The sequence below is a fragment of the Brenneria izbisi genome (assembly GCF_025840185.1).
Classification (GTDB): Bacteria; Pseudomonadota; Gammaproteobacteria; order Enterobacterales; family Enterobacteriaceae; genus Brenneria; species Brenneria izbisi.
In genome coordinates, this window is the sequence record NZ_JAMPJU010000002.1 from 230,686 (window position 1) to 288,356 (window position 57,671).

The following is a 57,671-nucleotide window of genomic DNA, read 5'->3' on the forward strand; positions in this document are numbered from 1 at the left end:
CAGATCACGATCGCGACAGGTCGCCGCCAGATGTTGCTCGCAGGCATCGATATTCTTTTGTCGGGTATGCGGATAGCTGGTGCCAAAGCTGATGATTAACAGTGCTTTTTTCATATTTTATCCTTGTTGCGCCTGCCAGCGGGACAGTCGATGCGTAAACGCCGCCAGGGAAACCACCTGCTCCCACTCGTCGTGCTCCGCCGATACCACCGGGCGACGCACCACAATGCAGGGAATATTCAGCGCCAGACAGGGCGCCACCTTTTGCTGATAGCCGCCCTCGGCGCCGGATTCCTTGGTGATCACCACATCAGGCCGGCAAAACTCATACAGCGCCTGATTGAAGGCGGCGCTGAATGGCCCACACTGGGCAATGATCTGCTCCACACCCAGCCCCAGCATTTCGCACTGCGCCAGCACCGCGGACGTGGGCAACACTCGCGCCAGCAAATGTTTACCCGGCAGTTTGCGTTGGTATTGCGCCAGATCTTTACTGCCGGTGGTGAGCAACACGCGGGGGCCTAGCCCCTCGGCTACCGCACAAGCGGCATCCAGATTCGATACTTTGTGCAACAACGGGTGTTCGATGGCGTCAATGTCGCTTGGCCGCTGATAGCGGGTAAGCGGTATATGCAGACCACGGCAAGCAGCAACCACATTACGGTGTAGTGTCTCAGCATACGGATGAGAAGCATCAATCACCCAACGCACTTGCCGGGTCGCCAGATAATTCGCCATTTCCCGCGCGTCCATCCGCCCCACCACCACTTCACCGGCGATCGCGCCAGCCAGTTGCCTGCCGGTTTCCGTCGCGACCGACAGCCGGTAACCTTCGCCTGCCGCCTCCAGCGCCTGACAAATCAGGCGGGCGTCGCTGGTGCCGCCAAAGACATGGATAGCCGGACGGTTCACAGTTCATAACCTCGCGGCGTGATCATCAAACCATTGCGGCAGTAGGTGGTTTTATTGCCCACAATCACCAGACTGGTCATATCCACCGGGGAGAAATCCATTTCGCCAAAGGTGGTGATCCACTTCTCTTCTTTCTTGCGGCCCGCCGCTTTCACCACGCCCACCGGCGTTGCCGGCGACGTCCAGGGTTTCATCAGTTCGAACGCGCGAGCCAGATGACCTTCCCGCCCCCGGCTGCGCGGATTATAAAAGCACGCCACGAAATCAGCCTGCGCCGCGGCAATGATACGCTTTTCGATCACCGGCCACGGCGTCAGCAAATCACTCAGGCTGATATGACAGAAATCATGCATCAGCGGCGCCCCCAGCAAAGACGCGGCGGCAATACTGGCGGTGATCCCCGCCACCAGCCGGACGTCCAGATCCCGCTGTTGCTGACCGACCAGTTCCAGCACCAGGCCGGCCATGCCATAAATACCGGCGTCGCCGCTACTGATCAGCGCCACCTTGCGGCCTGTCAGCGCCAGGTCGATGGCCGTCTGACAGCGTTCAATCTCTTTGCACATCCCGGTTTTGATCACCTGCTTATCACCGGTCAACGCTTTTACCAGATGGGTATAGGTTTTGTAGCCCACCACGATTTCCGCTTCACGAATGGCGTTAACCGCCTCCTGCGTCATCATGGCTTCACTGCCCGGCCCAATGCCGATCACGGTTAACATCAATATGAAACTCCCAGGGTAATGGTGACGCCCTGCCGACGCAGGGTATGACCAACCAGTCGGCCTTTACTCATCAGCCAGGCGACAGGTTGCGATACGCTGCCGATGCCGATGGTTTGGCGGACAAAGTCAGAAGAGGGGAAACGCGCTTCATGGCGGCGAAGCGCCTCGATGCCGAACAGTTCAAACGGTACGCGCCAGCGTTGCGCCAGCAGATGTAACGCGGGTTCGTCCTTCTTGAGTTCGACGCTGCCGATCGCACGCAACGCCAGCGGATCGAAGTGGTTGTCAGCCATTTGCTGCGACAACAGCGCGTCCAGCGTTGCCAATGACGTTCCGCGCCGACAGCCGAATCCGGCCACCACACGACGCGGCACCAACTGATATACCGGCAGCGACAATTCAGGCAAGTTGGCGCGCAGGCTGACGCAAACCAGTGCGTCCAGTGGCGGCAGGGCTTCCAGACTGGCAACCGGGATGAAGCCGCGCATATCGCAACGCTCGCGTTCGTGCTGTAGCGGCGCATCCCACCATAAGCCGACGCGTTGCTCGCTGACCAGCATCTGGTTGACGATTTTTACCGCCTGACGAAAATCCCGTATCCCGGCATCCAGTTGGGTCGCCAGCATATCCAGCGCCGCCATCTGGTTGACATCTGTGGCGGAGGTGATCACCGGGTCGGCGCCCAGCAATCCGGCCAGATGACACGTCAACGCGTTGGCGCCGCCAACATGCCCGGACAGCAGGCTGATGACGTGTTGGCCTCGTTCATCAATCACAACCACCGCCGGATCAGTGAGTTTGTCCTGCACTAATGGCGCGATGGTCCGCACCGTGATGCCCACCGCCCCAATCACCACCAGCGCGGCATACTGGTTAAACACCTGACGCAAGGTGTCGCCGAAACCGCCATTAAACGCGACAAATCCCGGTTGCAGCAGCTTTTCACTGGTGAAACAGGTCAGCGGCAACTGCGCGCGTAACTGTTGGGCCAGCCGAACGCCGCCGGGCGTCAGACAAAACACCGCTATCGATTCAGGCTTGGCGATATTCATGGCTAAATCCTGCGTCATACAGTCGGGAATAATGATATTCCTCGCCCAGAAAGGCGCCGACCAGAATCAGCGCCGTCTTGCGGATCGCCGCCGCGTTAACCTGTTCGGCAATGTTCGCCAGCGTCCCGCGTATCGTCCGGCTTTCCGGCCAGGTCGCTTTGTACACCACCGCAACCGGGGTCGATAGCGGATAGCCCCCCGCCGTCAGCCGCGCGACCACGCCGTGAATGTGCTGTACCGACAGGAAGATCGCCATGGAAGTCTGATGCGCGGCAAAGGCTTCCAGTTGTTCCCGCGGCGGCATCGGCGTGCGGCCTTCAATGCGGGTAATAATCAGACTCTGCGCCACTTCCGGGACGGTGTACTCCACCCCAAGCTGCGCCGCCGCGCCGAGAAACGCGCTGACACCCGGCACCGACACAAACCCGATCCCTTGTTCCGCCAACATTTCGCCCTGTTCGCGGATGGAGCCGTACAGCGAGAGATCGCCGGTTTGCAAGCGAACTACCAGTTTGTCGTCGCCGACGCCATTTACCATCAGCGCGATAATTTGCTCCAGCGTCAACCCGGCGCTGTCATGGCACGCCGCCCCCGGCGGGCAATAGTCGAGCAGTGCGGGATTGATCAGCGAACCGGCGTAAATCACTACATCCGCTTGTTGCAGCAGGCGATAGCCCTTCAGCGTAATCAGTTCGCTATCTCCCGGCCCCGCGCCGACAAACCAGACTTTTCGCGTATCAAAATCCTTGCGGGCCGTGCTCTCATGTCGTACTTCAAGCTGTTCGGACATGTTCTCCCTCCTTGCGACAAGAAATAAGATAGGTTGGATTACCGGGTTTAAAATAATGACCGCTGCCAAGCGGCGTCAGCGTGCAAGCCTGTAATTGGCTGCATTCCAGTGCGCTCACATTGCGTGACGGCAGGTGCGCCAGCGCCGTTTGCAGGTTGTCGAGCAGAATAAACGTCAACACCAGACGACCGCCGGGATGCAGATGCGCCAGCGACCAGTCGATCAGCGCGGTCAGTTGACCGCCGCTGCCGCCGATAAAAATAGCATCGGCGCATATGTCCAGCGGGAGCGGCGCGTCTGCGCCTATCATCTCCACGTTGCGGCACCCCAAGCGCTGGCAATTCCCGGCAATCAACGCCAACGCCGCCGGATTGCGTTCAATGGCGGTCACCTGTAATTGGGGAAAACGCAACGCGGCTTCCAGCGCCACGCTGCCCGTTCCGGCCCCGACATCAATCAGGCGCTGCGCGTCGGTCAGTTCCAGCCGCTCCAACGCCAGCAAGCGGATCGGTTCTTTGGTCATCGGCACTCGGCGACCACGTAAAAATTCGTCATCTCTCATTGAGGATCACCACCACATTCATGTCATAGCGCTGCGCCACGTCATCCGCGTGCAGGCGATGGATACGTTCATTCGGCGAAGAAAGGTTTTCGCCAATAATCAGTGTGCGGGTGAGTCGGCGTTGCAAAATGGCATCCGCAATCGCCCGTGGGCCGATTCGTTCGTCCGTCACCATCGCGACTTTGTCGTGTTGCAGAAGCCAGTCGAAATCCGGTTCGCGCCCATGGCTGCTGGTGAGATAGATATCGTTCATATCCAGCGCAACCCTAGCGCACAGATACTGGATGGCGCTGATGCCGGGAATAATCCGCAACGTCCCGGCGCCAAAATGGGATGCCAGCCGCTTGCCGATGCCATACAGCAGCGGATCGCCCGATGCCAGTACCACAATATTCCGTGGCTGCTGCCCGGCCAGCCAGAGCATCAACGCGGAAAGATCGGCGTCCAGTCGGCGAGTTTGCCCGCGGAAACCGGGAAACATCGCCAGATGACGCCCCCCGCCGACCAGAATATCCGCCGCGTCGATGTGGCGCCGCGCTTCCGGCGTAAGATGAGCGCACGCACCGGGGCCGATGCCGACGACCGTAATCATCGCAGCGCCGCCACAATGTCGGCGAGCGCCCGGTTCGTCCCCAGCACCTGATGATCGAACGAGAACAAGACGGTATCGATCGCGGGCGGTTCGCCGCAAAAACGCCACATTTCGTTTATCCGCTCACAAATCCGCTGGGCAATACGTTGATACACGCGCTGAAAACCGTGATCCGCAATCAACGTCATCGCCCCTTCGGTGGTGTCGCACTGATTGACCGCCAGCAGTAAATCCTGCGGCGCGCCAAGCAACGCCAGATGCGCAATCAGGGTTTCCATTCGACCATCCGCGATATGACTGTGGGTATGAAAGATCCCGGCGGCAACCTTGACCAGTTTGCCGGGATGCCCAATCACCACCACATGACGAAAGTTGAGCCGTACCGTCTCCTGCAACATGTAGCCGACAAAGTTGCTCATGGTTGCCACCCGTTGGCTATCCAGCCCCAGTTGTTCGCGCACAAAGCGCTCGCCGTGGTTGCCCGGCACCAGAATCACCTTGTCCAGTCCCGCTGCGCGCTTCATTTCCAGTTCCAGCGCCAGTGAGCGTTTCCAACTCTCTTCCGACATCGGCGTGACGATGCCGGTGGTGCCGAGAATGGAAATGCCGCCGACGATCCCCAATCGTCCGTTGTAGGTTTTTTCGGCCCGCGCCTCGCCTTCCGGGGCAAAAATCGTGATTTCCGCCCCACGCGTCGGGCCAATCACCTCACGCACCGCCGATTCAATGGTGTGCAGCGGGGTACGGTTGATCGCTGGACTGCCGACAGGCAAACCGATGCCGTTACGCGTGACCGTACCGATCCCCGCCCCGCCCGTAATGTGAATATCGGCGTGATCGCACAAGGCGACTCGCGCAAAAATCAGCATTCCGTGCGTGGCGTCCACATCGTCCCCGCCGTCCTTACGAATGGCCGCCGTCGCTTGCCGACCTTCAATCAGCGGTTGCTCCACATTGAGATACAGGGTTACGCCTGACGGAGTGACAATCGAAACCTGATCGATCACCTGCTGGCGCAGCGCCATCAACGCCGCCACTTTCGCCGCCGCTGTCGCACATGAACCGGTGGTGTAGCCTTTGCGATATTGTTTGCCGTGATGCCAGACGCTATCCATCTGTGTAGCCATACTCATTCTGTCTCTCCCATCCGATACAGAATGGCGTTCACAATGGCCGCGGCGACATTGCTGCCCCCCTTGCGGCCCGTCGCCGCAATACAGGGGATGGCGCTGTGGATCAGTGCGTCCTTTGATTCCGCCGCCCCGACAAAACCGACCGGCACGCCAATTACCGCCAGCGGCGTCGCCTGCTGTTCCAGTAAACGAAACAAAGCCGTCGGCGCATTGCCAAAGACAAACAGCTTGTCGCCCTGCTCTTGCAGCGCGATATCCACCGCGGCCATCGAACGCGTGATATTTTCCGCTTTTGCCCGCGCCACCACGCGCGGATCGCTGATAAAGCAGCGACACTCGCATCCCAGTTGCGCCAGCCGGGTTTTATTGATCCCGGACAGCGCCATCGTGGTATCGGTATAGAGAATGCAACCGGCGCGCAGCCCGGCGCTGATCCGCGTCAGCACGTCGGTTGAGAACCACAACAGATCCAGCCAATCGAAATCCGCCGTGGTATGGATAACCCGCTTGATGACCGCTTCCTGAGCCGGATCGACAAAACGATAGTCAGGGCGCTCGCGAGCGATAATCGCGCTGATCATCTCAAAACTTTGCTGCTCGATTTGTTGCGGTTGCTGGAGATAATTCATTGTTTTTCCTTGTTCTATACGGCGAGCAAAAGCCGGATCAGGGCGAACAGCAGCAACGCCAGCAGCGAGGCCGTCATCATCAGATGAATGCTGCGGGGAATGTCGCTCAATGCGATTTCCCGACGTTCGTCCCCGATCCACGGTTTCTCTACCCGCTCACCAAAATAGTAGTTCGGCCCGCCAAGCCGCACACCGAGCGCACCGGCTACCGTGGCTTCCGGCCAGCCACAGTTGGGGCTGGCATGCTGGTAACGATCACGCCAGCCAATACGCAGCGCCTGCCGGTAATCCTCTTTCAGCAACCAGGCGGCGGCGCTCAGCAACAGCCAGCTTAGTCGGGCAGGGATAAGATTGGCCGCATCGTCCATCCGGGCGGAGACATAGCCAATCGCCCGATATTGCGGGTTCTTGTAACCGACCATCGAATCCAGTGTGTTGACGGTTTTGTAAGCCATCGCCAGCGGCGCGCCGCCGATCAACAGGAAAAACAGCGGCGCAATCACGCCATCTACGCTGTTTTCCGCGACGGTTTCCACCACGGCGCGGGTAATCTGCGGTTTTTCAAGCTGCGCGGTGTCCCGCCCCACAATCCCCGCCAGTTGCCGGCGGCTCTCTTCCAGCGCCCCTTGTTGTAATGCCTGATGAACCATCATCGCGGCATCACTCAGACAACGGCCCGCCAGCAGGGTATAAATCATCCACACCTCCGCCAGCCAGCCCAGCCACGGATGAAGCATGTTCATCAGAGCAAGCAATCCCCAACTCAGCAGCCAGGTCACCCCGACCGCCGCCAGCCACAATACCGCTCCGCCCCGTCGCAGCGCGCGCTCGCCGTGACAAGCGGCGCGAATTCGGGTTTGCAGCCAGGTGATGAGTTTGCCTATCCAGCGCACCGGATGCGGCCAGTGCGCTGGATCGCCCAGCCAATAGTCAAGCAGGAAAGCGATAAACCAGGCCGACAGGATCATGCCGTTCCCCTTGCGTCGGCAAGTCTGGCGCTGGCGAACCAACGCTCAAGCAACCCCGTACGCTGGGCAAAATGGAGATGAAGGTAGCTGGCGCAGGTTTGCTCAAGCTGGTAACCCCCTTGCCAACGCTTGATGACAGTGCCGTCACGGGATTTGGCGCAGGCAAAACGGGGAGGCAGCGAAGTGGAGAAATCGGAATAATGAAACTCATGACCGCGCAGCACTTCGCCCCGCGCCGCCAGCAGCGTGTCGGTCAGCGCCTGCGCCTGACAGTAACCAAAGCGGGTCAGTCGTTTTCCCATCCGGCTTTCACCGGGCAGAATGCCGCTCATGCGGTGACGCTGGCCGTCCGTATCCGTCAGTCCGTCGCCCAGATACATCAGCCCGCCACATTCGGCATAGATTGGGACATTGCGCCGATGCGCATCCTGTAAAGCATCACGCATCGCGCTATTGGCGGCGAGCGGAGCGGCGTAAATTTCCGGGTAGCCGCCGCCGATATACACCATCTGACAGTTGGGAAGCTGGTGGTCATAAATCGGGCTAAAGCGGTGAATGCGCACGCCCGCCTGCTCCAGCAAATCGAGATTATCCTGATAATAGAAATTGAAAGCGTCGTCATCCGCCAGCGCCAACGTCAATCCTTCGGCCTGTTCGGGCGAGAGCAGTGTGGACGATGCGCCATCAGGCAAGCGGACGTCACGGCACAACGCCAGCAGACGATCCACATCGATGGTTTCTTCAATTTGCAGCGCCAGTTTGCGCCAGCGGCTATCATCACCGTGCGGCTGCTCCTGGGCGGGGATTAAACCAAGATGGCGGGAAGGCAGCGCGATATCCGCCATGACGGGCAAGCGCCCCAGCACCGGGATACCGCAATAGTGCTCAATGGCATGATGGAGCAGTTGGTAATGTTCCGCCGAATTCACCCGATTCACGATCACACCGACGATGTTCACGGCGGGATCAAACTGGCGAAACCCCATCACGGTAGCCGCCACGGAGGTGGATACCGCTTTGCCATCCACCAGCAACACTACCGGACAACCAAGCTGTTTGGCCATCGCCGCCGTACTGCAATCGTTCGGATTCGTGCCGTAGCCATCGTACAGCCCCATCACGCCTTCAATCACCGCGACATCGGCATGGCGCATCCGCTGGTTATACAGACCGTTAAGCGTCGCCGTGGGCAACATGAACGCATCCAGATTGCGCGACACGACGCCGCACACCGCGCTGTGCCAGCCGCTGTCCAGATAGTCGGGCCCCACTTTAAAGGGCTGTACGCTCAACCCGCGCCGCATCAACGCCCGCAATATCCCAAGCGTCACGGTGGTTTTGCCGCAACCGCTGCCAGTGCCGGCGATAACCAACGCGGTTTTATTTCGCCCCTGGTTCGCTGTCGCGTTTTTCTGTTGTTGTGCACTCGGCATAAAAAATCCCGACATCATCGGTCGGGACAGGTTATGTCACAAGGTGCGCAAAAGCGGCATTGCCGTTGCACGCATCGGATGACAACCCGCTTCCCACCGAAGGAGTTGAAACTGTCATTGTCAGGTCGGTCTTCTGGCTTAGCGTCATTCTTCCCCGCGCCTTCCCAATCGTAGCGATCAGTGGTTTTACGGGGTCGTCGGCATTACAGCAGCGGGGGCTGCGGGGGATTCTCACCCCCTTCCCTGTTATCATACAGTATGACAACATGCGGAATTGAGCATCGTTTTCGATGCTCGCATCTCTCCTGACAACACTATCTTGATTAATTCGCTATATGGTTTATCTCTTGGTTTAAAGCTCGCGTGGCATCGGCCCGGCGTTTGTTATAAGAAGTTAGCCATAAATCGTTAAAGCATAATTGTTAATCTGAATCATACTGAATTCTGGCATTGATCTTTTGATGTTATACATAAAATGAAGAGGAAAATCGCAATGCAAAATATACGTGGCTTTGCCGCCCTTGATTCAACAAGCCCGTTGGTTCCACACCAGTTTGTCCGCCGGGACCCACGGGAAAACGATGTGGTTATCGATATCCTCTATTGCGGCGTCTGCCATTCAGACATTCATATGGCGCGAAACGAGTGGAAGAACAGCGTGTATCCGATAGTGCCAGGACATGAAATTATCGGGAAAGTCGTCAGCGCTGGCAACGCGGTCAAGCGTTTTAAAGCGGGCGACTGGGTCGGCGTCGGCTGTATGGTGGATTCCTGTCAACATTGCGATGCTTGCGACGAAGGGCTGGAACAGTACTGTCAGGAAGGACTTACGCCTACCTACGGCGGTTTTGATCGTCATGATAGCCAGCCGACTTTCGGCGGCTACTCGGAGCGCATCGTGGTTTCCGAAAACTTTGTGCTTAGCGTGCCGGAAGCGCTGGACGTGAAAGCCGCCGCGCCGCTGCTGTGCGCCGGCATCACCACTTATTCGCCGCTGAAACACTGGAATGTCGGCCCCGGCGATAATGTCGCCATTGTCGGATTGGGTGGTCTGGGACACATGGGGTTGAAATTTGCCAAAGCGATGGGCGCGAATGTCACTCTGTTTACCCGCTCGCCAGGCAAAGAGCAGGAAGCCCGTCGATTGGGCGCTGAACGTGTGGTTATCTCTACCGATCAGGCGCAAATGGAGGCCGTCGTCAACCACTTTGACATTATTCTTGATACCGTTCCGATGCAACACGACCTTAATCCCTATCTGACTACCTTAAAACGCGATGGCACCCTGATCCTGGTGGGATTGATTGAACCGATCGAACCCACCGTGCATAGCGGTCCGCTGGTTATGGGCCGTAAATCCATCGCCGGTTCGCTGATTGGCGGTATCAAGGAAACCCAGGAAATGCTGGATTTCTGCGCCGAGCATGGCATTAGCTGTGATGTTGAGATGATTAACATGCAGGATATCAACACGGCCTATGAGCGTATGTTGAAAAGCGATGTACACTATCGGTTTGTGATCGATATGGCGTCATTAACCTCCAGCTTTACCGAGTAACAAAAGCCAGCGCCGCGGCGTTGATGGTTGTTTCTTCACGTATGATATGCTGACCCTATCGCAATCAGGGAAATAATCAAAACATCATGAGCGAACATGGCGGCAATGTGCTGGAAATGGCGCTGAAAATCGGGGTGAACGCCGCTGATATCATCGATTTCAGCGCCAACATTAATCCGCTGGGCATGCCGGCATCATTAAAAACGACGCTTATCAACCAACTCGAACGCGCCGAGCATTATCCTGATGTGGAGTACCGTGAACTTCATGCCGCCCTTGCTCAGGTTCATGATTGCTCACCTGACCATATCCTGGCCGGCAACGGGGCGACGGAACTGATCTATGCAGTGGTTCACACGCTGCAACCTCGCCGGGCGCTGCTGTTGACGCCGGGATTCGCGGAATATCGTCGGGCTTTACAGCGTATTGATTGCATCATTGATGATTATGTCATGTCGGCGGAGGACGGTTTCCAACCTGATACCCGACTGCTGGCCGTGCTGGATAAGGTTCACTACGATTGTCTGTTTATCGCCACCCCGAATAATCCCACCGGGCTGATGCCCGATAGCTCGCTGTTGCAGGACATTGTCGAGCGCTGTCATCAGTGTCATACCGCATTGATTGTTGATGAAGCCTTTATCGACTTCCTGCCCGACGCGCCGGGGTTAATCCCACAGATCACCGCCTTTCCCCATCTGTATATCCTGCGCTCTCTGACCAAGTTTTTCGCCATCCCCGGTCTGCGACTCGGTTATCTGGTCAGCGCCAATCGGCATGCCATCCAGACCATGAAACAATCAAGAGAACCCTGGACTATCAACGCGTTTGCTGCGCTGGCCGGGGAAATCATAACGAAGGATTCGGCGTATATCGCGGCGACCCGCCGCTGGCTGACGCAGGCTCAGCCGTGGCTTTATCGGGAACTGAGCGCCATGCCGGAACTGCAAGTATGGCAACCGTGCGCCAACTATATTTTCCTGCGTTGTCTGCGCCCGGAAATCCCGCTTCAACAGGCCTTGTTGCAACATCGCTTGTTGATCCGCGCCTGTGCCAACTATCCCGGTTTGTCAGCCGGTTATTACCGCGTTGCCGTCAAAAGCGCCGCAGATAACCAGCGGCTTATCAGTGCGCTACATCAGGTGTTTGGGCATGGCTGACGCATGTTGTCCCGCCTCCTGCGGCGAATTGATTCAGGGATGGATCCTCGGCGGTGAAAAACTGATTTCCTGCCCGGTGGATTGGTTCAGCTATGTCGCGGTTACAGACGGACGCCCGGGCGATATCGAGCGTCCGGGCATGCGGCGCATGTTGAATCGCGTCATCACCTATCTTGGCCTGCCTGTCGATATCGGGCGCGGCCTGCGTATTGAATTTGACTCCACCATTCCCGTCGCCAAAGGCATGGCCAGCAGCACGGCCGATATCGCCGCCACCGCACAAGCGACCGCACGTCATCTCGGCGTTACGCTGGATGAGAGCACGCTCGCTACGTTGTGTGTTCAACTGGAACCCACTGACAGCACGGTGTTTCGCCAGTTGACGCTGTTCGATCATCAAACTGCGGCGACGCAAATTACCTGCGGCTGGCAGCCCGCGTTGGATATTCTGTTACTGGAAAGCCCGCACACGCTGGCGACAGCGGATTACCATCGGCTTGATCGTCGCTCGTCGTTACTGGGCAATGCCGATGCATTGAACAAGGCCTGGCGTCTGTTCGGTTCAGCGATGGAGAAACAGGATCATGCGCGGCTCGGTGAAGCCTGTACGCTGAGCGCGATAGCCAGCCAACAAACGCTGACTAAACCCGCTTTCAGCGATTTAATGGCCGTGGTTGAGGACAGCGGGATCCATGGTTTGAACGTCGCACACAGCGGCAGCGTGGTGGGCTTGCTACTCGACAGGCATAAACACGATGTGGAAAAACTCATCTGGCGGCTGCAACAGCGTGACGTTCTCCGCCATTATCCCCATCACTATCTGCTGCCGCTGGTGGCTGGCGGCGTGCGATGATATTCGTCACCGCTGAGTTTGATGACAAATGTTCACATCACCGAATGATTCTCTACTATGCAAAGAACGGAGACGGTTTCGTGCGTGATAAATAGCAGCCTCTCTCTATGGCATTCGCGTCACGCACGACTCAGGGCGCTCGCCCGCCATTTTGCAACCGGTTGATATGAATGGTCAGAAACATGATCTCATCCGTAGTCAACTGATACTGATAATGTCTTTCAACATATTCATAAACTTTCATTGCACAAGAAAACGCTTGCGGCATAAGCGCCTTAATCCCCTGATAAATACTGTCATCACCGTGGCTAACCGTTGTCCGGTTCAGCAATCGCAGGGCGAAAAATTTGAGATGCGTAATCAACCGCTGGTAATTCAATGAATTTTCATCAATTTTGATGCGTAAATCATATTTCAGGATGGTCAGAATATCTTTAATGATGCTGGCGCTTTGCATCGTGCTCTGCATATCGCTGTGATTACTGGCATTGGCTAAATGCAACGCAATAAAACCTGCTTCATCTTCCGGCAAATCAATATCAAACCGGGCGCGAATGAATGACAGCGCCTCCAGCCCGACGATAAATTCGCGGTGGTAAAACTGTCGGATATCCCACAGCAAGGCATTTTTTATGGTCTGCCCTTTGTTATGGCGCTGAATGGCAAAATTGATGTGATCGCTTAACGCCAGAAACAGCGTGTCCTGCACGTCCAGCTTCAGTGTTTTTTGCGCCAGCGTAATAATCTGTTGCGTTACCGCAAGACAACCAGGCGGGATCTCAGCCAGCAATTGGGATAAAACTTCAGTCAGACCATCGGTTTTTTTGACAAACTGGCTTTCGATTCTCTCGGCATCAACCGCATCACCACTCTTTTTACCAAAGCCTACGCCTTTGCCGATCGCAACAATCTCCTTATTATCATCAACCAGCAAGACTGCGTTGTTGCTCAATATTTTTTCAATTTTCATCACAGTCAATCCCAGTCAGCGGCGTGGTGCAACCTATCGGGAAATGGGCGAAAAAAAACCTGACACCAACCATATCAACAATAACATGGTTGGTGTCAGGTTTCGCTCAGGTCGCCCTAATCACGTCCGACCGTGACGTTATATCCGCTATCTTAAAGCGACTCAAACGCCGCCGGAGCAATCTGTGATGGATATCACCGATAATCCACTGCCTGATGATAAAAGATACGCCGTTACCGACACTGAATAAATGTCTCTGCTTTCTCAGAGACAAAGGGGATGCGGAACCCGCATTCCCCTTTCAATGAGATCAATGATCCGTCACGCCGTACAACGAGGTGCGACGTTGCAGCATCTGCCCGCCATCACGCGTCAACGGCACCCAACCAACGGAACCGCGCTTCACGGTTGGTTCGGTAAACAGTAAGTCAAACGGCACCGAGATATAGAAGCCTTTGGTAAAGCTGCCCTCCCCGTATTCGCTTGAACTGACATCCGTTTTAGTCGCAAATGCACCGGCGATAATGCCGCTGTCAAAGCGGCGGGACAGATCAAGCGTAACCCCTTTATCCCCAGCCAGATAACGTCCGACGCTCACCTTCGCCAGCGCCCCTTCCACAAACGGCAACTCCCAGTATGCGGTCAGGTGGCCTGTCACGACATCGTAGTCAGTTGTTTTCATGATGTCGTTCCAGTCACGTTGTTTCACGTAATTGACATCCAATCCCAGCGCCCAGCTTTGACCAAACGGTCGATACAAGACTTCGGAACCGACACCGGCATACATCATTTCCAAATAACCGCCGTAGACCTGGGTGTACCAATCACGGGACGGGTTATCCATACGCGTTAGTTGCAGGTTGGTCAGCAGTAAATCAGAAGAAGTGACATATTCCCTGATCCAGGTTCTGACGCGCGGCAACGCGGCGCCGTCGGCAGGCGGCGTTTTATAATTGAACTTATCGTAATTATTGAACAGGTTCAGCGAGGCGGTTGCGCCAATTGACCAGTGATCCGTCAGACGATAATCCACATTCCCTTTCAAAGCCACCTGATACATATAGAAGGATTCAGAACCGCCAATAGATTGGGTCAACGCCGGATCCAATGAATAGGAGAAACGCTTCGGTTCAGTACGCAGTACCTGCTGACCTCGCGCCTCAGACAGCGGCTCCGCGCGATGCGTTTCCGGTTCAGGCTGGCCCAACGGCGTCGCTGATTGCTGCACCTGATGGAACGCTTTGGCATCCACCTGAGTGCTGGCTATCGGCAGGCGTTGGTTGCGCTGCACGATGTGGTATTCACTGACGCCTTCCGGCACATGGTTCGCCAGTACCGTGGCCGCACGCAGCGAGGCTTCGTCGTTATCGCGATATTTATCCTGCTGCGCCACTATCGTCACCTGACGCGGGTCGGCATAAATATCCGCTTCACGATACCCGGCCTTGTCATCCAGTTCTTTTGCCACCTGTTGCCAGTTGGTGCCTTTGCCATCACGCACCGGCGCATACACTGGCGGCGCATCGTCAACATGGGAAGGCTTCAGACTGTCAAAGTTGGTGCGCAGGGTAAAGCCCCACATCAGGGTATTACCACGTTGCCAGGAAAGGGTGGTGTCCAGCACATTGCCTACGCGATACACCATCCCCACATTAAGAGGGGAATCCTGAGTAATTTTCTCTCTACGACCACGATCGGCGGCTTCATTGCTGTAGTCGTTCGCATCATATTCCAATTTCAAACGCAGCGGATCCCACGGCGTTTGGTATTCGATCCCGGCGAACAACGCCGCCGGACCGTGGAAGAAGTTCTTCACTTCAAACTTACCGGTTCCCGTATTATCAGTACGAGTACAGAAGCCGTCAGACAGCGAACAAGCCGGGTTTCTGATATTGCCGCTTTCCGCCATATTTCCCCAGCCCATGCCGAGGGTAAAGTCAAACGGCCCCATGCGCTTGCTGGCCACCAGGTATTCACTGTCAAATAATCCTGTCCCGGCGATATCACGAAATCCGACCGACACATCGGGTAACCAGTAACTTTCCTGCCACAACCGGGCTTTGAGATCGAAGGCTTTGTCTTTATAGGTTTGATCACCACTGAAAGCGGGATCGTTGCTATAGAGACGAGTACGAATATCCGTGTAGCGCACCGTGGTTTCCAGCCAGTCGAACAACTGTAACGATACCGAATAACGGCGATATTCATCGTTATCACGGTAGCTCAGGCTGAACTCGCCGGTTTCCGCCATACGCGCTGTCGGCATTTGTAATAAACCGGTGCCGCCAAAATCGGACTGTGAGACGCCGGCGGGTTGATAACGGGTATTCAGGTTGGTTTCGCTGCTGTTTGGCGTATCAGCGGCCATCGCCTGCGCACTCAAAATGCTGCCGATTGCCAACGACAGACAGCCAAGTTTAAAATTTCTGTTTTTTGTCATCAGAATGGGATCCGGTTAGCAAGATAGTCAGCAAGCTGATCGTTCAGCGCGGCCATGTCACTGGGCAACGTTGACGGATCAAAACCAATAAACAGCGTTTCTCCCGCGGCAGGCTCAATATGTTTACGGTTCCAGAGCGCCAGCGGCACTTTCCGCCATGTACCGTTACCGCCTATCAGATAGCCAACGCTTTTATCCGCCCCCGCCAGCAGTCGTCTACCGGCGATATAACGCTCGATTGACCATCCAGACTGAAGCGCGACGTGTCCTGATGTTTCCAGTTCACCCACATCGGCTGAGGTATTCACTAACCCTATCAGCGAAATATTGGCGGTATGCTGGGGAACATACAGCGCATACTCCCCTACCAGCGGACGATTATTCTTCAGGTAAATCCGCACGAGATCAGGGTCGAGATCGGTGTGAATTCGACCAGCGACATTAATCGGCTCCAGCGTTTTACGCAGCAACCACGCCGATATCGCCAGATCGCCGTCACCAGAATTACGCCAACGCGTTTCCAGTTCCGCCAGTTTTGATCTTAATGCATCGCCCTGCTCATATATTTTTTGCGTAGTGGCGAAATCTGAAATCAATGCCGCTTGCCAGTTTGCATTTTGCGGAAAGACCACCTGCTCATAAAATTTTTCTAGACGCGTACCATCATCCAGCTTTACTACCGCAATAGTCTGCTGCGGATCCTTAACCGTTAACTGAGCGGCGGTCGCCGCCCCGGAAACCAGCAGCAACAAGGTAGCCATACGAGTGAGTGCCAACATGTAAGCCCCTTATTGTACGTATGGTTTTAATACGGTGAACTTCACCAGCGCCATATCCGGCCCCATATATTGATAGCTCTGCACCACCTGTCCATTAGACGGTTCAATCCAGTAGCTATTGGTATAGCTTGCGTTCAATGCCGGAACAGTAACCTGTTCATCAAAACGCACCAATTCACGTGATTTATCCAGAATCGTTAACGTTTCCTTACCACGGGAACGAAATATCGACGTTACCTCATAGCCGCCCCGGAACACCTGCGCCCATTCAAAACGACTTTGCCACGTCATCGGCGTGGTTGATTTCAGCAATCCCAATGCCAGTGGATCCCGGTCAAGATTATTGACATTCGTAATGTCTTCACCAAATCCCTGGGTTTTAACCAAACGACCATGCTGCGTCACGATCATATTTTTATCCGCAGCGATCCATTTCAGTTGTTCCTGCTCGGCGAACGCCAGAACCACAAACGCCTGCGGCGCATCGCCAACTTTCAGATAAGCGGAAGCATAAGGCGTATTTTCAACCTGTCTGGCGGTGACATAAGTATCATCCTGTCCCAGAAAGGCCAGCTTAGCGGTTCTGCTAAAGGCATCCATTTTTTGGGAACAACCGGTCAGGATAATTGAGGCGAGAGGTATGGCAATCAGCACATTCATTTTTGCCATGCGTTTTATTTTGGTCATTGAATGAAATTCCCGCTGAACAGCTTGACCCGGAAAAAGAAAGGCCACCGAAGTGGCCTTGTAATAGAAACAATATTAACCAGCAGTGCTGGTAGTCGTGCTTGTGCTTGTACCAGTGCTGCCATTGTCATCGTCATTGGCAACGGCAACAGCGACACCCGCAGCCACAGCCGCAGCGACACCCACAGTAATCAGACCAGTGGTGCCTGCCGCAGAACCTGCGCCAGCGGCGCCGGCAGCGCCAGCGGTGGTGGTAACTGTCGTGGAGGAACCAGCAGCGGTTTCACTGGAAACACCATCAACAGCAAACGCATTTGACGACATGGCTAATACCGCAGCCAGTGTAATTAACGTTTTCTTCATACGATTTCCTTTTTTGAACATGAAGTACTTCAGCAGGGTGGAGTATCGCCGATTCGACCATACCCCGTCCTTCATTTCGGTCAGACCAGGAACAGGAGAACATCTTTCTACCCTTAGCCGGACCGAGACTGGGGTCCACCCAGTCGTGCATGGCAGTAAAAACCACCTCAAACCAAGAACTGAGACATATGCCCCAGAACAATTTGCGCAACACCGTTAAAAATAGCAAGATTCTGACACAATAGACAATGAAGATATCAGTATAAAAAGAAGTTTACTTAATTATATTTACAAAAATGAGAGAAAAAAAACGATAAAAATCTGAGCGATAACAACATAAAGCGCATTCTCAGCAAAATACCAGATATTTCCTAATCTGATATTTCAGGCTATTAATAAATTTATCATTTATTTTATGCTTGCCAGATTAGCTATTTCCGTCGTCCTTTCCCGTGATTTTTCGCCCCTTCCGCCCTGTTCGAACCTGCGCAGGAACGAATGGGGCGGAAGCGGAGCGGTCTACCTTATTCCAACCACTCGGTGTGGAATACGCCTTCTTTATCAGTGCGTTTATAAGTGTGCGCGCCAAAGTAGTCACGCTGGGCCTGAATCAGGTTAGCGGGCAATACCGCAGAGCGGTAGCTATCATAATATGCAATGGCCGCGGAGAATGTCGGCGTCGGGATGCCTTGCTGAACCGCATAAGACACCACATCACGCAATGCCTGCTGATATTCATCAGCCACTTGCTTGAAGTAAGGCGCCAGCAGCAGATTGGCGATATCAGCCTTCTGCTCATACGCATCGGTAATCTTTTGCAGAAATTGGGCGCGAATGATGCAGCCAGCACGGAAAATGCTGGCAATCTCACCGTAGTTGAGGTCCCAGTTGTTCTCTTCAGATGCCGCTTTCAACTGCGAGAATCCCTGCGCATAAGAGACAATCTTACCCAGATACAACGCGCGACGCACTTTCTCAACGAACTCAGCTTGATCGCCGCTGAACGGCTGCGCGGTTGGGCCGGTCAGCACATTGGACGCCGCAACACGTTGATCTTTCAGGGAGGACAGATAGCGTGCAAAGACAGATTCAGTGATCAACGACAGCGGTTCACCCAAATCCAGAGAACTTTGGCTGGTCCACTTGCCCGTACCTTTATTTGCCGCTTCATCCAGGATCACGTCAACCAGATATTTTCCGTCTTCATCTTTTTTGGTGAAAATATCCGCGGTGATTTCAATCAAATAGCTGCTCAGTTCACCTTTATTCCATTCGGAGAAAGTCGCGGCCAGTTCGTCATTCCCCAGATTCAGCGCCTGCTTCAACAAGGCATAGGCTTCGGCAATTAGCTGCATATCGCCGTATTCAATGCCGTTATGAACCATTTTCACATAATGACCGGCACCATCCGCACCAATATAGGCGACACAGGCTTCGCCTTCGGCGCGAGCAGCGATTTTTTCCAGGATCGGCGCAACCAGTTCGTATGCTTCTTTCTGACCGCCAGGCATGATGGAAGGCCCCTTCAATGCGCCCTCCTCACCGCCGGAAACGCCAGTGCCGATAAAGTTAAAGCCTTCGGCGGACAATTCACGATTACGACGGATGGTATCTTTATAGAAGGTGTTGCCGCCATCGATAAGGATATCGCCCTTATCCAGATACGGTTTCAGAGATTCAATGGTTTTATCGGTCGCTTCTCCGGCTTTAACCATCAACAGAATGCGACGCGGTTTTTCCAGGGATTCAACGAACTCTTCAACGGTGTAACACGGCACCAGTTTTTTACCTGGATTTTCTGCAATCACTTCGTCAGTTTTATCTGAAGAGCGGTTAAAAACGGAAACGGTATAGCCACGGCTTTCGATGTTCAACGCCAGATTGCGCCCCATCACCGCCATACCCACAACGCCAATTTGCTGTTTGGACATTAAAGCAACTCCTGTCTGAAGGATAACCTGCCCGTGGCCGTTGCAAACACAATAAGTTGCAAACCCGCAGGCAATTAAAAACAGGCCCACATGGTAACTCAGCTTACGGCAGGTGAATAGTGATTGGTTTAATAGCCATAATTCGTGATGTCATCTCGCTTTATAGCCACTTTTCTTATCGGGACATTTGCCTTTATTGCGGCGTTCGATAATAAGCGGGAAGCGATGCATTATCCTTGCTACGGTTTTTTCCGTCACGCCAGCTAACAGACTCAAGGATACGTTATGCCTGCTCAGGCATAACGTAGACAGTAACTATCAACCCTGCTTTTTCAGCAGCGCCTTAATGCTTTCCCGGAATTCCGCCCCCAACTCAGGATTGCGCAATCCATAAGAAACAAAAGCCTGCGCATAACCCAACTTACGGCCACAGTTAAAGTTTTTACCCGCCATTTGCACGGCATCAACCTGCTGAGTTGAAATCAAATCAGCAATTACATCCGTAAGCTGGATGCGTCCCCAGGCGCCGGGAACCGCTTTAGCCAGCAGCGGCCAGGCATCCGCCGTCAACACATAGCGGCCAACTGCGGAAAGATCCGAACCGGTGGCCGAAGGCGCTTCAGGTTTTTCAATCATTGAGGTAATCGCAGACGCATCCCCAGCTTTGGTCAACCTGTCCGCAGTTTCTATCACCGAATATTCCGGCAAAACTTCATAAGGCCGGTGTTTAACCAGAACCTGGCTACGCCCGGTTTCTTCAAAACGGGAGATCAGCAACGCCAGATTCTCTTTCGACTGATCGGCAGTGTATTCATCCAGCACCACATCAGGCAGCACCACAACGAACGGCGAATCGCCGATAATAGGTCTGGCGCAAGATACCGCATGCCCTAATCCCAGCGTTTCTCCCTGACGGACGTTCATGATAGTCACACCTTTCGGACAGATGGACTGCACCTCGGCCAGCAACTGACGCTTGGCGCGCTCTTCCAACAGAGATTCAAGTTCAAAGGAAGTGTCGAAATGGTTTTCGATAGCATTTTTGGATGCATGCGTCACCAATACAATCTCGGTAATACCGGCGTTAACACACTCGTTGACGATTTTTTCAATCACCGGGCGATCGACTATCGGTAACATCTCTTTAGGAATCGCTTTGGTCACCGGTAACAAATTCATCCCTAAACCCGCGACAGGGATAACTGCTTTCAATGATGTCATGAATTGACTCTCTTTAATCTGATTGTTTCACCTGGCAGCGTAATCCCTCTACGCCACGCATGACTTTAAGATTACACCTAATCTGAGCCAAACAGATCTCCAGAATCGCCTTTTTCTAAGATATCAGTGATATTCCGGCATGATGCCGACAATAAAAATCAATCATTGGGTGTTCCATCAAACAGAGAAATCACTCCACTGACGGCGCAACAACAGAATGATGAGAATAATCAGTACCACAAAAAAGAGGCTAGCGAGCTTTTTATCGACATCGCCAATGATGTTTTCAATCACCTGACCGCCGAAATAGCCGGACATAACAAATATCAAAGCCCAAAGAACGACGCTAAGAAGATTGAGCGGCACAAAGCGTCTAAGGGAAAGTCGGGCTGCGCCGATCAACGTCGGGCCGATGAGACGAACGCCATACATAAAGCGCACGCCGATAACAAACGGCATCGGATGACGGGCAATCAAACGCTGAGCATAGGCGATGCGTTTTTGCTGGCCCTGTAAACGGAAGATAATCCGTTCGCCATAGCGACGTCCAGCGAAATACAGCACCTAATCGCCCAGTGAACAGCCAACCGCGACCACAGCAATCCCCCACGGCCAATGCAGCAGTCCGTTTTGCGCCGCCCTCCCATCAAGGTGATGGTTACAAAATAGCAGCCAGTAAGCGTATTGCGTGATGTAGTGGGACAGATTGATGCCTTATTTTTCTGTTAACGTAAGGGTGAGTAGAGGCTTGTTTGATTTTTTCCTGTCACATCAGACAATTCTTGTGCCATCAGATATACTGTTGCTCTTATAACACCGCGGTTGATTAGACATTTTATAGGTATGATGATGAAAGGGATCGTATTAGCGGGAGGAACAGGCACACGCCTGTACCCCATTACTCGCGGAATTTCCAAACAGTTACTGCCAATCTATGATAAACCGATGGTTTATTACCCTATTTCTGTATTAATGCTTGCTGGTATCCGCGAAATCTTAATCATCACCACGCCAGAAGACATGCCTTCCTTCCAGCGTTTACTGGGCGACGGTAGTCGTTTCGGCATTCAATTAAGCTACGCAATCCAGCCCAAGCCAGAGGGACTTGCTCAGGCATTTCTTATTGGCGAAGAGTTTATTGATGGCGATCGTTGTGTATTAGTTCTTGGTGACAACATCTATTTTGGACAAAGCTTCGGTAAAAAACTGGAAGCCGCGGTCGCTCAGAATAAAGGGGCTACTATCTTCGGTTATCAGGTCACTGATGCGAAACGATTCGGTGTCGTTGAATTTGATGAAAATTTTAAGGCGTTATCCATAGAAGAAAAACCGGAAAAACCAAAATCAAACTGGGCTGTAACCGGACTCTATTTCTATGATAAAAATGTGGTCGATATGGCACGTCAGGTAAAACCCTCTCACCGTGGTGAACTGGAAATTACTACCCTTAATCAAATGTATCTTGAACAAGGCTTACTAAACGTTGAGTTACTGGGGCGCGGATTTGCCTGGTTAGATACTGGTACTCATGACAGCCTGATTGAAGCATCCCAATTTATTCATACCATAGAGAAACGTCAGGGGCTGAAGGTTGCCTGCATTGAGGAAATCGCTTATCGCAAAGGTTGGGTTACCCGCGAACAGGTTGCTGAAGAAGCCAGATTGTTGGGTAAAACTCCTTACGGACAATATTTAATACGACTAATCGCAGAAAGTTAATATGCAAGTTATAGAAACTAAAATATATGGCGCCAAAATCATTGAGCCGAAAGTATTCGGTGATGCTCGAGGATTCTTCCTGGAAACATTCGAAAAAAGACGTTATCAGCAGATGCTGAATATCGATCTTGATTTTGTCCAGGACAATCATTCCCGTTCAAGTAAAGGCGTGTTGAGGGGATTGCATTTCCAGCGCACCAACCCACAAGGGAAATTGGTTCGAGTTGTGTGTGGCGAAGTTTTTGATGTCGCCGTTGATATCCGTCCTGAGTCACCAACTTACGGTAAATGGCACGGCGTTATTCTTTCAGAAGAAAACAAAACTCAGTTCTGGCTACCCCCAGGGCTTGCCCATGGCTTTGCTGTTTTATCTGATACTGCTGATTTTGAATATAAATGCACGGATTACTATAACCCACAGGATGAAGATTGCCTGCTGTGGAACGATCCGGAAATTGGTATTGAATGGCCGGAGTTCAACCCAATATTGTCTGAAAAGGATAAACAGGGAAAACTGTTCAGAGATTTAAGATAATGAAGATATTACTTACCGGTGCAAAAGGCCAACTAGGTCGCTGTTTTCAGGATCGCCTTCCACCAGAATGGGAAATCCAGGCAACGGATGCGGATGAGTTAGATATCACGGATATCGAACAAGTCAGACAAGCGGTAGAGCAATTCCAGCCGGATACTATTGTAAACGCGGCCGCATATACTGCTGTTGATAAAGCAGAATCAGAACCCTTGCTAGCAGAATTAATCAATGTCACCGGCCCGGCAAATTTAGCAACTGTTGCACACGAAAACAAAATACGTCTGGTACATGTTTCAACCGATTATGTTTTTGATGGCAAAGCTACACACCCGTACACCGAAAACAGTCCTACAAACCCATTAAGTGTATATGGCAGAACCAAGCTAGCCGGTGAGCAAGCGGTAATGAAAGCGGCATCGGATTCGATTATTGTTCGCACTGCATGGGTGTTTAGTGAGTATGGCAATAATTTCGTAAAAACGATGATCCGACTGGCGAAAGAGCGAGACAAACTTAGTATTGTCAGCGATCAACGTGGGTGTCCTAGCTACGCCGGTGATATTGCATTGGCTATTATTACACTATTACAACAGCAGGCCGAAAAAGGCATTTATCATTATTGTGGTGATGAAGAAGTAAGCTGGTATGAGTTTACTAAAGTAATTTTCAATATTGCCAAAAAGAAAGGCGTTATTAAATCTATACCAAGTCTAGCACCTATAACGACACAACAATACCCTACACCGGCTAACCGCCCCAGCTATTCAAGCCTGAATTGCTCAAAAATTAGAAAACTTAATATTGTTCTGTCTGATTGGGAAAACCGGCTTAAAGATATTATTACCGAGTAGACATTAGCCTGCTTTATTCAGAATAAATAAAGCAGGCTAATTTTATTAATCCGAACCAAAGAGATCTCGGGTATAAACCTTTTCACAAACATCAGATAATTCTTGCGACATTCGATTAGAAAGAATTACATCTGATAATTGCTTAAACTCAGCTAAACTCTGAATTACTCGAGAACGGAAAAAAGAATCTTCTTTCAATTCTGGTTCATAGACAACCACTTCAATTCCCTTTGCCTTTATACGTTTCATTACTCCTTGAATAGCTGAAGCACGGAAATTGTCTGAGTTAGACTTCATAACTAAACGATAAACACCAACAACTTTTGGATTACGACTAATGACTGAATCAGCAATAAAATCCTTACGTGTCCTATTCGCCTCAACAATTGCATTAATTAAATTATTAGGAACACGGGCATAATTGGCTAACAACTGTTTTGTATCTTTCGGCAGGCAATAGCCACCATAACCAAAAGATGGATTGTTATAGTGACTGCCAATACGCGGATCTAGGCCGACACCTTCAATGATCTGCTTAGTATCTAAGCCATTAGTTTGAGCGTAAGTATCCAATTCATTAAAATAAGCTACACGCATTGCCAGATAGGTATTGGAAAATAATTTTATGGCCTCAGCTTCTGTTGAGTCTGTAAACAATACTGGCACATTTTTCTTGATTGCACCTTGCAGTAATAAATTAGCAAATTTATTCGCCCGCTCAGAACGTTCTCCCACTACAATACGGGATGGATAAAGATTGTCATAAAGCGCTTTACCTTCTCGTAAAAACTCAGGAGAGAAAATAATATTTTCAGTATTAAATCTCTGACGTAATTTTTTTGTATACCCGACAGGAATCGTTGATTTTATTACTATTACAGTCTCAGAAGAGATTGATAGTACATCCTGAATCACAGATTCTACAGATTTTGTATTAAAATAATTCGTTGTAGCATCATAGTCAGTTGGGGTTGCAACAATAACAAACTCTGCATTTTTATATGCCAAAGTCTTATTCGTTGTTGCTTTAAAATCAAGTTTCTTATTCTTAATAAAATCGTCTATTTCATTATCATCAATCGGCGAAACACCTTTATTAAGCATCTCTACTTTTTTATCAACGATATCTAGCGCAATAACTTCATTATTCTGCGCTAACAACATAGCATTCGATAAACCGACGTATCCGGTACCTACAATCGCAATTTTCATTTTCAAATCACATTAATCCAACATGAAATAGTAAGTAAAAACCATAGCAGAAAATAATAGAAGATATTTCTAGCATAATACTATATTCTCAGAAGACGAGATTTAGGATTGATAAAAATCGCGATACCAATCGACAAATGCCTGAACACCTTCAACAACTTTCACCTGTGGACGATAATCTGTTACTGCAAACAATCCATTTGTATCAGCATAAGTCTGATATACATCTCCCGCCTGCATAGGCATAAAATTCTTTTTCGCTTCAATTCCAAGCGCATTTTCCAGTGCAGTGATAAAATCCGTTAGTTTTACTGGGCTTCCGTGTCCAATGTTGTACACATTATACGGTGCCGAACTAGTAGCTGGAGAACCCGTCTCAACTCTCCATGACGAGTTAGCCTGAGGCACAACATCAGCGACACGCACCACTCCCTCCACTATATCACTGATATAAGTAAAGTCGCGTCGCATGTCTCCATGATTGTAAATATCAATAGGCTTACCACTAAGGATATTTTTCGTAAATTTGAATAGAGCCATATCTGGACGCCCCCAAGGACCATACACAGTAAAGAAACGTAGGCCTGTTGTGGGTAAACCATACAAATGCGAATAGGCATGGGCCATAAGTTCATTAGATTTCTTGGTAGCAGCATACAACGACACTGGATGATCTACACTATCTTCGGTAGAGAATGGAGTCTTGTTGTTAAGCCCATATACTGAACTGGACGAAGCGTAGACAAGATGCTCTACCTTATGATGGCGACACCCTTCAAGTACATTCACATATCCCATAAGATTACTCTGGGCATAGGCCATCGGGTTCTCTAGCGAGTAACGAACTCCAGCCTGTGCTGCCAGATGGATTACTCGGTCAAAATTTTCAGAAGCAAACAACTCATTCATCGCAGATGTATCAGAAATGTCCAACTTCTTAAAATGGAAATTGCTCAGAGCAACCAGTTGAGCCAAACGCGCTTCTTTAAGCGATACGGTGTAATAGTCATTAAGGTTATCCACACCTACAACATCATGGCCACTTGAGCATAATGACTGGCAAACATAAAAACCGATAAAACCGGCCGCACCGGTAACAAGATATTTCATTAGATAGCTCTCATACTTAATATTAGACAGAAAACATTGTCATTTCTCAAACACGACACATATCATAGAGATGTTAAATAGTATGGAAGTGGAAAATTAATTTAATACACTATCATTTTTCTATCATTAAATTCGTTCCACTTCCCATCAATATAATCACACATCTCTTTACAAAATCGCTCAGAAGAAAATCGCAATGCATTCTCTCGACAATGATTTGGGTTTATTTGTAAATGTATACTTTCAAATTTCTCAACCGCAGATATAATTGATGCGACATCTTGCTTCTCAAAAAAAATTCCCGTTGCTTTATCTACCCCAAAAGGTCTAACTGTCTCCAAGGCACCTCCTTTACCAAAAGCAATCACTGGCGTTCCACATGCTTGAGCTTCTACGGGAGTAATACCAAAATCTTCTTCAGCAGCAAAAACAAATGCTTTAGCTTTTTGCATATATTCCAGCATAATACTATTAGGTTGATAGCCTAATATTTCTATATTCTTTGATGCTTTTGATTTCACTTTTTTCATTTCTGAGCCATCGCCAATAACCACTAATTTTCTATCAGGCATATAGCTAAAGGCTTCAACAATCAAATCCATTCTTTTATAAGGAACCAATCTTGATGCGGTAAAATAAAAATCATCTTTTTTATCTTGAAATGTAAATCTATCTATATCAACAGGTGGATATATTGTATCCGCATCCCGTCCATATACTTTTTTTATTCTACGCGCAATAAAATTAGAATTAGCAATGAAATGGTCTACTCCATGTGCAGTACGGTAATCCCAGATTCTGATTTTATGCAATAGTAATCGTGCTAATTTCCCTTTTATTCCTTTATCTAGCCCTGTTTCTCTTAAGTATTGATGCTGTAAATCCCAAGCATAACGAATTGGAGAGTGAATATAGCTAATATGTAACTGATCTGGTCCTGTCAAGACTCCCTTAGCGACAGCATGACTACTAGAAATAATAATATCATGTTGTGAAACATCAAGCTGTTCAATAGCTAATGGCATTAGAGGTAAATATTTTTGATAATGCGCTTTAGCACCAGGCAGACGTTGAATAAAAGTTGTTATTGCCCTTTTGTCATGGAATAAACCTCTTGCATCATCAGAAAGATAGTCTACTACTGCGTAAAGCTCTGACTCTGGATATATATTCAATAAATCTTTTATAACTCTCTCAGCACCTGCATAAGTTACCAGCCAATCAGCAACAATACCGATATTAACGTTTTTCACCATGATATTCTCTTGGACGACACCTGTTATTAATTTAAGTATAAAATCATAAACACTAATAATCAACAATCTAAAATATTGATAATATATTTATAAGGCTTATAATACTTAATAAGCAGTTTCGCTCACAAAGCCTTTAAAAACAGTTAAAAAAATTATTTTAATATCAAACCAAATACTCCACTCTCTAATATATTCAAGATCATATTCAACTCTTTTTTGCATTTTTTCCAGTGTATCTGTTTCTCCGCGCCAACCATTAATCTGAGCCCAACCAGTAATTCCCGGTTTCATTTTGTGACGCAACATATACCCTTCAATCAAATCTCTATACTGCTCATTATGTGCAACAGCATGTGGTCGAGGCCCAACAATTGACATATGACCAAATAACACATTAAAGAATTGAGGTAGCTCATCAAGAGAAGTGCGCCGTAGAAAGCGGCCAACACGAGTAATGCGCACATCATTTTTCGTAGCCTGTTTAACAAACCCATCATTCTCCATCACCGTCATAGAACGAAACTTCCAGACTTGGATTGGTTTCCCATCCATTCCATAACGTGTTTGTCGAAAAATCACGGGTCCAGGAGAACTAAACTTTATAACACAGCTAATCAAAAGTAATAATGGTGAAATCAAGATAAGTATAAGAGTGGAAAAAACTATATCTTCTAAACGCTTAAAGAGCATATTAATACCACTCATAGGCGTATCAAATAAAGGCACGACTGGGACACCGTTAACTTCTTCGGTACGAGATTGAAGAATATTAAATGTAAAAACATCTGGAATTAGCATTACCGAGCAGGTTGTATTTGTAAGATTTTTTACTACATATTTTATCTTTTCTTCATCCCCCATACTCATAGCAATGTATATACGATCTAATTTCCCCTGACGGGCATCATCAATCAAGTCATTAAAATTTCCGACATAGCGAATTCCACTATCTATTGATAAGGGACGATCATCGTAGACCCCCTCAACAACGAATCCTAGCCAAGGCTCCTCGTTAAAACTACGAGCCAAATTTAACCCTGCAGGCAAGGATCCTACTATAGCAACTTTTCTGGGGTTATACCCCATTCGTCTGAGGACACCGGCACTGAATCGGATAGCCAATCGACAAAGGATTATTCCAACACATACCACTATATACCACTGAATAAAAAGGGTAAAACTAACTTTTAAAGTTGGTAAAAATGAAACAATCCCTGCAGTAAAGACTATACTCAATGTCCAATTTCGAAAAATAAGATTAAACTCTGTTGAGAGTTTAACTCCTCGCCAAGATCTATAAAAATCCGTTATTCCACCAATCATTTGAAAAACAACCAGAGAAACCAATGCTACTAGCATATAATTATAAATAAATTGCTGTTCATTAATCAGGCATAAAAAATACAGGCCTGAAAACATAATAAAAATATCTGAAAAACGCTGCGCTATAGAAATCAACGATGCGTTAGTTTTAGAGCGAACCCTATTATTTCGAGGTGTCATAGCTAAACCATCTATGTAGTATTAGGCCGTTGAGTATACGAGACATTATAAATGTTAGATAAATTGCGCAGTAAATACTGCGCAATTCTTTTATTGATTTAACAACTTTAATATTTCTTTAGTTTTTTCTTGCATCAAAACTATATTATTTCTCGATTCAACATTCAAGCGAACTACTGGCTCAGTATTTGAGCTACGAAGATTAAAGCGCCATTCGGGATACTCAATACTAATTCCATCTGTATAATCGATAAATAAAGCATCTTCTTGGTATGCAGATAATACCCTTGCAATCGCCTCATTAGGATTGTCTAGCACGCTATTTATTTCCCCTGAGGACGGATAAATCTCAACACGGTCATTGACTAGTTCTCCCAAAGACTTACCTTTAATGCAAAGTAACTCGGCAACAAGCAGCCAGGGAATCATACCACTATCACAGTAAGCAAAATCCCGAAAATAGTGATGAGCGCTCATTTCACCACCATAAATAGCATCTTCCTTACGCATTCTTTCCTTGATAAATGCATGCCCGGTTTTAGACATAATTGGGATACCACCCGAATGTGTGACAATATCAACCGTATTCCAACTCAAACGAGGATCATGAATAATCTTAGAACCGGGATACTTCTCAAGGAAAGCTTCCGCTAATAGACCAACAATGTAATATCCTTCGATGAAGCTTCCTTTTTCATCAAATAAAAAACAGCGATCGAAATCGCCATCAAATGCGATCCCCATATCTGCTTTATGAGCAATTACAGCATCCGTAGTATCTTGACGACATTCCGGTAGTAAAGGATTAGGTATTCCATTAGGGAAATTTCCATCAGGATTATGATGCACTTTTATCAGTTCAATAGGTACACCGGCACTTAACATGCGTTGCTCTATTTCATCGATTACATGTCCACCTGCGCCATTACCAGAATTTATAACTAATCTAAGTGGCCGATTAAAATTATTGATATCGATAAAACTCATTAGTTTATCTACATAAGGCTCAATCACAGAAACTTTCTTATAAGTCCCTCGTATTTCAGTATTTGTAACCGGAGGAAATTTATTTTTCTCAGCTAAACACTGGATATCTCTCAATCCTGTATCGCCACTAATTGGTTTAGATTCCTCTCGAACAAGTTTCATTCCGTTATAATCCATAGGATTATGGCTAGCAGTTACCTCAATCCCACCATCAACTTGCAGGTAAGAAGTAGCAAAATAGATTTCTTCTGTACCAGATAATCCAATATCAAGTACATCTGTACCTGCATCTTGTAAGCCCTTTGCTAATGATAACTTAAGTGATTCACTTGTCAGACGAACATCGCTCCCCAAAACCATTTTTTTAGGTTTAAGGTATTCGCCATATGCACGACCAATTCGATAAGCGATATCATCATTTAACTCTTCACTAAGTCTGCCGCGAATATCATAAGCTTTAAAACAAGTTAATTTCACAGATATATCCTATTCGATAAAATTAAACACGACCATAATGATCTTTGATACGAATAATATCATCCTCACCAAGATAAGAACCCGACTGAATCTCAAGTAGTTCCAAAGGAATTTTTCCTGGATTCTCCAGCATATGTGACATACCTATTGGAATAAATGTCGATTGATTTTCTGTGAGTAGGTAAGTTTTTTCATCTAATATAACTTGAGCTGTACCTGACAAAACAACCCAATGCTCAGCACGATGATGATGCATCTGCAAAGAAAATTTCCCACCAGGCTTTACAGTAATGTGATTAACATTATAGTGAGGTGTATTGACAACAGTATCGCTACGTCCCCATGGTCGGTAAGATTCACGGTGACACTTGTATTCACTTCGTTTATTTTTTTTCAAAAACTCGACGACAGACTTCACATCCTGTACATGGGACTTATCAATAACAAGAACAGCATCTTTGGTATTCACTATTACTAGATTTTTTACACCAATAGCAGCAATAAGTTTCTCATCTGTATTGATATAACTGTTATTGACATTAAGTAAAAAGACGTCACCATTAACGGCATTACCATCCTGATCTTTATCCGATACTTCCCAAAGAGCAGACCATGATCCAACATCATTCCATCCAGCATCTAGAGGAACAACCATCGTATTGCAGGTCTTCTCCATTACTGCATAATCTATAGACTCACTGGGACACATTTTAAAACATTCTTTATTAACACGAATAAAATCTTGTTGTTCATCTTTTATTGGCTGCTCAATAGATCTCTGACAGGCTTCAAAAATATCAGGTCGATATGTATTTAGCTCAGATAAAAAACTCTTTGCTCTAAATAAAAACATACCGCTATTCCAATAATACTCTCCACTTTCAACATATTGCCGAGCAGTTGATAAATTGGGTTTTTCTACAAAGCGTTGCACACGAAATGCAGATGAATTTCCATTTTCTTCTTGAATTCCTCTTTGAATATACCCATAACCAGTCTCGGGACTTGTTGGCACAATGCCAAATGTTACTAATTTTCCTTGTTCAGCAAAGGGAATTGATGATTGAATTGCCTGATGAAATATAGAAATATCTTCGATAACATGGTCAGCGGCTAATACCAATAATAAAGGATCATCATCATTTGATGTTGCATTCAATGCAGCTAATGCAACTGCTGGGGCTGTATTGCGTCCTACTGGCTCAAGAATAATATTATTGGAAAGATGTCCAATTTGACGTAGCTGTTCAGCTACAATAAAACGATGCTCTTCATTGCAGATGATTAATGGGTTCAAAATATCCAGTCCATTGAGACGTAAGATCGTGTCTTGTAACATGGACCGCTCACTACTCAATCTCAAAAATTGTTTAGGATATAACTCACGTGACATAGGCCATAATCGACTACCGGTACCGCCAGCCATGATTACAGGAAGTATCATAATTACCCTCAATATATAATAACAATCACATTGAACATATTATTCCCATTAATGGGGATAACATTCCAAAATCAACTCTCATATTTTTTTGGTAGTAATGTATTTAATTTTTCAGCAGAACTCATCCAAGAAAACCGAAGAATATTATTACAACCTAATATCTTTAGTGTATTCCTCAAATCATCATCATTATTAGCCATATTTAGAGCTGAGATTATATCTTCCTTAGAATCTGGTTCAAAATAAAGAACACTATCACCTAAAACTTCCGGTAATGAAGCGCGATTTGAAGATATAACGGGACATCCACATGCTTGTGCCTCAAGAGGAGGAATTCCAAACCCTTCATAAAAAGAAGGGAAAACAAAAAACTTAGCATTTTTATATAAGTTAACTAACGTCGTATCATCCACACGACCTAGAAACTCTATACGTTCATCGCCATCACCGCCTGTTAGAATCTTAGCAAAATTACCCGAATTACTGCCTATTATTTTTAGTTTCAGATTTAAATTAGCACTCAAAAAAGACTCAATTAAGCCATGAAAATTTTTATGATAGTTCGGTGATGATACAGTGAGCGCATACTCTTCGGTCAATAAATTAGACTGCACAGATTTTTCTTGGTTAAATAAATTACTTACTGCATTATTTATAACATGAATTTTGTTAGGATCACATTTATAATAAGACGAAATCTCTTTCTTTGAAAATTCACTAACAGTGATTAAATCTCTACTATTTTTAATCATTATTGGTGATAGAATACGATAGAAGAGTCTAAATGAAAAAGAAAAACTCTCAGGATATCTAACATAGGTTATATCATGATGTGTTGCTATTTGATTTTTGTAAAAGGCTGGCGCTGTATTACATAAATTTATAAGAAGAGGTTTCCCCTTCCTTTTCAGATATAAAGGTAAAGAAATTTGTTCCCAAAGATGACCTTTCAAACCGGGAACAACTTCAATATTAAAACCTTTATTATATTTACGTTTATTTAAAAAGTCATTCTCTGGGACCAAAAAAATAAGGTCATCCCTAAGTTCAACCAGCTGGGAACTTATCTCTTCAGCAAAACGTTGCACCCCAGTGACATGTTGCGTCATAAAACGACCATTAATATATATCACTATAAAAACCTTCCCATGTTATCCATTATAATTAACAACAAATAATAATAAACATCTAAAGTATATTTATCATAATTAGCAGATTAATCTTCTAATAACGCTTATATAACAAAGATAAATCTTATATTATTTTTCTATAATTCTTGCCGGATTTCCTATTACAACACTATTAGCCGGAATATCTTTTATCACTAGAGTCGAAGCGCCAATAATTACATTATCTCCAATTTTCACATTTCCAACAATAACGCTATTAGCATAAATAGTGACATTATTCCCGATTATAGGATAACTTAGGCCATCTTTAAACTTAGAGCCTATTGTGACCCCCTGATAAACACGACAATCATATCCGAGGACAACGCCTTTCCCGATAACGATACCAAATGGATGAGGTAATGTAGTTCTACACTTACATAACGTTCTTAAACCTATAGTCAGTTCATTATATAATGCAATTCGTCCATCATTAAAATAAACCATACAGTAAATGATTTTAAAAAACTTCACAAACAATAAATAAACCCCTCTTATTAAATTGCGCATTTTTCCTCCTATTATCATTCACCATTACCAATTGATCGTACATTATCGGGGGTATTTACTTTTTGGTACCATTCATCAAATGAATAATTCTTACCCATATTCCACTTAATTTTTATTAATTCATTATTATCATTAATGCCGATGTGATATTCTTTATCAGAAGTGTCTTTAACAATTACGTTTTTATTTTTTATTAACGATAATAGCTTTTTTAATAGTATCGCAGATTCTTTCGGTTCAGCATGTTGAGTAAATAAACCAAACCAATGCTCTCTGTTAAATAAATCATTCCCATCATCAATCAGATCATACCACCAAATCCCTTTAATAAAGTCTCTTGACTTTACCAATAGAGTATATTTTATGACATCTTGAGCAGCCTGACTTTGTTTAACGCCTCCAGCTAATACACTGGTTGGATAGCCCATCTCTGTAATATATAAGTTTACATTTTTTCCTGTGATAGATTTTATTTTACTCTCAAAATCATCAATATATTTAATGTTATTTTCTGGATTATGAAAACTTCTATTTGGATGATTAAATGAATAAGGATGGATGGATATCCCATCTACGTACTCAAGTAATCCTTTCTTTATAAGTTCAAGTATCCAGTCAACCTCCGCAGGTTTCAATGGATTTATAGAACCTGTCATTAAGATAGCATCAGGATCATTTTTTCTTATTTCCTCAGAGGTGCGTTTAACTAAATACATAAAAATATCATTAGATGGGATTGATCTTTTTTTTTCTACATCCACACCTGTACCCAGAAGCCATTCATTCCAGATTTCATAATATTTTATTTTGCCTTTATATTTTTTAGAAACCCATGAAACATATTTCAAGAATTCATCTACCTCTTTTTGGTTTCTTGGATATCCGTTACTTGTATAAAATTTGTTACCATACCCTAATACAAACAGGACATTAATTTTTTCCCTTCCATTGGAAAATATACTATCTAATCCTGCAATTTTTTCAGAAATAGATAGATTTCCCTTCTCCCTCTCAACAGCATTCCATGAAAAACCATCACGAAATGAAGAAAAGCCATAATTTTCCATTAGCTTGATATATTTTTCTGGATTTTCTGGATAGTTAGCAATGTGAGTACCAACTCCAATTTCAAATTCGGTGGCGTTGGCAATCATAGGGTTAATTATTAATGTGGATAAATAAAAAAAAATAACAGATAAATAGCGCATTTGCTTTTCACCTATAAATTAATAACTTCAAGGATAATATAAACTCGATACAATCCACTTTCTATCAATAATATTTAAAACACACATGACTTTTATTACATTGGTCATCAGCATTAATAAAATTTCATTTAATATAATGACTCATACTCTCTATATATATCTAATATTTTATTTTTATCAAAATTAACATTTTTTATTTCTTTTATCTTTTCTAATCCGTCAAAAAGTTCATCAGTTAAAGAGCATATTACGCCGTTAGTGCCATCTATTATTTCATTAATACCACCAGGATAATTATTAGCAAGTACAGGTGTTCCACAAGCTAAAGACTCTATGACAACATTTGGATAGCCTTCCCATCGTGAACTAGAAATAAAAACATCAGCTTGCTTCATTATTGCGTATGGATTATCTGTTGATGGTATGAAAGTTACCTTGTCGGATAACTGCAAATCATTTGTCATCTTTAACAAATCAGATTTATCTTCGCCTGTACCTATAATAGTTAAATGGTAATTATCGTTCTTTATATTTGAGAATGAAGTTAAAAGTAAATCATACCCCTTCTGATATGTTAAACGTCCGATAGTCAATAAATTTATTTTATCCTTAGGAAAAGAGAAATCAGCTTGCTGCAAAGACATTTTTTGAATTTTAAGATAATCAAGTGGATTATTAATTTTTACAATTTTGTCTTTTGGTACTTTCATTTTCAAAACGAGGTCTGACATCATATCATTACTTTGTACTATTATAGAGTCATAATTTTTATAAAAATAACCATATAATAGTCTAGCAATAGAATTTCTCTCATATAGACTAGGTAAATTTGATTCTCGTGCTATTTTTTTTACTTTTCTTCCCATTAAAAACAAAAATGGAGAAAGAAAAGCATTCGCAGTGCCATCACTAATTAGCAAGGTATCTATGTTATTTTCAAAACAGCATTTTCTGATGCCGTATATTATCCTGTGTAAATTATATCTAGCTCTACCTTTCACATTTAAATAAAAAACAGGAACATTAGAATTTAGCTGTGATATTAAAGAGTTTCTTTCCTCAATATCAGAATATAATAATAGGTGTGGCTTGTATTTAACTCTGTCAATATTATTTATCAAATTTAGAATAACTCTTTCCGCACCTGTTCGACCCAAAAAAGGAATAATAAAAAGAACATTTTTCATATTTATAACCAAAAAAATAGTTGAAAACCTTGAGATTGAACTGACTAGTTGCCCGCTTCACCTTTCATCGTTTTAAATACCCCCTTAAGACATGGCATACCAAAAGTGACGATCGAAAAAAACTGAAAATAAAAACAATCTCTTGTCTTCTTAGAGAATAAATTACTTATCCACGCAGCAACAATTTGACTGATTAATGATGAATATGCTGCACCGATAATTCCATACTTAGGTATAAATATAATGTTCAAAATCACATTAATACCAAGTCCATAAAGTGCACGATATACTCTTAAGTATGCTATATTTCTGATAATCAGTATATTACTACTTACGGTCCCTAGAGAAGAAATCACATTTGCAATTACAATAATATAAATAACATGAATAGCATCGTAATATCGTTCTCCGAAGAAATAACTAATCATCCATGGTGTCAAACAAACCACAAAAGCACCCGAAAAAAAAGTAAAAAAATGAGTCACGTGAAAATATTGCTGTATATTCTTTTTATCACAATTATTGGCAACCATCGGGAAGAATGATGCAGCAATTGCCATAGGTATAAACATATAAGCATCAGAAATTCGTACTGCAACATTAAATTTGGCGACTTCTTCAACTCCTAACATTTTTGCTATCATAAACTGATCTATACGCGTATAGATCATAACAATCAATGTTGAAATAAAAATAGGGAATGATTGCTTTAGCAAATTTTTTAGAATTAAAATATCAAAAAATTTTATTTTTAATAAAATGCCTTCTTTTTTAGAAACTATATATATCAACAAAAATGAGAAAAGATAGTCCAAAAAGAATGACAATGCATAGTAGAAAATACCCAATTCATAATAAATAAAGCTTATTTTTATAATTGATGATATTAAAAGTGCTATTATACTAGTTTTAGTTATTACAGATGATTTTGATATAGCCTGATAATAAGAATAATAAATAGTTTGAACCTGGAATATTATACTTAATGAAGATATAATAAATACATATTTATATATAGCTTGATATTCACTGTATATTAAAAAAACTGAAAAGCCGGAAATCACTAATAATGATAAAGCAAATCTAAAAAAGATAGATGTGGAAAAGATTTCATTTGTTTTTTTAGATATTGAAAACTCTTTAATAAGAACGTTATCAAATCCAAAAGATACAACACCAATCAGAAGCGACATTATTGTTTGAGATAGAGAAAACATCCCAAAATCATATATAGTGAGTTTTTGGGAAACAAGAGAGAAAAACAAGAAGACAACTGACAATCTTATTATTTTTTCAGCAAGCACCCAACATGTATTTATGACGTACTTCTTCATAAAAATATTCCCATGCTGAATATTCAGCATAAAAAACTTCATTCGATACAAGATTGCAATCAATATATTTTTATATACAGTTAAAGCTCTTAATTTATATATATAAAAACATTCTATAATAAGCCTCAAGGAATATGCATTTATGGCTTGCTATTTAGAGTTTATATCTTGTTTGTATTTAGAAAAAAATGGGGATACGCTTAGTGATTTTCGACATATATATTTTCTATAAAAATATAATCCAATAACTGATACTACAATCCTCTTAATTATTGTCTTAATTTTTCCATTTGATTTCCAACTCTGAGTAAAATGATGGATAGTATAATTCTTAGACTTAAATAATGATGGATGCTCAAATACATTTTTTTCAAAAATTTTAATGCGCTCGTCTAAAACTTGTTCTTTACCATTTAATTTAAAATCATCAAATTTATCCAAAAAATATCGTGTCAGTAAATCATTATTAGGTGAATTAAAAGATATCTCACCTTGCAGGTAAAAATTCTTCATCGCCTTAATATGTTCATTTCCCTTTGATGCTCCTATAACAGCAGTTCCCAAGTTACAATCCCACATAAATCCAATAAACAGATCCAAATAAAGTAAGCTATCAAAGTTTTTAACTATTTCCACATCTGTATCAAGATAGATTCCACCATAATTTTCAAGAACATCTAACCTGACGAAATCTGATACATGGGCCCATTTTTTATTATTATATGCTTTCGATAAATAGCTATTTCTGTATACATCAAAATTATTCTCATTCCATTCAATAATTTGATAACCATCCTTCTTTAATTTATCAAAAGATTTAACGAAATTAGCTATTTTTTGTGGTTTTTCTTTACCACCAAACCAGCAATAATGGATTATTTTAGGAATCATCAAATAAAACGTCCTACTTTATGTGCAAGAAATAATGTCTAACAAGACTTAGTTAATTGTCTTTCTTTAAAAAACAAAGAAATAAAAATAAATATTGAAAAATAAACATTTAATGGGAAATTCATTAAAAGATTATTAGCAAAAAACTCTACTCCTAAATGAAAAAATAGGATAAAGGATGTAAGCAGGCCACCTAATCCATCGTACATGACAATTTTCATAAAAATGACAACGAATATAAGAATATAAACAATTAACCCCAAGATACCATAATTACTTAATATATTAACATAAGTGCTATCTAATGCTTTGCTATTATATTTTAATTGTGGTGGCCCTTGCGTTCCATGAACACCGACACCAACCCCGGTTAACGGCGAATGATTATAAACATCATTTAATATATCATCATGTTGTAACACTCTAATATAGACTGAGCTATAGACTGCATCACGTAATGATGTATCTTTTAATCGATCATATAAATAGTTACTGTTAAATAAAAAGGCCATTACAGTAAAGCAAATAATAGTATAGATAAATATAATTATTTTTTTCAAAAATTGTGAGCGAATAAAAACCAATAGCAACTTTAAAGGAATATAAAGTAATAAAGTGATTATTGCTGTTTTATATGTGGTAGCTATAGCCCCAAAGATAAAAATTGGCGCTAGTATGATTTTCGTCTTTTTACGAAAAACACCTGACTCCATCAAAATAAACAAACTCAATATCATTAATGTACCGGAATTAATAAAACTAGTCATCGTCCCCATCGCTCGAAGACCATCACTCGTATTATCTAATCGTAATCCGGATTTTCCCGACTGATTATTTAAATCATCTATTTGCAATGCAATCAAAAACCATGAAGTAAATATTCTTTGAATAATAATTGCAATAAAATTAATACTTCCTAATACAATAAATATTTTGCATATTCTTTCATAAAATACTTCTGAGGCAGATTGAGTATAGATAAAACAAAAAACCCCAAAAATAAATAAAAAAGGAATTATATCATTTTTTAGTTGATACAAAACTAAAACAAAATTATCGTCAAGAGAAGTAATGAGATATAAAAAAACGACCCCGAATGGTAAAAAAACTGCTATGAATAACTGTTTTTTTAAAAAAAACCGTCTTTTAAGCAAGAAAAAAATACTAATTCCATAAAAAATGATTATTAGTATTTCCTTCCATAACTTCATTAATTGATTATCTGTTTTGACAGATATCAAACTAAAAATACTTGTAAATGCAAAGAGAATGATTGATAGATATATTATTCTAATCATTCCTCTATGTTCTATTTCTTTCATTTTCCACCGCTAAATATATACTGAGTTAGCTGGGTTGCTAATGAATTAATAATTAATTTTAGAAAATCAATATACCATTTATTTCCGACAGAATTACTCAAAACCTACTCCATTCAAATTCTTTCTTCAAAAATGATAGTGCCAACGGATAACTCAGTTGGCACAAATATAGTATCAAGAATTGTTCTTATCTGAATAAGAATAGCCATAGTAATGATAGCCATATGTATAATAGCTAGCTGCTCTTTTTACAACCGCATTCAATATAATACCTTTAATCTTCGCGCCATTTTGCTCAAAGCGCCGAATACTGACCTCAATCTCTTTTAAGGTATTCATCTCAAAACGAGCTACCAGCAGTGAGGTTCCTGCATGTCTGCTGATTATCGCCGCATCGGTTACAGCTAGAATCGGCGGGGTATCCAGCAGCACAATCTCATAATGCTGTGAGGCCCAATCAATAAATTCAGAGAAATGACTATGCATTAATAGTTCTGAAGGATTGGGGGGAATCTGCCCTCTGGGAATAAAGTCCATATTCTCCACTGCAGTTTTTCTTATTGCTTTTCCCGCTACGATTTGCCCTGATAAAACATCGGATAATCCGTTGCTGCTATCGGTTCCCATCAACTCATGGGCATAACCTTTACGCATATCGCAGTCAACGATAAGCACTTTTTTCCCTGATTGGGCAATCACCGCCCCCAGGTTGGCACTGACAAAAGTTTTACCAATTGCTGGACTGGCACCGGAGATCATCAGCACATTATTTTTAGCTTCCATCATGGCGAAATGCAAACTAGTGCGTAAGCTTCTGATAGCTTCAATAGCTAAATCGGTTGGGTTACCGGTAGCAAGTAATTCATTAGATCGAGTATTACTATTCTTATTACGCGTGAATAATTCCCGATCTTTTTTCTGCTGCCATTCCGAAAGCGGTACGCTGGCATATACATTGATACCCAGTTCTTCCAGTTGTTCCGGACTTTCAATACCTTTATGGAGCATAGTTTTAATAACTACGAACGCAGTAGAAAGTAGACCACCAACAATCAAAGCCAATAATACGATTAATGTTTTCTTCGGCTTAACAGGTTCCAACTGAGTTGCCGCAGGGTCAATAATGCGAACATTACCCACGGTACTGGCTTTATTAATGCTTAGTTCCTGCTGCTTATTCAGCAACTGCATATAAACTTCTTGTCCGGCCTGTACATCACGCGTAAGGCGCAGTATTTCCTGCTGAGTTTTAGGCATACCACCGACGCGCTTATTCAGCTTATTTCGTTCTTGTTCCAACGTTACGCGTTTCTCCATAAGCGCACGATAAGCAGGGTGTTCTTTGGTATACAGTTTGGATATTTCCGCCTCTTTAAAGGTCAGCTCATTTAATTGAGACTCAACCGAAACCATAGTATCCAGCACTGATTTCGCTTCCAGAGAAAGATCGACCGATTCATTCTGCTGGCGATACTGATTGAGCTTGTTTTCCGCCTCATTCAAGGAATCACGCACATTGGGTAATTGCTCTTTTAAAAACTCCAGACTCTTACCAGCTTCTTCTGATTTCCGCTCAACATTTTGTTGTAAATAATTTTGACTGATACTATTTAAAATTTTACTAATACTTCCCGGGTTTTCTCCTTCCAGACTTAACTGCAAAACCCCGGTATCTTTACCAGTATCAGCAACCGTGAAATCACTTAATAGCTCATTAATCGCAGTTAACTCATTAAGTTTTTTTAAGCGAAAAATGGTTCCTTCAGGGGCAACAATATCACTTACTAATAGTGTCAAGCCATTATTACTTTCTAACTTACCTACTGTACCGGTAAAATTAACAATATCGCCGGCCACAATTCGATAATTTGTAGGACTTAATACCGTTAGCTCAATTTTTTCATCCTGCCAGGAATCCGGTACATCAAGACGAGAAACGGCAATTTCTCCTGGTTCTTGCTTCAAAACTCTGGCTAAGCCTTTGCCAAACACCGGGAAATATTTTTGCTCAACCACCGTGTCCAATGATAGATCACGAATGGTCTTACCAATCACCATTCGGGATTTTATCAGCTCAATTTCCGCCGCCGATTGCGGTTTGGCGTCCGGCAACATGCTGGAGATATCGCTTAATAACTTATTGCCGGTATTCTGTTCAACCTGAATTAACGCATCAGCCTTATAAACTGGCGTAGCTAATGTGGCATATAAGACACCAATAATGGCAAATACGGCAGTAACACCAATAATCAACCATCTATTATCCAGCAACGTTCCTAACAAACGTCCCAAATCAATCTCATCTGACGCTGTTTCAGATGCTTTCACTGAAATTTTCTCTGCCATGGGTTTCCCTGACTGGTTAACGGCTCAATGCATGCACCCATTTCTGGGCCGATTGCTCGAGTTGTGAGTAAACGAATTCAAACGCTTCGCGGCTTTTGCGGTAAGGATCGGCAATTTCCTGCTGATTCAACCAGTGCCCGAACAGCATAGTTTTCCCACGTACTTCCGGGGCAATTTTGCCCACCGCATCAATATGCCCTTTTTCCATCACTAAAATCAGATCGTACTGACGGCATAAAGAAGAGGTCAACTGCTGCGCGCTGTGTCCTTCCAGAGAAAGACCATGTTCACCCGCCACCTCAGCGGCGGTACTATCGGCGGGTTTGCCCACCAACGCGCCCAGCCCCGCCGAAGCAATCCGTTTAGCAGGCAATACCTGCTTTAACAATCGCTCCCCGGTTGGGGAGCGGCAAATATTGCCTACGCAAACAACTAAAATAGAATCAAACATCGTTATCTCTACGGCCAGTTACGAACACGCAATGAGCCTTCGGTCAAATCATTAAAGCCGGAAATGGTCGGCACCAGTTGGCTGATAACCCGGTTCCAGCGAACAATCGGCGCAGTAGTCACATAGACGATATCGTAAGGCTGGAGCTGGAACTCGGTACCCATCACCATTGCGGTCGCATCCTGGGCATTAAGCTGGTAGATATTAGCCAATTTCGGCCCTTGCGTTCCCCTTAATGACCGAATGACAAAAACACCAGTGGCATCAGAATAGCTCTGGTCGATACCTTCAGCATTGCCTAGCGCTTCAGTCAGCGTCATGCCGCTGCGGTCCATTTTCAGGGTGCTTTGTTTCTTCACTTCGCCCATCACGAATACTTTCAGGTCATCGTTGCGGGGGATATAGAGGATATCGCCAGGGTAGAGCAGGCGGTTCTGCGACAGGTCGCCATTTTGCATCAGCGCCTGTAGGGAGATGCGCTGTTCTTTGCCATCATGGGTTAACACTACGTTGCGCCAGTCGGCATTTTCAGTCAGGCCGCCCGCTTTGTTGATCGCATCCAGGATAGTCAGCGGCACGTTAGTTATCGCCTGCTGCCCGGAGGTCGCGACTTCGCCTGTCACATAGGCTTTCTGCGAACGGAAAGCGGCGATACTGACATCAACCTGTGGCGATTCAATGTATTGAGCCAGGCGGCCCATAATCTCATCACGAACCTCGGTCACCGTTTTATCGGCCACTTTAACCTTACCGATATAGGGGTAGAAGATGGTGCCGTCGGAATGTACCCAGTTGCCAGTATCCGCCGCGGTACGATACGTCCCTGCTGGCGTGGTTAGTTCCGGGTGATCCCACACGGTAACCATGATGACATCGCCAATACCGATGCGATATTCGTAGCCTTGCAGCTCGCTTTCCAGCGCCGGATTATTTTGCGCCACCAACGGCCTGGAACGCATTTTTTCCACCAGATAAGGCGTCATCGGGTAAATATTGACCAGCTTATTAATATCAAAATCAGCATCTTGCTGTTCGATAACTTCTTTGCCACTGCTGGAAAGATGACTGCCGGGAACGATGGTACAACCACTAAGCAGAACGGTTGAAACCACCAACGGTAACAATTTTAACTTGTGCTTTATCATCCTGTGTATGCCATCGCTCTTAATTGAAAATTGCGCAAATCCCTACAAAATAGTCAATGATTATAGAGAAGAACTATTCAGATGAAGTCAAGATATAACATATAAAACAAGGGTAATTCCCCTTCTCATGGCACTCCGCCAAGCGATGCTAGTGTCTGTTTACGATGATAGGCCGACGAAACCATGCCGACATTCGAACCATCAGGGTTATCGTCCCCAGATAACCAACAAACGCCATCAAAAATACGCCTAACATAATAGACTCACTTACGCTATTACGCTCGCAAATGATCCCTGTTGCGGCAAATAAAACCGCGATAAAAATAATTGCCGCAAGGGTCTGACGCGATGTGAGTCCGGCACGAATCAACAGGTGGTGCAGATGCTCGCGATCAGCTTTGAATGGGTTACTCCCTCTTGAGAGACGGCGTATCATTACTGCCACCATATCCATTAACGGGACAGCAATAAGCCACAGTGCCGTAACAGGGCGCATCACACTGTTTTCCCCTTGCGTGGCAAGAATTAATAACCAGATCACCGAGAAACCGATCAGCGTGCTCCCCGCATCGCCCATAAAGACTTTGAATTTTTTCCCCAGAAAAATACCGGTGTTCAACAGCGTATAAGGTAGCGTTGCCGCCAGCAAGCACAAACTCCAACGGGCCAGGTCACTGTTGCCGCCAAGGTGGAAAACGACAACCAGTGCGCCAAGGGTTACAAAAGACAGTCCACCTAGCAGGCCATCAATGCCATCGATCATATTAAAGGCATTGATAGCGCCCCATACCGCAAACAATGTGACGATATAGCACAAACTACCTAAAAATAGTTCGTAGCCGAAGAGTACATTCCCTAATGTGGTCAGATAAAAGCCCGCATACATCATTAATCCCGCGACAAGTGTCTGAAATCCAATGCGGGGTAAGACGGGAAGGTCAAAACGGTCGTCCAATACGCCGATGATCAGTAACGTAGTGGCACAAATCATATAGAAGGAGAAACCAGGTAACCAGTCTGGCTGTAGCACATAAAGTACCCACAGCGCCATGTATATGGATACGCCGCCAACCAGTGGAATATGGCCTTGATGATTTTTACGTATGTTGGGCTTATCTACCAAGCCCACTTTGGCTGCCGCGGTTCTTGCCACGAATAACGCGACGAACGCGCTTAAAAATATTACCGTGGATTCCTGCATGTTTGCACCATCATCAACCGTTATGAATTGTGACATCAGGCACGCTACCGCCCTTGGCTTGTAGCTACCAATGTACTGTCAAAGTACGGAGCACCATCCTGTGGTTTAGACTTTGGATCCGTAAGTTACAATTTTCTTTGTCTGATTTTTGTCGGTGTATGACCCAATGGGCCATAGTTAATCAATTGTTGCCGGTAAAAATGTTAAAATACACTTTTGGCAAAATCGATTTTGCCCGGCTTTCATAGTATTGGTGACTTGATGAAGATCACAAGAATTAAGATGTCGGAGGGTTTTTTTTCGGAATAGGACTACGCGTATCCATAACATTCGATCCTCCATTAGGACAAAAAATCAACTTAAAGAATAAAAACAGTACATTTTTATGAAAATCTAGCAAAGCATGCCAGCTTTAACGCAGTCGAGCAATGCTGATCTCGCATGACGAGCGGGCGCGCTACTCTATGTGCTACTCACTGCTGTACTCAAATGCTGCCACTGGTGTCTTGCCAATTTAGTAGCAAATTTTACTTATAGCCGTTTTCTGATTTTTTAACCCCTGTTAACTAAAATCCGGCACAACGCCGACAAAACACTGACAATGTAGCGCAGCCTTTTATGTATCCTCATGTTGTTCGCCGCTACAGAATGTCCTTATAAACTCTGGTTCATGTTCGTTGTCCCTGATACGCTGGTAAATGTTCTCGCTAAGAAAGGTGAAATAATAAGTATGGAGTGGATCGCCGATCCAACGATATGGGCAGGTCTGGCAACACTGGTTGTGCTGGAACTGGTATTAGGCATTGATAATCTGATCTTTATCGCCATCCTTGCTGAAAAACTACCTAAAGAACAACGAGATAAAGCAAGGATTGTGGGTCTGTTGCTGGCACTGGTGATGCGACTGCTTTTATTGTCGTCGATTTCCTGGCTTGTATCCCTGACGACTCCCCTCTTCACGCTGCTAGGACATTCATTCAGTGCGCGTGATGTCATCATGTTGATTGGCGGCGTATTCCTGTTATTCAAAGCAACCATGGAACTTAACGAGCGGTTGGAAGGCAAGGATCAGGAGCAGCACACGCAACGTAAGGGAGCGCGTTTCTGGCCTGTCGTTGCGCAAATCGTCGTTCTGGATGCGATTTTCTCGCTCGATTCAGTCATCACCGCTGTTGGCATGACCGATCACTTATTAGTAATGATGTCTGCGGTAACCATCGCTATCTTCCTGATGCTGCTGGCGAGCAAACCATTGACCCGTTTTGTCGGCGAGCATCCAACCATTGTTATCTTGTGCCTGAGCTTTCTGCTGATGATTGGTTTCAGCCTGGTCGCGGATGCGTTTGGCTACCATATCCCCAAAGGCTATCTCTACGCCGCTATTGGTTTCTCAGTGCTTATCGAGTTGTTGAATCAGGTTTCGCAATTTAACCGTCGGCGCTTTCTTTCCTCTTCCATTCCCCTGCGCCAACGCACCGCCGAGGTCGTTCTGCGGATTTTGCGGGGAAATCATGATGAAGCAGAACTGGACAACCAAACGTCATCAATGATTGCGGATAATGCGCATGCCGGTCAGGAAATTTTTAACCGGCAGGAGCGCCGCATGATCGAACGTGTTCTTGGTATGGCGCAGCGAACCATCAGCAGTATTATGACGTCCCGCCATGATATTGACCCGATTGAGCTCAATACCTCTCAACAGGAATTAGCGCAGATATTAAAAACCAGCCAGCATACCCGACTGGTTATTGTCGATAGCAGCACATCGGATGAGTTGCTGGGGATAGTCAATGTCACAGACCTGTTACAGCAGCAACTAAGTCATGAACCGTTTGATCTGCATATTTTGCTGCGTCAGCCGCTGGTTTTTCCCGAACAGCTTTCTCTGTTACTGGCTCTTGATCAATTCAGGGAAGCACAAACTCATTTTGCATTTGTCGCTGACGAGTTTGGTTCGGTCGAAGGGATTGTGACGCTAAGCGATGTGATGGAAACCATTGCCGGTAACCTGCCGCTGAAAGGTGAGGAAGTGGATGCCCGTCATGATATTCAGCAAAATGAGGATGGCAGTTGGATCGCGAACGGCTATCTACCTTTGGAAGATCTGACCATGTACATTCCGCTCCCCCTGGATGGAAAGCGAGAATATTATACGCTGGCCGGACTATTGATGGAGCACTCTCAGCGTATCCTGCAAGCTGGTGACAAACTGTTAATTGATGGCTATCAATTCACCATTCTCACCGTAGAAAGTCATCGTATTGTGAAAGTGCTGATTACGCCTTTCAGCGAGCCTCCATCTGACTTTGAAGTTTGATGATGGACGGATTTTTGATGCGGCTTCGCGAACTTTCGCCACCCGCTGCAACCGCATGCGATTGACCTGAGTTTTTACCTGAACGCCATGCAGTTGCAGCTGGCGCAAGGTAATAAAAGCCTGCCGCTGGTCGTACCCCTGCTGTTTTACCATCACAGCCCAACACCCGCCATTCCAGTCCGCACTGGTTTGATCACATTGACTATCCGCCGCTGGCTGAAAATGCCATTAACCAAAGAATAATCAGTGCAACAACTGCTTACAGCCGATCGAGCAGTTGTTTCAGATCCTTACCTTTCTGACTTTGCTGGTTTTTATCCGCCCACTCGTTTAAACGTTTTTTCATTTCGCTTTGCAAGCGTTTACGCAATAGCTGATCCACCTGCAACTGATAATTCAGGTTGTTCCAGGGGCCATAGAGCCGCAGAGGAATCGCCGTGTTTTGCAGCACCTTGACTAATTGCTCATCGCCCTGCCAACCTTGTGTTATCAATACGCCGAGGTTGATATCGCAGGTTTGCGCCGGGAGGTCAAACAGCCCCGCGCCGGTTACGGTTAACAACTCAGAAATACCGTTCAGATCGCTGATCCGTAGCTTGCCTGCATTAAGCTGGGCATTGCCCGTCAACTGTCGCACCTCGGTATAACGTTCATAACGTTCCTGGCCTCGCACATTCACGTTATTACGCGCGACGGCCATCTGCACCATTTGCTGGATATTCAATCCATGCATACGCATGTTGTTAACTTTAAACGTCGTTGCGCCTTGCCATTGACGGGTAACCGCAGGCAGCGTCAGGGCATTGCCGCTAAGCTGGCCATTAAGAGACAAACTGCCGCTTACGGTCTCAGGCAAGTCAAATGCCGCCATCAAGGACGATAGCGCCACATTCTTGATCTCCGGTTGCAGCGTGATGGCGGGCGTGGCATTGCTATCCATTTTACCGGGCACAGAGAAGTGTCCTTCCCCCAGCTTTCCGTCAAGTGCGGCAATCGTGAGCACGCCCTGCCGGTTAGTCGCCTGAAGATTGAACTGGCTGATGTCAAGCCCACGGTAAACCAATGTGTCAGCTTGCAGCGACAGGCGCGCGCTAAATTCCTGTAAACTCTTTTGCGCATCAGGCGGCGCATCGCTGGAAATCACCGGCTTGCCCGCTTTAATCTGAACCGCTGGCGTGCTTTTATCCGCTGTCGCTTTCAAGCCAAGCAGTGCATCTAAATCCAGCTTGCCAGACTTCAGATCCAGAACATAATCGGGGCGCTCTCCCAACGTGGCGCTGCCGCTTCCCGTTAGCTGGCTTTCATTGGCGCTCAGCGCCAATTGGCTGACAGTAATTTTTTCAGGATCTTGCTGATAGCTGGCCTGCAAACTGCCGCTGCCGCTAATTCCGCCTTCGGGAATGCCCGCGCCCTGAATTTGATAGTCCAGCGAGCGTATAGCGGCGTTAACCTGCTGCGGGAAGTGCTGCATATCCATATCCGCAGACAGAGAGAGCGCCACATCGCGTTGATCGCGGTTGATCCGGCTCGACAGAGTAATACTGACCTGACGATTACCATCCTGCTCCATCAGCAAATTGATGTCGCGTACATTGACCTGTTCGCCGTTACTGCGCTGCAACACCAACAGACTATCCGCGATTTTCAGTTGATCAATGTCGAATCGCCAGCCTTGCCCTTCGGTGGGAGCGGGTGATCCCGCAGGCGCAATAGGCGCGTTACCGGGCTTTCTGGCCTCGCTTTCGGGCGTCAAGCGGATGACCGCCCCTTTCAGCATGATCTGCTTAATCGCCAGCTTGTGAGACAGCAACGGCCAGAGTTGCACATCCAACCGCATATTTTCCGCGCTGACCACCGGCGCCGTCGAACCAGGCGCACTTAGCGACATGCCGCCGGACAGAATGCTCAACTGCGGCCAGACATGCCAACGCAGATCGCCATCCAATTGCAGGCGATAACCGCTGCGCTCCTCGACCTGTTTTATCATATAAGCGCGAAAATCATTGGGATTTACCAGCACCACCAGCGCTGTCATTCCTGCCACCAACACGACAAGCAGAATTGCCAGTGTCGTCAGAAATCTTCTCATGCCATCCTCATTGTAATCCGCATAGTCAACAGGCCTGCCGGCAATTTAGTCTTTATCAATCCGGCTTGCGACAGCGCCCTGCTGATCTTTATATTTGGCGTCCTGCCGACGATTGTAAGGACGCGCAGCCGGGCCTGATAACGGTTCGAAGCTCAACGCGCCGATCATCATTCCAGGGCGCAACGCCAACGGCAACTTACCTGAATTATAGAACTCCAGCACAATTCTTCCTTGCCAACCGGGATCAATACGATGTGCGGTCACATGGACCATCAATCCCAGACGCGCCAGCGAGGAGCGACCATCCAGCCATCCCACCAGATTATCCGGCAAGGTAACCGACTCAAACGTCACCGCCAGCGCCAACTCTCCCGGATGAAGAAAAAACGCTTCGCCTTCCGGTAAATTAATCTCATCGCTCATCACGCGATCCAATGCCGCGCTGACCTCATCCTTCGGGCCGCTTAGATCAATATAGGCCGCGGTATGGCCTCTGAATACCCGAAACTGATTTCCCAAACGGACATCCACTGTTGCGCCATTAATTCTTTCCGTCGGCGGGCGGGGCGTAATCACCAACCGGCCATCATCCAGCCAGGCTTCAATGTCACGATCACACAGTCTCATTTTCTTCTCCATTCGACATCGGCATTGGGGAAAATCCCCCTCACTTATTCAACCCACCGGTTTACTCAAAGAACTGACTTAACTTGGCTTTCAGAATATCGATCGCGATACGGTTTTTTCCGCCGCGCGGGACAATGATATCGGCGTACTGTTTGGATGGTTCGATGAATTGCAGAAACATGGGACGCACCGTTTTCTGGTACTGCTCCATCACGGAATCCATCGAACGTCCACGCTCATTCACATCGCGGCGCATCCGGCGCAACAGGCAGATATCCAGCGGGGTATCGACAAAAATGGAAAAATTCATCTCATCGCGCAGACGGGCATCCGTCAACAGCAAAATACCTTCAAGAATAATGACTTTCTTCGGTTCCAGATGAATCGTTTCCTGCTTGCGGGTATGTTCAACATAACTATAGAGAGGAAGCTCTATCGCCTGCCCCGCTTTCAGCATTTGCAGATGCGTCAGCAACAGGCTGTGATCCATCGAACTTGGGTGGTCATAATTGGTTTTTACCCGCTCTTCCATCGTCAGATGACTTTGATCTTTGTAGTAGCTGTCTTCAGGTATCACACCAATATGTTCGTCACCGACCTGATCGCGCAACTCACGGTACAACGTACTGGAAATAAGACTTTTACCGGAAGCCGAGGCCCCCGAAATCCCGATAATGACACACTGGTGAGACTGCTCAGTCATGGTATTAACGACCTGATTAACAATAATAAAAAGAGGGGAAACACGCCAGCAGGCGCTTTGTCGCGCAATTATAGGGAGTTAGCGCAGTTCGCGCCAGCCTTTCACACTGAGGCGGAACATCGACGCACAACGACAATGTTGGGTTCAGTATGCGCGCTATCCCGCTGGACGGCGAACAAAGAAAATGAATAAAGGGCAACGGAGGCGGCGAAAACAATAAATGTTTGTCGCGCCGCCAACTACCATAGTGTCTGAGGCTACACCGCGCGGAAAGAAATCTCGGTGGGGATCACTTGTCCTTGCCAGTAAAGCTGTGCGGCGACCTGCCCCGCCAGTTCACGGTATAACGACGTGAATTCGCTGTCAGGATGGCTGACTACCGTCGGTTCGCCGCGATCCAGATCTTCGCGCAACGAGATATGCAGCGGCAGTTGCCCCAGCAAAGCGCAGTGATATTTTTCCGCCAGTTTCTGTGCGCCGCCAGTACCGAAGATCGGCTCCAGATGACCACAATGACTACAGATGTGAACGCTCATATTCTCGACGATACCCAAGACCGGCACGCTGACTTTTTCAAACATCGCAATGCCTTTCATCGCATCCATCAGGGCGATATCTTGCGGCGTGGTCACCACCACGGCGCCGGTCACCGGAATATTCTGCGCCAGCGTCAACTGAATGTCGCCGGTTCCCGGCGGCATATCCAGCACCAGATAATCCAGTTCCGGCCAGAGCGTATCCTGCAACAGTTGCAGTAATGCTTTGCTGGCCATCGGCCCGCGCCACACCATGGCATTATCGTCCGTCACCAGATACCCAATCGAGTTGGTTGCCAGACCGTGCGCCATAATCGGCGCCATATGCTGACCATCCGGCGACGTTGGGCGCTCACTCGCCGCGCCCAGCATAGTTGGGATCGAAGGTCCGTAGATATCGGCATCCAGAATACCGACATTGGCGCCTTCCGCGGCCAGCGCCAGCGCCATATTGACCGCCGTGCTGGATTTACCGACACCGCCCTTACCGGAGCTAACCGCAATAATGTTCTTCACGCCCTTCACGCCAGTCTGATCGTTCACCCGGCGCATTGTGGCGATATTGTGCGTCAGACGCCACTCAATGACTTTCGCCCCGGACAGAGTCATCAGTTCAGCGCTGACCGTTTCTTTTAATGCTGCCAATCCGCTCAGCCAAGCAAACGGCATGGTCAACTCGATATGCAACACCTCGTCCAATAGCGCGCAATGGTGCAAGGCATTCAGGGTGGTCAGATTATTTTTCAGCGTCGGGTGCTGAAAAGTAGAAAGAACCCCGCTGACCATGGCACGCAATGCTTCAGGACGTTGTTCGGGGAGTTTTGAGTTCATTCCGGCTCCTTGAAATTCTGATTATTAACCGATAAAAACCGTTACAGCATACCAGAAGGCGGGCGGGCTGGCGTCCTTGATGGTGAAAAACCCGAATGACGATATTCAATCACCACCCAGAGAGGTTTTAGTCAAGGCAGCGGTTTACGCCGCAAGCCGCTATCGGTTAACATCGTTTTCCCTCTATCACAAAAGAAAGCAAGTTCCTCATGACTCAAGTCGCAAAGAAAATATTGGTAACGTGCGCGCTGCCTTATGCTAATGGTTCGATCCACCTCGGTCATATGCTTGAACACATTCAGGCGGATATCTGGGTTCGTTACCAGCGAATGCGCGGCAACCAGGTTCATTTTATCTGTGCAGACGATGCCCATGGCACGCCGATTATGCTGAAAGCTCAGCAGATGGGGATCGCGCCAGAAGAAATGATCGCGGCAATGAGTCAGGAACATCAGCAGGACTTCGCCGGTTTCCACATCAGCTATGACAATTATCACTCCACGCACAGTGAAGAGAACCGCGAGTTGTCCGCGCTGATTTACGGTCGTCTGAAAGAGAACGGTTTTATTAAAAACCGCACCATCTCGCAGCTTTACGATCCGGAAAAAGGCATGTTCCTGCCAGACCGCTTTGTGAAGGGCACCTGCCCGAAATGTAAAGCGGCCGATCAGTACGGCGATAACTGCGAAGTCTGTGGCGCCACCTATAGCCCGACGGAACTGATCGATCCCAAATCCGCGGTGTCCGGCGCTACGCCGGTGATGCGCGAATCCGAGCACTTCTTCTTTGATTTGCCAGCTTTCAGCGAGATGCTGCAAGCCTGGACACGTTCCGGCGCGTTGCAGGAACAGGTGGCCAACAAAATGCAGGAATGGTTTGACGCCGGTCTGCAACAGTGGGACATCACCCGCGATGCGCCTTATTTCGGTTTCGAAGTGCCTGACGCGCCGGGCAAATATTTCTACGTCTGGCTGGATGCGCCAATCGGCTACATGGGTTCCTTCAAAAACCTGTGCGACAAACGTGGCGATCTGAGTTTTGATGAATTTTGGCGCAAGGATTCCACGACCGATCTATATCATTTCATCGGTAAGGATATCGTCTATTTCCACAGCCTGTTCTGGCCGGCCATGCTTGAAGGCAGCGGTTTCCGTAAACCCACCAACCTGTTTGTTCACGGCTATGTGACAGTTAACGGCGCCAAGATGTCCAAGTCACGCGGCACCTTCATCAAAGCCGGAACTTATCTGCAACATCTGGATGCGGACTGCCTGCGTTATTACTACGCAGCGAAACTCTCTGCGCGCATTGATGACATCGACCTCAATCTGGAAGATTTTGTTCAGCGGGTGAATGCCGATATCGTCAATAAACTGGTCAATCTTGCATCACGGAATGCTGGCTTCATCAGCAAGCGTTTTGACGGCAAGCTGGCCGATAAGCTGGCTGACGCCGCGTTGTACAAAACATTTACCGATGCCGCAAAAAGCATTGCCGACGCTTACGGCAATCGTGAATCTGGCAAAGCGATCCGTGAAATTATGGCGCTGGCTGATCTGGCAAACCGTTACGTTGATGAGCAAGCCCCGTGGGTAGTGGCCAGGGAAGAAGGACGGGACGACGATCTCCAGGCAATCTGTTCCATGGGCATCAACCTGTTCCGGGTGCTGATGACCTACCTGAAGCCAGTATTGCCGGCGCTGGCGCAGCGAGCGGAAGCGTTTCTGAATCAGGAACTGCGTTGGGATGACATCGCCGCGCCGTTGCTCGGCCATCAGGTCAATACCTTCAAAGCGCTTTTCAACCGCATCGATCTGGATAAAGTCAATGCCATGGTCGATGCGTCCAAAGAAGATATGATCCAAACCCAAGCCGTTTCCGGCCCGCTGGCGGATAACCCGATACAAGAAGCGATCAAGTTTGATGACTTTGACAAAGTGGATATGCGTATCGCGCTGATCAAGCAAGCGGAACAGGTTGAGGGATCGGATAAGTTGCTGCGCCTGACGCTGGATCTGGGAGGCGAAACGCGTCAGGTCTTCTCCGGTATTCGTGCGGCGTATCCTGATCCGAGCCAACTGGTTGGTCGTCTGACGGTAATGGTCGCCAACCTTGCGCCGCGCAAAATGCGTTTTGGCGTGTCGGAAGGCATGGTGATGGCCGCGGGTCCGGGCGGTAAAGATATTTTCCTGCTGAGCCCGGATAGCGGCGCTCAGCCAGGCATGCAAGTCAAATAATTTCCTTCTCTCTCAGGCCGAACCGTGGTTCGGCCTGCTATTATCCCGTTTCTCCTCGCCCGTTTCTCCGCAATTTTTCGTTTCATTCCGTATGCGGCGCGTTACATCATTCAACCTCAATTTAACAATCACACAACCCGACGCTATATACAATGTGATACAGCGCACATAATCCATATCAGTCATCGGGTGAAAAGGTGTTTTAAATAATTACTTTTTGATTTGGCGCAAAACCCACAAATTATGTGTTGTTAAATTGCCCGCAACAAAAATGATACATAATAAAACAGGGAAACTAATGCAACTGAATCGAAGAGGTTTCTTTAAAGTTTGCGCGGGCGGCATGGCGGGCACCACCCTCGCGGTATTGGGTTTCACTCCCACGGAAGCAATGGCATCAGTACGTCAATATAAGTTGTTACGAGCCAAAGAAACGCGTAACAACTGCACTTATTGTTCTGTTGGCTGCGGCGTCCTGATGTATAGCCTGGGAGACGGCGCTAAAAACGCCAAACCCGCTATTTTCCATATTGAAGGCGATGCCGATCACCCTGTCAGCCGTGGTTCGTTGTGTCCGAAAGGCGCGGGTCTGGTGGACTACATTCACAGCGAAAACCGTCTGCAATACCCCGAATATCGCGCGCCAGGTTCCGACACCTGGCAACGCATCAGTTGGGACGAAGCCATTGACCGCATCGCCCGCCTGATGAAAGCTGACCGCGACGCCAACTTCGAACGCACCAACGCCAAAGGCGCAGTGGTAAACCGCTGGTTGACGACCGGCATGCTGTGTTCCTCCGCCGCCAGCAATGAAACCGGCATTCTCGACCAGAAATTTACCCGTGCGCTGGGCATGGTCGCCATCGACTGTCAGGCGCGGCTGTGCCACGGACCGACGGTTGCGGCTTTGGCGCCGACTTTTGGCCGTGGCGCCATGACCAATAACTGGGTTGATATCAAAAACGCCGATGTGGTGATTGTCATGGGCGGAAACCCGGCGGAGGCCCATCCCGTGGGCTTTAAATGGGCGGTTGAAGCCAAAACCCATAACAATGCGAAACTGATTGTGGTTGATCCGCGTTTCAACCGCTCGGCGGCGGTGGCCGATCTGTATGCGCCGATACGCGCCGGTTCCGACGCCGCTTTCCTGCTCGGCATCGTTAACTATCTCATCACGCATAACAATATCCATCGTGAATATGTCGTTTCTTACACCAGCGCCAGCCTGATCGTGCGTGACGATTTCAGTTTCGATGAAGGTCTGTTCAGCGGCTATGACGAACAGACGCGCCAGTACGACAAATCCAGTTGGCAATATGAACTGGATGCATCAGGCTTCGCCAAACGCGACACCACCTTGTCGCACCCGCGCTGCGTATGGAATCTGCTGAAAAAACACGTTGAACGTTATACGCCGGAAATGGTGACGTCACTGTGCGGCACGTCGGCGCAGGATTATGCGGAAATCTGTCGCACGCTAGCGGAAACCAGCGTCCCCGACAAAACCGCCACGTTCATGTATGCGCTCGGCTGGACGCACCATACTAACGGCGCCCAGATTATTCGCGCGGCGGCGATTATCCAGTTGCTGCTGGGCAACATAGGCATGTCCGGCGGCGGCATCAACGCGCTGCGTGGCCACTCCAACATTCAGGGGTATACCGATCTGGGTTTGTTGACCACCAATCTGCCCGGCTATATGCCGTTGCCGTCCGAAAAGCAGACTGACCTGAAAACCTATCTGGGACAAATCACCCCCGACGCACTGCTGCCGGAACAGGTTAACTACTGGAAAAACACGCCGAAATTCTTTATCAGCATGATGAAGAGCTTCTATGGCGACAATGCGCAAGCCGCCAACGACTGGGGTTATGACTGGTTGCCCAAATGGGATCGCAGTTACGACATCATGGTGCAGACCGAACTGATGATGGACGGCAAAATGAACGGCTATATCGTTCAGGGCTTTAACCCCGTCGCCGCGTTCGCCAACAAGAATAAGGCGACGCAGGCGCTGTCCAAACTCAAGTTCATGGTAACCATCGATCCGCTGGCGACGGAAACGTCCAATTTCTGGCAAAACCACGGCGAATTCAATGACGTCGAGACCAAAGCCATCCAGACGGAAGTCTTCCGTTTGCCCTCTTCTTGCTTTGCTGAAGAAAACGGATCTATCGCCAACTCCGGTCGTTGGTTGCAATGGCACTGGGCGGCGGCTGAACCGCCGGGAGAAGCGCTGCACGATGGAAAAATCCTGGGTAAATTGCTGTTGCGCTTGCGCGAGCTTTACCGGGAAGAAGGCGGCGTTTACCCGGATCCGCTGATGAATATCAACTGGAATTATCAGAACCCGCAAGATCCGCAGCCGGAAGAGGTGGCGCGTGAAGCCAACGGCATGGCGCTGGCGGATCTTTATGACGACAGCGGCAAACTGATCCTGAAGAAAGGTCAGCAGATTGCGGATTTCTCGCAACTACGCGATGACGGCACCACCGCCAGCTTCTGCTGGATTTACGCCGGTAGCTGGACCGAAGCCGGCAATCAGATGGATAAACGCGATAATGCGGATGCGGGTTTGGGTTGTACGCCAAACTGGTCGTGGGCATGGCCGCAAAACCGCCGTATTTTGTACAACCGCGCCTCAGCGGATCTGCACGGTAAACCGTGGAACGCCAAACGTAAGCTGATGGAATGGAACGGCCAGCAGTGGAAAGGGATTGATGTGCCGGATTTCGCCAGCACGGTGCCGCCGGGTAAAGATACCGGGCCGTTTATCATGCTGCCGGAAGGCCTTGCGCGTTTGTTCTCCCTGGACAAACTGGTGGATGGCCCCTTCCCTGAACATTACGAACCGGTTGAAACCCCAATCGGCAGCAACCCGCTGCACCCATCGGTGATTTCAAACCCCGCAGCGCGCCTGTTTGCCCGCGACGCGAAAACCATGGGTTCGGCAAAAGACTTTCCTTATGTGGCAACAACTTACTCCATTACCGAGTTATTCCGTCACTGGACTAAACATGCACGGCTGAATGCCATCGTGCAGCCGGAGCAATTTATCGAAATCGGCGAACATCTGGCACAAAGCAAAGGCATCAAAGCCGGGGACGAAGTCAGAGTCTCTTGTCAGCGCGGCTACATCAAGGCCAAAGCGGTGGTGACCAAGCGCATTAAGACGTTGCAAATCGCGGGCCTTACGGTGGAAACCATTGGCATCCCCTGTCACTGGGGCTTCGAAGGCGCAACCCGCAAAGGTTTTCTGGCTAACACACTCACCCCCAGCGTCGGTGACGCTAATTCACAAACGCCTGAGTACAAAGCGTTTTTGGTTAATGTAGAAAAGGTGTAAGGGTAGCCAACCATGTCAATGCCATCACAAGATATTATTAAACGTTCGGCCACCAATAGCTTTACGCCGCCGCCCCAAGTACGCAGCGATAAAAGCGAAGTCGCCAAACTTATCGACGTAACCACCTGTATTGGTTGTAAAGCCTGTCAGGTCGCCTGTTCAGAATGGAACGATATTCGTGACGAAGTGGGTCACAACACCGGCGTTTATGACAACCCGGCTGACCTGAGCGCCAAGTCCTGGACGCTGATGCGCTTTTCCGAGATCGAAGAAAATGACCGTCTGGAATGGTTGATCCGCAAAGACGGTTGTATGCATTGCAGCGATCCCGGCTGCCTGAAAGCCTGTCCATCTGCCGGCGCCGTGATC

51 protein-coding genes and 1 riboswitch (2 of these 52 only partly in view) are annotated in these 57,671 nt (G+C 46.9%); of the genes, 11 read left to right on the forward strand and 40 right to left on the reverse strand.

What is annotated here, in order from left to right; all coding sequences use genetic code 11:
- The 11 genes in view from cbiK to NC856_RS03785 are tightly spaced (at most 14 nt apart) and all read right to left on the reverse strand, a layout consistent with a single transcriptional unit that may run on beyond the window.
- Positions 1–114, reverse strand: the beginning of a protein-coding gene (cbiK, locus tag NC856_RS03735; RefSeq protein ID WP_264089094.1) for a sirohydrochlorin cobaltochelatase. It extends 681 nt beyond the left edge of the window; the window shows 114 of its 795 coding nt (coding positions 1–114); it begins with the start codon at positions 112–114; its stop codon lies off the left edge, out of view.
- Positions 115–117: 3 nt separating this feature from the next.
- Entirely contained in the window at positions 118–912 is a 795-nt protein-coding gene (locus NC856_RS03740; protein ID WP_264089095.1) for a cobalt-precorrin-6A reductase, read from the reverse strand.
- Positions 909–1,634 carry a precorrin-3B C(17)-methyltransferase gene (locus tag NC856_RS03745; protein WP_264089096.1) on the reverse strand — a complete coding sequence of 242 codons (726 nt, stop codon included), beginning with the start codon at positions 1,632–1,634 and terminating at the stop codon, positions 909–911. Before NC856_RS03745 ends, NC856_RS03740 begins: the two co-directional genes overlap by 4 nt.
- Entirely contained in the window at positions 1,634–2,689 is a 1,056-nt protein-coding gene (cbiG, locus tag NC856_RS03750) for a cobalt-precorrin 5A hydrolase (RefSeq protein ID WP_264089097.1), read from the reverse strand. Before cbiG ends, NC856_RS03745 begins: the two co-directional genes overlap by 1 nt.
- Complete coding sequence (locus NC856_RS03755) at positions 2,670–3,479, reverse strand: cobalt-precorrin-4 methyltransferase (RefSeq protein ID WP_264089098.1); 810 nt, start codon at positions 3,477–3,479, stop codon at positions 2,670–2,672. The genes cbiG and NC856_RS03755 overlap by 20 nt, the downstream gene beginning before the upstream one ends.
- Complete coding sequence (locus tag NC856_RS03760; RefSeq protein ID WP_264089099.1) at positions 3,463–4,041, reverse strand: decarboxylating cobalt-precorrin-6B (C(15))-methyltransferase; 579 nt, start codon at positions 4,039–4,041, stop codon at positions 3,463–3,465. Before NC856_RS03760 ends, NC856_RS03755 begins: the two co-directional genes overlap by 17 nt.
- Positions 4,031–4,633 (reverse strand): cobalt-precorrin-7 (C(5))-methyltransferase, encoded by a 603-nt coding sequence (locus NC856_RS03765; RefSeq protein WP_264089100.1) that lies wholly within the window; start codon positions 4,631–4,633, stop codon positions 4,031–4,033. Before NC856_RS03765 ends, NC856_RS03760 begins: the two co-directional genes overlap by 11 nt.
- On the reverse strand, positions 4,630–5,766 hold the full coding sequence (cbiD, locus tag NC856_RS03770) for a cobalt-precorrin-5B (C(1))-methyltransferase CbiD (protein WP_264089101.1): 1,137 nt from the start codon (positions 5,764–5,766) through the stop codon (positions 4,630–4,632). Before cbiD ends, NC856_RS03765 begins: the two co-directional genes overlap by 4 nt.
- Positions 5,763–6,395, reverse strand: a complete 633-nt coding sequence (locus tag NC856_RS03775) for a cobalt-precorrin-8 methylmutase (protein WP_264089102.1) — start codon at positions 6,393–6,395, stop codon at positions 5,763–5,765. The genes cbiD and NC856_RS03775 overlap by 4 nt, the downstream gene beginning before the upstream one ends.
- Positions 6,396–6,409: 14 nt before the next feature.
- Entirely contained in the window at positions 6,410–7,363 is a 954-nt protein-coding gene (gene cbiB, locus NC856_RS03780) for an adenosylcobinamide-phosphate synthase CbiB (protein WP_264089103.1), read from the reverse strand.
- Complete coding sequence (locus NC856_RS03785) at positions 7,360–8,796, reverse strand: cobyrinate a,c-diamide synthase (RefSeq protein ID WP_264089104.1); 1,437 nt, start codon at positions 8,794–8,796, stop codon at positions 7,360–7,362. The genes cbiB and NC856_RS03785 overlap by 4 nt, the downstream gene beginning before the upstream one ends.
- 106 nt (positions 8,797–8,902) lie before the next feature.
- Positions 8,903–9,078: riboswitch (cobalamin riboswitch) on the reverse strand.
- A gap of 211 nt (positions 9,079–9,289) precedes the next feature.
- Here NC856_RS03785 and NC856_RS03790 point away from each other — a divergent pair.
- The 3 genes from NC856_RS03790 to NC856_RS03800 all read left to right on the forward strand — a co-directional run bounded on the left by NC856_RS03790 (position 9,290) and on the right by NC856_RS03800 (position 12,367).
- Positions 9,290–10,354: an NAD(P)-dependent alcohol dehydrogenase gene (locus NC856_RS03790; RefSeq protein WP_264089105.1), complete on the forward strand. Its 1,065-nt coding sequence runs from the start codon at positions 9,290–9,292 to the stop codon at positions 10,352–10,354.
- An 86-nt stretch (positions 10,355–10,440) separates the two neighbouring features.
- Positions 10,441–11,514, forward strand: a complete 1,074-nt coding sequence (gene cobD / locus NC856_RS03795; protein WP_264089106.1) for a threonine-phosphate decarboxylase CobD — start codon at positions 10,441–10,443, stop codon at positions 11,512–11,514.
- Entirely contained in the window at positions 11,507–12,367 is an 861-nt protein-coding gene (locus NC856_RS03800; protein ID WP_264089107.1) for a GHMP family kinase ATP-binding protein, read from the forward strand. The genes cobD and NC856_RS03800 overlap by 8 nt, the downstream gene beginning before the upstream one ends.
- A 130-nt stretch (positions 12,368–12,497) precedes the next feature.
- On the opposite strand, the gene licT is transcribed toward NC856_RS03800, so the two are convergent.
- From licT to NC856_RS03840, 8 genes are all read right to left on the reverse strand, one after another.
- Positions 12,498–13,337 (reverse strand): BglG family transcription antiterminator LicT, encoded by an 840-nt coding sequence (gene licT, locus NC856_RS03805; protein ID WP_264089108.1) that lies wholly within the window; start codon positions 13,335–13,337, stop codon positions 12,498–12,500.
- 310 nt (positions 13,338–13,647) lie between these two features.
- Complete coding sequence (locus NC856_RS03810) at positions 13,648–15,777, reverse strand: YjbH domain-containing protein (RefSeq protein ID WP_264089109.1); 2,130 nt, start codon at positions 15,775–15,777, stop codon at positions 13,648–13,650.
- Positions 15,777–16,556 (reverse strand): capsule biosynthesis GfcC family protein, encoded by a 780-nt coding sequence (locus tag NC856_RS03815; RefSeq protein ID WP_264089110.1) that lies wholly within the window; start codon positions 16,554–16,556, stop codon positions 15,777–15,779. Before NC856_RS03815 ends, NC856_RS03810 begins: the two co-directional genes overlap by 1 nt.
- 9 nt (positions 16,557–16,565) lie before the next feature.
- Positions 16,566–17,243 carry a YjbF family lipoprotein gene (locus NC856_RS03820; RefSeq protein ID WP_264089111.1) on the reverse strand — a complete coding sequence of 226 codons (678 nt, stop codon included), beginning with the start codon at positions 17,241–17,243 and terminating at the stop codon, positions 16,566–16,568.
- 75 nt (positions 17,244–17,318) lie between these two features.
- A complete protein-coding gene (locus NC856_RS03825; RefSeq protein WP_264089112.1) occupies positions 17,319–17,606 on the reverse strand; it encodes a hypothetical protein in 288 nt (95 codons plus the stop codon).
- A 524-nt stretch (positions 17,607–18,130) separates the two neighbouring features.
- Entirely contained in the window at positions 18,131–19,537 is a 1,407-nt protein-coding gene (gndA, locus tag NC856_RS03830) for an NADP-dependent phosphogluconate dehydrogenase (RefSeq protein ID WP_264089113.1), read from the reverse strand.
- Between the two features lie 318 nt (positions 19,538–19,855).
- Positions 19,856–20,758 carry a sugar phosphate nucleotidyltransferase gene (locus NC856_RS03835; protein ID WP_264089114.1) on the reverse strand — a complete coding sequence of 301 codons (903 nt, stop codon included), beginning with the start codon at positions 20,756–20,758 and terminating at the stop codon, positions 19,856–19,858.
- Between the two features lie 177 nt (positions 20,759–20,935).
- Positions 20,936–21,322 (reverse strand): DedA family protein, encoded by a 387-nt coding sequence (locus NC856_RS03840; RefSeq protein ID WP_264089115.1) that lies wholly within the window; start codon positions 21,320–21,322, stop codon positions 20,936–20,938.
- A gap of 285 nt (positions 21,323–21,607) precedes the next feature.
- Here NC856_RS03840 and rfbA point away from each other — a divergent pair, with 285 nt between their 5' ends.
- From rfbA to rfbD, 3 genes are read left to right on the forward strand one after another with little or no spacing between them, the layout of a single operon-like run.
- Positions 21,608–22,477 carry a glucose-1-phosphate thymidylyltransferase RfbA gene (gene rfbA / locus NC856_RS03845; protein WP_264089116.1) on the forward strand — a complete coding sequence of 290 codons (870 nt, stop codon included), beginning with the start codon at positions 21,608–21,610 and terminating at the stop codon, positions 22,475–22,477.
- Position 22,478: 1 nt separating this feature from the next.
- Positions 22,479–23,012, forward strand: coding sequence for a dTDP-4-dehydrorhamnose 3,5-epimerase (gene rfbC, locus NC856_RS03850; protein ID WP_264089117.1), 534 nt, complete (start codon positions 22,479–22,481; stop codon positions 23,010–23,012).
- On the forward strand, positions 23,012–23,863 hold the full coding sequence (gene rfbD, locus NC856_RS03855; protein ID WP_264089118.1) for a dTDP-4-dehydrorhamnose reductase: 852 nt from the start codon (positions 23,012–23,014) through the stop codon (positions 23,861–23,863). The genes rfbC and rfbD overlap by 1 nt, the downstream gene beginning before the upstream one ends.
- Before the next feature lie 45 nt (positions 23,864–23,908).
- On the opposite strand, the gene NC856_RS03860 is transcribed toward rfbD, so the two are convergent.
- The 17 genes from NC856_RS03860 to wecA form a co-directional block, all read right to left on the reverse strand.
- Positions 23,909–25,075 (reverse strand): nucleotide sugar dehydrogenase, encoded by a 1,167-nt coding sequence (locus NC856_RS03860; protein ID WP_264089119.1) that lies wholly within the window; start codon positions 25,073–25,075, stop codon positions 23,909–23,911.
- Between the two features lie 102 nt (positions 25,076–25,177).
- Positions 25,178–26,185 carry an NAD-dependent epimerase gene (locus tag NC856_RS03865; protein ID WP_264089120.1) on the reverse strand — a complete coding sequence of 336 codons (1,008 nt, stop codon included), beginning with the start codon at positions 26,183–26,185 and terminating at the stop codon, positions 25,178–25,180.
- A 101-nt stretch (positions 26,186–26,286) separates the two neighbouring features.
- A complete protein-coding gene (locus NC856_RS03870) occupies positions 26,287–27,441 on the reverse strand; it encodes a glycosyltransferase family 4 protein (protein WP_264089121.1) in 1,155 nt (384 codons plus the stop codon).
- A 105-nt stretch (positions 27,442–27,546) separates the two neighbouring features.
- Complete coding sequence (gene wcaJ / locus NC856_RS03875; RefSeq protein ID WP_264089122.1) at positions 27,547–28,944, reverse strand: undecaprenyl-phosphate glucose phosphotransferase; 1,398 nt, start codon at positions 28,942–28,944, stop codon at positions 27,547–27,549.
- A 90-nt stretch (positions 28,945–29,034) separates the two neighbouring features.
- Positions 29,035–30,414 (reverse strand): phosphomannomutase CpsG, encoded by a 1,380-nt coding sequence (gene cpsG / locus NC856_RS03880; protein WP_264089363.1) that lies wholly within the window; start codon positions 30,412–30,414, stop codon positions 29,035–29,037.
- A gap of 16 nt (positions 30,415–30,430) precedes the next feature.
- Positions 30,431–31,852, reverse strand: coding sequence for a mannose-1-phosphate guanylyltransferase/mannose-6-phosphate isomerase (locus NC856_RS03885; RefSeq protein ID WP_264089123.1), 1,422 nt, complete (start codon positions 31,850–31,852; stop codon positions 30,431–30,433).
- Positions 31,853–31,923: 71 nt separating this feature from the next.
- A complete protein-coding gene (locus NC856_RS03890; protein ID WP_318841716.1) occupies positions 31,924–32,961 on the reverse strand; it encodes a glycosyltransferase family 4 protein in 1,038 nt (345 codons plus the stop codon).
- Between the two features lie 150 nt (positions 32,962–33,111).
- Positions 33,112–33,531: a serine O-acetyltransferase gene (locus tag NC856_RS03895; protein WP_264089125.1), complete on the reverse strand. Its 420-nt coding sequence runs from the start codon at positions 33,529–33,531 to the stop codon at positions 33,112–33,114.
- Positions 33,532–33,545: 14 nt separating this feature from the next.
- Positions 33,546–34,739, reverse strand: coding sequence for a cellulase family glycosylhydrolase (locus NC856_RS03900; RefSeq protein ID WP_264089126.1), 1,194 nt, complete (start codon positions 34,737–34,739; stop codon positions 33,546–33,548).
- 128 nt (positions 34,740–34,867) lie between these two features.
- Complete coding sequence (locus tag NC856_RS03905; protein WP_264089127.1) at positions 34,868–35,926, reverse strand: glycosyltransferase; 1,059 nt, start codon at positions 35,924–35,926, stop codon at positions 34,868–34,870.
- A 44-nt stretch (positions 35,927–35,970) separates the two neighbouring features.
- Positions 35,971–37,260: a flippase gene (locus tag NC856_RS03910; RefSeq protein ID WP_264089128.1), complete on the reverse strand. Its 1,290-nt coding sequence runs from the start codon at positions 37,258–37,260 to the stop codon at positions 35,971–35,973.
- 150 nt (positions 37,261–37,410) lie between these two features.
- Positions 37,411–38,151 carry a glycosyltransferase family 32 protein gene (locus NC856_RS03915; RefSeq protein WP_264089364.1) on the reverse strand — a complete coding sequence of 247 codons (741 nt, stop codon included), beginning with the start codon at positions 38,149–38,151 and terminating at the stop codon, positions 37,411–37,413.
- 38 nt (positions 38,152–38,189) lie between these two features.
- Positions 38,190–39,473, reverse strand: coding sequence for an O-antigen ligase family protein (locus NC856_RS03920; protein ID WP_264089129.1), 1,284 nt, complete (start codon positions 39,471–39,473; stop codon positions 38,190–38,192).
- Positions 39,474–39,647: 174 nt separating this feature from the next.
- The gene (gene wzc, locus NC856_RS03925) at positions 39,648–41,819 is read right to left on the reverse strand and encodes a tyrosine-protein kinase Wzc (protein WP_264089130.1); all 2,172 of its coding nucleotides are present in this window, start codon (positions 41,817–41,819) and stop codon (positions 39,648–39,650) included.
- 16 nt (positions 41,820–41,835) lie between these two features.
- On the reverse strand, positions 41,836–42,270 hold the full coding sequence (locus tag NC856_RS03930; protein WP_264089131.1) for an arsenate reductase/protein-tyrosine-phosphatase family protein: 435 nt from the start codon (positions 42,268–42,270) through the stop codon (positions 41,836–41,838).
- An 8-nt stretch (positions 42,271–42,278) separates the two neighbouring features.
- Positions 42,279–43,415 (reverse strand): polysaccharide export protein, encoded by a 1,137-nt coding sequence (locus tag NC856_RS03935; RefSeq protein WP_264089132.1) that lies wholly within the window; start codon positions 43,413–43,415, stop codon positions 42,279–42,281.
- 148 nt (positions 43,416–43,563) lie between these two features.
- A complete protein-coding gene (gene wecA / locus NC856_RS03940) occupies positions 43,564–44,616 on the reverse strand; it encodes a UDP-N-acetylglucosamine--undecaprenyl-phosphate N-acetylglucosaminephosphotransferase (protein ID WP_264089133.1) in 1,053 nt (350 codons plus the stop codon).
- A 730-nt stretch (positions 44,617–45,346) separates the two neighbouring features.
- On the opposite strand from wecA, the gene NC856_RS03945 reads away from it, so the two are divergent.
- Both NC856_RS03945 and NC856_RS03950 read left to right on the forward strand, forming a co-directional pair.
- Positions 45,347–46,933, forward strand: a complete 1,587-nt coding sequence (locus tag NC856_RS03945) for a TerC family protein (RefSeq protein WP_264089134.1) — start codon at positions 45,347–45,349, stop codon at positions 46,931–46,933.
- An 87-nt stretch (positions 46,934–47,020) separates the two neighbouring features.
- Positions 47,021–47,176: an Rpn family recombination-promoting nuclease/putative transposase gene (locus NC856_RS03950; RefSeq protein ID WP_264089135.1), complete on the forward strand. Its 156-nt coding sequence runs from the start codon at positions 47,021–47,023 to the stop codon at positions 47,174–47,176.
- A 16-nt stretch (positions 47,177–47,192) separates the two neighbouring features.
- Here the strand turns inward: NC856_RS03950 and asmA are convergent, their stop codons facing one another.
- From asmA to apbC, 4 genes are all read right to left on the reverse strand, one after another.
- On the reverse strand, positions 47,193–49,022 hold the full coding sequence (gene asmA, locus NC856_RS03955) for an outer membrane assembly protein AsmA (RefSeq protein ID WP_264089136.1): 1,830 nt from the start codon (positions 49,020–49,022) through the stop codon (positions 47,193–47,195).
- A gap of 45 nt (positions 49,023–49,067) precedes the next feature.
- On the reverse strand, positions 49,068–49,649 hold the full coding sequence (gene dcd, locus NC856_RS03960; RefSeq protein WP_264089137.1) for a dCTP deaminase: 582 nt from the start codon (positions 49,647–49,649) through the stop codon (positions 49,068–49,070).
- Between the two features lie 61 nt (positions 49,650–49,710).
- Positions 49,711–50,352, reverse strand: coding sequence for a uridine kinase (udk, locus tag NC856_RS03965; protein WP_264089138.1), 642 nt, complete (start codon positions 50,350–50,352; stop codon positions 49,711–49,713).
- Between the two features lie 257 nt (positions 50,353–50,609).
- Positions 50,610–51,719: an iron-sulfur cluster carrier protein ApbC gene (gene apbC / locus NC856_RS03970; protein WP_264089139.1), complete on the reverse strand. Its 1,110-nt coding sequence runs from the start codon at positions 51,717–51,719 to the stop codon at positions 50,610–50,612.
- A gap of 209 nt (positions 51,720–51,928) precedes the next feature.
- On the opposite strand from apbC, the gene metG reads away from it, so the two are divergent.
- The 3 genes from metG to fdxH all read left to right on the forward strand — a co-directional run.
- Positions 51,929–53,956 carry a methionine--tRNA ligase gene (gene metG, locus NC856_RS03975; protein WP_264089140.1) on the forward strand — a complete coding sequence of 676 codons (2,028 nt, stop codon included), beginning with the start codon at positions 51,929–51,931 and terminating at the stop codon, positions 53,954–53,956.
- A gap of 298 nt (positions 53,957–54,254) precedes the next feature.
- The gene (gene fdnG, locus NC856_RS03980) at positions 54,255–57,302 is read left to right on the forward strand and encodes a formate dehydrogenase-N subunit alpha (RefSeq protein WP_264089141.1); all 3,048 of its coding nucleotides are present in this window, start codon (positions 54,255–54,257) and stop codon (positions 57,300–57,302) included.
- A gap of 12 nt (positions 57,303–57,314) precedes the next feature.
- Positions 57,315–57,671, forward strand: the beginning of a protein-coding gene (fdxH, locus tag NC856_RS03985) for a formate dehydrogenase subunit beta (RefSeq protein ID WP_264089142.1). The gene runs 537 nt beyond the window's last position; 357 of the gene's 894 nt are visible here — the first part of the coding sequence; it begins with the start codon at positions 57,315–57,317; its stop codon lies off the right edge, out of view.

Excerpts from the sequence above, each read along its gene's own strand:
- NC856_RS03785 (WP_264089104.1), bottom strand. The coding sequence starts at position 8,796 with ATGCCGAGTGCACAACAACAGAAAAACGCGACAGCGAACCAGGGGCGA.
- NC856_RS03745 (WP_264089096.1), bottom strand. The coding sequence starts at position 1,634 with ATGTTAACCGTGATCGGCATTGGGCCGGGCAGTGAAGCCATGATGACG.
- NC856_RS03760 (WP_264089099.1), bottom strand. The coding sequence starts at position 4,041 with ATGAGAGATGACGAATTTTTACGTGGTCGCCGAGTGCCGATGACCAAA.
- NC856_RS03800 (WP_264089107.1), top strand. The coding sequence starts at position 11,507 with ATGGCTGACGCATGTTGTCCCGCCTCCTGCGGCGAATTGATTCAGGGA.
- NC856_RS03920 (WP_264089129.1), bottom strand. The coding sequence starts at position 39,473 with ATGAAAGAAATAGAACATAGAGGAATGATTAGAATAATATATCTATCA.
- NC856_RS03810 (WP_264089109.1), bottom strand. The coding sequence starts at position 15,777 with ATGACAAAAAACAGAAATTTTAAACTTGGCTGTCTGTCGTTGGCAATC.
- apbC (WP_264089139.1), bottom strand. The coding sequence starts at position 51,719 with ATGAACTCAAAACTCCCCGAACAACGTCCTGAAGCATTGCGTGCCATG.
- wecA (WP_264089133.1), bottom strand. The coding sequence starts at position 44,616 with ATGCAGGAATCCACGGTAATATTTTTAAGCGCGTTCGTCGCGTTATTC.
- NC856_RS03930 (WP_264089131.1), bottom strand. The coding sequence starts at position 42,270 with ATGTTTGATTCTATTTTAGTTGTTTGCGTAGGCAATATTTGCCGCTCC.
- licT (WP_264089108.1), bottom strand. The coding sequence starts at position 13,337 with ATGAAAATTGAAAAAATATTGAGCAACAACGCAGTCTTGCTGGTTGAT.
- fdnG (WP_264089141.1), top strand. The coding sequence starts at position 54,255 with ATGCAACTGAATCGAAGAGGTTTCTTTAAAGTTTGCGCGGGCGGCATG.
- NC856_RS03870 (WP_264089121.1), bottom strand. The coding sequence starts at position 27,441 with ATGGTGAAAAACGTTAATATCGGTATTGTTGCTGATTGGCTGGTAACT.
- NC856_RS03945 (WP_264089134.1), top strand. The coding sequence starts at position 45,347 with ATGGAGTGGATCGCCGATCCAACGATATGGGCAGGTCTGGCAACACTG.
- metG (WP_264089140.1), top strand. The coding sequence starts at position 51,929 with ATGACTCAAGTCGCAAAGAAAATATTGGTAACGTGCGCGCTGCCTTAT.
- asmA (WP_264089136.1), bottom strand. The coding sequence starts at position 49,022 with ATGAGAAGATTTCTGACGACACTGGCAATTCTGCTTGTCGTGTTGGTG.
- rfbD (WP_264089118.1), top strand. The coding sequence starts at position 23,012 with ATGAAGATATTACTTACCGGTGCAAAAGGCCAACTAGGTCGCTGTTTT.
- NC856_RS03950 (WP_264089135.1), top strand. The coding sequence starts at position 47,021 with ATGCAGTTGCAGCTGGCGCAAGGTAATAAAAGCCTGCCGCTGGTCGTA.
- rfbC (WP_264089117.1), top strand. The coding sequence starts at position 22,479 with ATGCAAGTTATAGAAACTAAAATATATGGCGCCAAAATCATTGAGCCG.
- NC856_RS03890 (WP_318841716.1), bottom strand. The coding sequence starts at position 32,961 with ATGACGCAACATGTCACTGGGGTGCAACGTTTTGCTGAAGAGATAAGT.
- cbiG (WP_264089097.1), bottom strand. The coding sequence starts at position 2,689 with ATGAATATCGCCAAGCCTGAATCGATAGCGGTGTTTTGTCTGACGCCC.
- wzc (WP_264089130.1), bottom strand. The coding sequence starts at position 41,819 with ATGGCAGAGAAAATTTCAGTGAAAGCATCTGAAACAGCGTCAGATGAG.
- NC856_RS03860 (WP_264089119.1), bottom strand. The coding sequence starts at position 25,075 with ATGAAAATTGCGATTGTAGGTACCGGATACGTCGGTTTATCGAATGCT.
- dcd (WP_264089137.1), bottom strand. The coding sequence starts at position 49,649 with ATGAGACTGTGTGATCGTGACATTGAAGCCTGGCTGGATGATGGCCGG.
- NC856_RS03815 (WP_264089110.1), bottom strand. The coding sequence starts at position 16,556 with ATGTTGGCACTCACTCGTATGGCTACCTTGTTGCTGCTGGTTTCCGGG.
- NC856_RS03865 (WP_264089120.1), bottom strand. The coding sequence starts at position 26,185 with ATGAAATATCTTGTTACCGGTGCGGCCGGTTTTATCGGTTTTTATGTT.
- cbiD (WP_264089101.1), bottom strand. The coding sequence starts at position 5,766 with ATGAGTATGGCTACACAGATGGATAGCGTCTGGCATCACGGCAAACAA.
- rfbA (WP_264089116.1), top strand. The coding sequence starts at position 21,608 with ATGAAAGGGATCGTATTAGCGGGAGGAACAGGCACACGCCTGTACCCC.
- udk (WP_264089138.1), bottom strand. The coding sequence starts at position 50,352 with ATGACTGAGCAGTCTCACCAGTGTGTCATTATCGGGATTTCGGGGGCC.
- cobD (WP_264089106.1), top strand. The coding sequence starts at position 10,441 with ATGAGCGAACATGGCGGCAATGTGCTGGAAATGGCGCTGAAAATCGGG.
- NC856_RS03755 (WP_264089098.1), bottom strand. The coding sequence starts at position 3,479 with ATGTCCGAACAGCTTGAAGTACGACATGAGAGCACGGCCCGCAAGGAT.
- NC856_RS03825 (WP_264089112.1), bottom strand. The coding sequence starts at position 17,606 with ATGAAGAAAACGTTAATTACACTGGCTGCGGTATTAGCCATGTCGTCA.
- NC856_RS03835 (WP_264089114.1), bottom strand. The coding sequence starts at position 20,758 with ATGACATCATTGAAAGCAGTTATCCCTGTCGCGGGTTTAGGGATGAAT.
- NC856_RS03820 (WP_264089111.1), bottom strand. The coding sequence starts at position 17,243 with ATGACCAAAATAAAACGCATGGCAAAAATGAATGTGCTGATTGCCATA.
- gndA (WP_264089113.1), bottom strand. The coding sequence starts at position 19,537 with ATGTCCAAACAGCAAATTGGCGTTGTGGGTATGGCGGTGATGGGGCGC.
- NC856_RS03915 (WP_264089364.1), bottom strand. The coding sequence starts at position 38,151 with ATGATTCCTAAAATAATCCATTATTGCTGGTTTGGTGGTAAAGAAAAA.
- NC856_RS03895 (WP_264089125.1), bottom strand. The coding sequence starts at position 33,531 with ATGCGCAATTTAATAAGAGGGGTTTATTTATTGTTTGTGAAGTTTTTT.
- NC856_RS03775 (WP_264089102.1), bottom strand. The coding sequence starts at position 6,395 with ATGAATTATCTCCAGCAACCGCAACAAATCGAGCAGCAAAGTTTTGAG.
- NC856_RS03885 (WP_264089123.1), bottom strand. The coding sequence starts at position 31,852 with ATGATACTTCCTGTAATCATGGCTGGCGGTACCGGTAGTCGATTATGG.
- NC856_RS03905 (WP_264089127.1), bottom strand. The coding sequence starts at position 35,926 with ATGAAAAATGTTCTTTTTATTATTCCTTTTTTGGGTCGAACAGGTGCG.
- cbiB (WP_264089103.1), bottom strand. The coding sequence starts at position 7,363 with ATGATCCTGTCGGCCTGGTTTATCGCTTTCCTGCTTGACTATTGGCTG.
- NC856_RS03790 (WP_264089105.1), top strand. The coding sequence starts at position 9,290 with ATGCAAAATATACGTGGCTTTGCCGCCCTTGATTCAACAAGCCCGTTG.
- NC856_RS03900 (WP_264089126.1), bottom strand. The coding sequence starts at position 34,739 with ATGCGCTATTTATCTGTTATTTTTTTTTATTTATCCACATTAATAATT.
- NC856_RS03910 (WP_264089128.1), bottom strand. The coding sequence starts at position 37,260 with ATGAAGAAGTACGTCATAAATACATGTTGGGTGCTTGCTGAAAAAATA.
- wcaJ (WP_264089122.1), bottom strand. The coding sequence starts at position 28,944 with ATGACACCTCGAAATAATAGGGTTCGCTCTAAAACTAACGCATCGTTG.
- NC856_RS03935 (WP_264089132.1), bottom strand. The coding sequence starts at position 43,415 with ATGATAAAGCACAAGTTAAAATTGTTACCGTTGGTGGTTTCAACCGTT.
- NC856_RS03765 (WP_264089100.1), bottom strand. The coding sequence starts at position 4,633 with ATGATTACGGTCGTCGGCATCGGCCCCGGTGCGTGCGCTCATCTTACG.